The sequence below is a fragment of the Dehalococcoidia bacterium genome (assembly GCA_041653995.1).
In the GTDB taxonomy this organism is placed as follows: Bacteria; Chloroflexota; Dehalococcoidia; order GIF9; family UBA5629; genus CAIMUM01.
Genome location: JBAZEK010000002.1, coordinates 346,028 through 402,562, shown reverse-complemented (window position 1 = coordinate 402,562; position 56,535 = coordinate 346,028). Strand labels below are relative to the sequence as shown.

59 protein-coding genes and 1 tRNA gene (2 of these 60 only partly in view) are annotated in these 56,535 nt (G+C 54.7%); 24 read left to right on the top strand and 36 right to left on the bottom strand.

Annotated features, from left to right (window positions below; translation table 11 throughout):
- The 19 genes in view from WC359_08105 to rpsL are tightly spaced (at most 50 nt apart) and all read right to left on the bottom strand, a layout consistent with a single transcriptional unit that may run on beyond the window.
- Positions 1-77, bottom strand: partial view of a type Z 30S ribosomal protein S14 gene (locus tag WC359_08105; GenBank protein ID MFA5400385.1) — the start only. 109 nt of this gene lie to the left of the window's left edge; 77 of the gene's 186 nt are visible here — the first part of the coding sequence; the start codon lies at positions 75-77; the stop codon falls past the left edge of the window.
- Between the two features lie 12 nt (positions 78-89).
- Positions 90-632: a 50S ribosomal protein L5 gene (gene rplE, locus WC359_08100; GenBank protein ID MFA5400384.1), complete on the bottom strand. Its 543-nt coding sequence runs from the start codon at positions 630-632 to the stop codon at positions 90-92.
- A 17-nt stretch (positions 633-649) separates the two neighbouring features.
- Entirely contained in the window at positions 650-961 is a 312-nt protein-coding gene (rplX, locus tag WC359_08095; protein MFA5400383.1) for a 50S ribosomal protein L24, read from the bottom strand.
- A 1-nt stretch (position 962) separates the two neighbouring features.
- A complete protein-coding gene (gene rplN, locus WC359_08090) occupies positions 963-1,331 on the bottom strand; it encodes a 50S ribosomal protein L14 (GenBank protein ID MFA5400382.1) in 369 nt (122 codons plus the stop codon).
- Positions 1,328-1,633 carry a 30S ribosomal protein S17 gene (gene rpsQ / locus WC359_08085; protein MFA5400381.1) on the bottom strand — a complete coding sequence of 102 codons (306 nt, stop codon included), beginning with the start codon at positions 1,631-1,633 and terminating at the stop codon, positions 1,328-1,330. Before rpsQ ends, rplN begins: the two co-directional genes overlap by 4 nt.
- A gap of 3 nt (positions 1,634-1,636) precedes the next feature.
- Complete coding sequence (gene rpmC, locus WC359_08080; protein MFA5400380.1) at positions 1,637-1,834, bottom strand: 50S ribosomal protein L29; 198 nt, start codon at positions 1,832-1,834, stop codon at positions 1,637-1,639.
- Positions 1,821-2,261, bottom strand: coding sequence for a 50S ribosomal protein L16 (gene rplP, locus WC359_08075; protein MFA5400379.1), 441 nt, complete (start codon positions 2,259-2,261; stop codon positions 1,821-1,823). The genes rpmC and rplP overlap by 14 nt, the downstream gene beginning before the upstream one ends.
- Positions 2,221-2,901, bottom strand: coding sequence for a 30S ribosomal protein S3 (rpsC, locus tag WC359_08070; GenBank protein MFA5400378.1), 681 nt, complete (start codon positions 2,899-2,901; stop codon positions 2,221-2,223). Before rpsC ends, rplP begins: the two co-directional genes overlap by 41 nt.
- A complete protein-coding gene (gene rplV, locus WC359_08065; protein ID MFA5400377.1) occupies positions 2,902-3,240 on the bottom strand; it encodes a 50S ribosomal protein L22 in 339 nt (112 codons plus the stop codon). It abuts the gene before it with no gap.
- Complete coding sequence (rpsS, locus tag WC359_08060; protein ID MFA5400376.1) at positions 3,237-3,542, bottom strand: 30S ribosomal protein S19; 306 nt, start codon at positions 3,540-3,542, stop codon at positions 3,237-3,239. The genes rplV and rpsS overlap by 4 nt, the downstream gene beginning before the upstream one ends.
- Positions 3,543-3,557: 15 nt before the next feature.
- Positions 3,558-4,388, bottom strand: a complete 831-nt coding sequence (gene rplB, locus WC359_08055) for a 50S ribosomal protein L2 (GenBank protein MFA5400375.1) — start codon at positions 4,386-4,388, stop codon at positions 3,558-3,560.
- 17 nt (positions 4,389-4,405) lie between these two features.
- On the bottom strand, positions 4,406-4,501 hold the full coding sequence (locus tag WC359_08050; protein ID MFA5400374.1) for an AURKAIP1/COX24 domain-containing protein: 96 nt from the start codon (positions 4,499-4,501) through the stop codon (positions 4,406-4,408).
- Positions 4,502-4,518: 17 nt separating this feature from the next.
- On the bottom strand, positions 4,519-4,803 hold the full coding sequence (gene rplW, locus WC359_08045; GenBank protein MFA5400373.1) for a 50S ribosomal protein L23: 285 nt from the start codon (positions 4,801-4,803) through the stop codon (positions 4,519-4,521).
- 25 nt (positions 4,804-4,828) lie between these two features.
- Positions 4,829-5,575 (bottom strand): 50S ribosomal protein L4, encoded by a 747-nt coding sequence (gene rplD, locus WC359_08040; protein ID MFA5400372.1) that lies wholly within the window; start codon positions 5,573-5,575, stop codon positions 4,829-4,831.
- The gene (gene rplC, locus WC359_08035) at positions 5,559-6,167 is read right to left on the bottom strand and encodes a 50S ribosomal protein L3 (GenBank protein MFA5400371.1); all 609 of its coding nucleotides are present in this window, start codon (positions 6,165-6,167) and stop codon (positions 5,559-5,561) included. Before rplC ends, rplD begins: the two co-directional genes overlap by 17 nt.
- 11 nt (positions 6,168-6,178) lie before the next feature.
- A complete protein-coding gene (gene rpsJ / locus WC359_08030) occupies positions 6,179-6,487 on the bottom strand; it encodes a 30S ribosomal protein S10 (GenBank protein MFA5400370.1) in 309 nt (102 codons plus the stop codon).
- On the bottom strand, positions 6,488-8,566 hold the full coding sequence (gene fusA / locus WC359_08025) for an elongation factor G (GenBank protein ID MFA5400369.1): 2,079 nt from the start codon (positions 8,564-8,566) through the stop codon (positions 6,488-6,490).
- A 50-nt stretch (positions 8,567-8,616) separates the two neighbouring features.
- Positions 8,617-9,087, bottom strand: coding sequence for a 30S ribosomal protein S7 (gene rpsG, locus WC359_08020; protein MFA5400368.1), 471 nt, complete (start codon positions 9,085-9,087; stop codon positions 8,617-8,619).
- 18 nt (positions 9,088-9,105) lie between these two features.
- Positions 9,106-9,537 (bottom strand): 30S ribosomal protein S12, encoded by a 432-nt coding sequence (gene rpsL, locus WC359_08015; protein ID MFA5400367.1) that lies wholly within the window; start codon positions 9,535-9,537, stop codon positions 9,106-9,108.
- A 367-nt stretch (positions 9,538-9,904) separates the two neighbouring features.
- Between rpsL and WC359_08010 the strand changes: the two genes are divergently transcribed.
- Both WC359_08010 and WC359_08005 read left to right on the top strand, forming a co-directional pair.
- A complete protein-coding gene (locus tag WC359_08010) occupies positions 9,905-11,008 on the top strand; it encodes a 4Fe-4S binding protein (protein MFA5400366.1) in 1,104 nt (367 codons plus the stop codon).
- Positions 11,009-11,050: 42 nt separating this feature from the next.
- Positions 11,051-11,944, top strand: a complete 894-nt coding sequence (locus WC359_08005) for a P-loop NTPase (GenBank protein ID MFA5400365.1) — start codon at positions 11,051-11,053, stop codon at positions 11,942-11,944.
- Between the two features lie 15 nt (positions 11,945-11,959).
- On the opposite strand, the gene WC359_08000 is transcribed toward WC359_08005, so the two are convergent.
- Positions 11,960-15,421: a PAS domain S-box protein gene (locus tag WC359_08000; GenBank protein MFA5400364.1), complete on the bottom strand. Its 3,462-nt coding sequence runs from the start codon at positions 15,419-15,421 to the stop codon at positions 11,960-11,962.
- Positions 15,422-15,604: 183 nt separating this feature from the next.
- Between WC359_08000 and WC359_07995 the strand changes: the two genes are divergently transcribed.
- Both WC359_07995 and WC359_07990 read left to right on the top strand, forming a co-directional pair.
- Positions 15,605-17,431 carry a TIGR03960 family B12-binding radical SAM protein gene (locus WC359_07995; protein MFA5400363.1) on the top strand — a complete coding sequence of 609 codons (1,827 nt, stop codon included), beginning with the start codon at positions 15,605-15,607 and terminating at the stop codon, positions 17,429-17,431.
- Between the two features lie 99 nt (positions 17,432-17,530).
- A complete protein-coding gene (locus WC359_07990) occupies positions 17,531-18,208 on the top strand; it encodes a 50S ribosomal protein L25 (GenBank protein MFA5400362.1) in 678 nt (225 codons plus the stop codon).
- A gap of 50 nt (positions 18,209-18,258) precedes the next feature.
- Here the strand turns inward: WC359_07990 and WC359_07985 are convergent, their stop codons facing one another.
- Together WC359_07985 and WC359_07980 are read right to left on the bottom strand one after the other, a co-directional pair.
- The gene (locus WC359_07985; protein MFA5400361.1) at positions 18,259-19,053 is read right to left on the bottom strand and encodes an alpha/beta fold hydrolase; all 795 of its coding nucleotides are present in this window, start codon (positions 19,051-19,053) and stop codon (positions 18,259-18,261) included.
- 12 nt (positions 19,054-19,065) lie between these two features.
- Entirely contained in the window at positions 19,066-19,530 is a 465-nt protein-coding gene (locus WC359_07980) for a metallophosphoesterase family protein (GenBank protein MFA5400360.1), read from the bottom strand.
- 387 nt (positions 19,531-19,917) lie between these two features.
- Here WC359_07980 and WC359_07975 point away from each other — a divergent pair, with 387 nt between their 5' ends.
- The 3 genes from WC359_07975 to WC359_07965 are packed head-to-tail and all read left to right on the top strand — an operon-like array spanning position 19,918 to position 22,309.
- Complete coding sequence (locus tag WC359_07975) at positions 19,918-20,454, top strand: hypothetical protein (protein MFA5400359.1); 537 nt, start codon at positions 19,918-19,920, stop codon at positions 20,452-20,454.
- Positions 20,455-20,497: 43 nt separating this feature from the next.
- On the top strand, positions 20,498-21,079 hold the full coding sequence (locus WC359_07970; GenBank protein ID MFA5400358.1) for a hypothetical protein: 582 nt from the start codon (positions 20,498-20,500) through the stop codon (positions 21,077-21,079).
- Between the two features lie 30 nt (positions 21,080-21,109).
- Positions 21,110-22,309 carry a DNA recombination protein RmuC gene (locus tag WC359_07965; GenBank protein ID MFA5400357.1) on the top strand — a complete coding sequence of 400 codons (1,200 nt, stop codon included), beginning with the start codon at positions 21,110-21,112 and terminating at the stop codon, positions 22,307-22,309.
- Here the strand turns inward: WC359_07965 and WC359_07960 are convergent.
- Positions 22,306-23,262, bottom strand: coding sequence for a tetratricopeptide repeat protein (locus tag WC359_07960; GenBank protein MFA5400356.1), 957 nt, complete (start codon positions 23,260-23,262; stop codon positions 22,306-22,308). The genes WC359_07965 and WC359_07960 overlap by 4 nt on opposite strands.
- A 135-nt stretch (positions 23,263-23,397) precedes the next feature.
- On the opposite strand from WC359_07960, the gene pyrE reads away from it, so the two are divergent.
- Complete coding sequence (gene pyrE / locus WC359_07955; protein ID MFA5400355.1) at positions 23,398-23,964, top strand: orotate phosphoribosyltransferase; 567 nt, start codon at positions 23,398-23,400, stop codon at positions 23,962-23,964.
- A gap of 40 nt (positions 23,965-24,004) precedes the next feature.
- Positions 24,005-24,466, top strand: a complete 462-nt coding sequence (locus WC359_07950) for a universal stress protein (protein MFA5400354.1) — start codon at positions 24,005-24,007, stop codon at positions 24,464-24,466.
- A gap of 43 nt (positions 24,467-24,509) precedes the next feature.
- Here WC359_07950 and WC359_07945 read toward each other — a convergent pair whose 3' ends face one another.
- The 4 genes from WC359_07945 to WC359_07930 form a co-directional block, all read right to left on the bottom strand.
- On the bottom strand, positions 24,510-25,631 hold the full coding sequence (locus tag WC359_07945; GenBank protein MFA5400353.1) for a site-2 protease family protein: 1,122 nt from the start codon (positions 25,629-25,631) through the stop codon (positions 24,510-24,512).
- A gap of 12 nt (positions 25,632-25,643) precedes the next feature.
- A complete protein-coding gene (locus tag WC359_07940) occupies positions 25,644-26,339 on the bottom strand; it encodes an alpha/beta hydrolase (GenBank protein MFA5400352.1) in 696 nt (231 codons plus the stop codon).
- 65 nt (positions 26,340-26,404) lie between these two features.
- The gene (gene gyrA, locus WC359_07935; protein ID MFA5400351.1) at positions 26,405-28,981 is read right to left on the bottom strand and encodes a DNA gyrase subunit A; all 2,577 of its coding nucleotides are present in this window, start codon (positions 28,979-28,981) and stop codon (positions 26,405-26,407) included.
- Positions 28,982-28,983: 2 nt separating this feature from the next.
- On the bottom strand, positions 28,984-29,829 hold the full coding sequence (locus WC359_07930) for a tetratricopeptide repeat protein (protein MFA5400350.1): 846 nt from the start codon (positions 29,827-29,829) through the stop codon (positions 28,984-28,986).
- Between the two features lie 252 nt (positions 29,830-30,081).
- Here WC359_07930 and WC359_07925 point away from each other — a divergent pair, with 252 nt between their 5' ends.
- The gene (locus WC359_07925; protein ID MFA5400349.1) at positions 30,082-30,300 is read left to right on the top strand and encodes a NifU family protein; all 219 of its coding nucleotides are present in this window, start codon (positions 30,082-30,084) and stop codon (positions 30,298-30,300) included.
- 9 nt (positions 30,301-30,309) lie between these two features.
- Here WC359_07925 and WC359_07920 read toward each other — a convergent pair whose 3' ends face one another.
- Together WC359_07920 and WC359_07915 are read right to left on the bottom strand one after the other, a co-directional pair.
- Positions 30,310-31,527, bottom strand: coding sequence for an aspartate kinase (locus tag WC359_07920; protein MFA5400348.1), 1,218 nt, complete (start codon positions 31,525-31,527; stop codon positions 30,310-30,312).
- A 21-nt stretch (positions 31,528-31,548) separates the two neighbouring features.
- On the bottom strand, positions 31,549-32,739 hold the full coding sequence (locus WC359_07915; GenBank protein ID MFA5400347.1) for a cofactor-independent phosphoglycerate mutase: 1,191 nt from the start codon (positions 32,737-32,739) through the stop codon (positions 31,549-31,551).
- 61 nt (positions 32,740-32,800) lie between these two features.
- Here WC359_07915 and WC359_07910 point away from each other — a divergent pair.
- Positions 32,801-32,877, top strand: a tRNA-Pro gene (locus WC359_07910).
- Positions 32,878-32,887: 10 nt separating this feature from the next.
- Here WC359_07910 and mazG read toward each other — a convergent pair.
- The 3 genes from mazG to fmt all read right to left on the bottom strand — a co-directional run bounded on the left by mazG (position 32,888) and on the right by fmt (position 35,388).
- Entirely contained in the window at positions 32,888-33,685 is a 798-nt protein-coding gene (mazG, locus tag WC359_07905; GenBank protein MFA5400346.1) for a nucleoside triphosphate pyrophosphohydrolase, read from the bottom strand.
- A gap of 8 nt (positions 33,686-33,693) precedes the next feature.
- Complete coding sequence (locus tag WC359_07900; protein ID MFA5400345.1) at positions 33,694-34,389, bottom strand: zinc metallopeptidase; 696 nt, start codon at positions 34,387-34,389, stop codon at positions 33,694-33,696.
- A 63-nt stretch (positions 34,390-34,452) separates the two neighbouring features.
- Positions 34,453-35,388 (bottom strand): methionyl-tRNA formyltransferase, encoded by a 936-nt coding sequence (fmt, locus tag WC359_07895; GenBank protein MFA5400344.1) that lies wholly within the window; start codon positions 35,386-35,388, stop codon positions 34,453-34,455.
- A gap of 246 nt (positions 35,389-35,634) precedes the next feature.
- Between fmt and dnaA the strand changes: the two genes are divergently transcribed.
- From dnaA to nadD, 3 genes are all read left to right on the top strand, one after another.
- Entirely contained in the window at positions 35,635-36,996 is a 1,362-nt protein-coding gene (gene dnaA, locus WC359_07890; GenBank protein MFA5400343.1) for a chromosomal replication initiator protein DnaA, read from the top strand.
- 190 nt (positions 36,997-37,186) lie between these two features.
- Complete coding sequence (gene obgE, locus WC359_07885) at positions 37,187-38,245, top strand: GTPase ObgE (GenBank protein MFA5400342.1); 1,059 nt, start codon at positions 37,187-37,189, stop codon at positions 38,243-38,245.
- Positions 38,246-38,249: 4 nt separating this feature from the next.
- A complete protein-coding gene (gene nadD, locus WC359_07880; GenBank protein ID MFA5400341.1) occupies positions 38,250-38,852 on the top strand; it encodes a nicotinate-nucleotide adenylyltransferase in 603 nt (200 codons plus the stop codon).
- A gap of 11 nt (positions 38,853-38,863) precedes the next feature.
- Here nadD and gyrB read toward each other — a convergent pair whose 3' ends face one another.
- Entirely contained in the window at positions 38,864-40,783 is a 1,920-nt protein-coding gene (gene gyrB / locus WC359_07875) for a DNA topoisomerase (ATP-hydrolyzing) subunit B (GenBank protein ID MFA5400340.1), read from the bottom strand.
- A gap of 168 nt (positions 40,784-40,951) precedes the next feature.
- Positions 40,952-41,410, bottom strand: a complete 459-nt coding sequence (rnhA, locus tag WC359_07870) for a ribonuclease HI (protein MFA5400339.1) — start codon at positions 41,408-41,410, stop codon at positions 40,952-40,954.
- A gap of 108 nt (positions 41,411-41,518) precedes the next feature.
- Between rnhA and WC359_07865 the strand changes: the two genes are divergently transcribed.
- The 10 genes from WC359_07865 to WC359_07820 all read left to right on the top strand — a co-directional run bounded on the left by WC359_07865 (position 41,519) and on the right by WC359_07820 (position 53,547).
- Complete coding sequence (locus tag WC359_07865; protein ID MFA5400338.1) at positions 41,519-42,397, top strand: dihydropteroate synthase; 879 nt, start codon at positions 41,519-41,521, stop codon at positions 42,395-42,397.
- 14 nt (positions 42,398-42,411) lie between these two features.
- Positions 42,412-43,317, top strand: a complete 906-nt coding sequence (locus WC359_07860; GenBank protein MFA5400337.1) for an acetyl-CoA decarbonylase/synthase complex subunit delta — start codon at positions 42,412-42,414, stop codon at positions 43,315-43,317.
- A gap of 9 nt (positions 43,318-43,326) precedes the next feature.
- On the top strand, positions 43,327-45,414 hold the full coding sequence (locus tag WC359_07855) for an acetyl-CoA decarbonylase/synthase complex subunit alpha (protein MFA5400336.1): 2,088 nt from the start codon (positions 43,327-43,329) through the stop codon (positions 45,412-45,414).
- A gap of 93 nt (positions 45,415-45,507) precedes the next feature.
- Complete coding sequence (gene cdhC / locus WC359_07850; GenBank protein ID MFA5400335.1) at positions 45,508-46,737, top strand: CO dehydrogenase/CO-methylating acetyl-CoA synthase complex subunit beta; 1,230 nt, start codon at positions 45,508-45,510, stop codon at positions 46,735-46,737.
- Positions 46,738-46,748: 11 nt separating this feature from the next.
- Positions 46,749-48,116 (top strand): acetyl-CoA decarbonylase/synthase complex subunit gamma, encoded by a 1,368-nt coding sequence (gene acsC, locus WC359_07845; GenBank protein MFA5400334.1) that lies wholly within the window; start codon positions 46,749-46,751, stop codon positions 48,114-48,116.
- A complete protein-coding gene (locus WC359_07840; GenBank protein ID MFA5400333.1) occupies positions 48,116-48,577 on the top strand; it encodes an NAD(P)H-dependent oxidoreductase subunit E in 462 nt (153 codons plus the stop codon). Before acsC ends, WC359_07840 begins: the two co-directional genes overlap by 1 nt.
- 12 nt (positions 48,578-48,589) lie before the next feature.
- Positions 48,590-50,503, top strand: coding sequence for an NADH-ubiquinone oxidoreductase-F iron-sulfur binding region domain-containing protein (locus WC359_07835; protein ID MFA5400332.1), 1,914 nt, complete (start codon positions 48,590-48,592; stop codon positions 50,501-50,503).
- Positions 50,504-50,506: 3 nt separating this feature from the next.
- The gene (locus WC359_07830) at positions 50,507-51,268 is read left to right on the top strand and encodes an AAA family ATPase (GenBank protein ID MFA5400331.1); all 762 of its coding nucleotides are present in this window, start codon (positions 50,507-50,509) and stop codon (positions 51,266-51,268) included.
- Between the two features lie 77 nt (positions 51,269-51,345).
- Entirely contained in the window at positions 51,346-51,759 is a 414-nt protein-coding gene (locus WC359_07825; GenBank protein ID MFA5400330.1) for a DUF3786 domain-containing protein, read from the top strand.
- An 18-nt stretch (positions 51,760-51,777) separates the two neighbouring features.
- Positions 51,778-53,547, top strand: a complete 1,770-nt coding sequence (locus WC359_07820) for a CoA-transferase (GenBank protein ID MFA5400329.1) — start codon at positions 51,778-51,780, stop codon at positions 53,545-53,547.
- Between the two features lie 10 nt (positions 53,548-53,557).
- Here WC359_07820 and mutL read toward each other — a convergent pair whose 3' ends face one another.
- Entirely contained in the window at positions 53,558-55,186 is a 1,629-nt protein-coding gene (mutL, locus tag WC359_07815; protein ID MFA5400328.1) for a DNA mismatch repair endonuclease MutL, read from the bottom strand.
- A 9-nt stretch (positions 55,187-55,195) separates the two neighbouring features.
- Positions 55,196-56,535 carry the 3' portion of an amidohydrolase gene (locus WC359_07810; GenBank protein MFA5400327.1) on the bottom strand. Its footprint extends 244 nt past the window's final position, so the window shows 1,340 of its 1,584 coding nt (coding positions 245-1,584); its start codon lies off the right edge, out of view; the stop codon is at positions 55,196-55,198.

The following is a 56,535-nucleotide window of genomic DNA, read 5'->3' as shown; positions in this document are numbered from 1 at the left end:
AACTTGCAGCGGCTATGCTGCTGCACTTTGTACTTGGGTGGCCGGTTCGCCTTATTTACCTTGCATAACTTCGCCATAATTTAACCCTACTAATTTTTCTTGAACGGCATACCGATGGCCTCGAGCAGGCGCCTGCCGTCCTCGTCCGTCTTCGCCGATGTAACTATCGTTATCTCAAGTCCCCTGGTCTTGTCCACCTTGTCATACTCAATCTCGGGGAACACGATCTGCTCTTTCAGACCCAGCGTATAATTACCCTGCCCATCGAAAGCATCGCGCGGCACGCCCTGGAAATCGCGTATCCTGGGAAGAACCACGCTAACCAGCTTATCCAGGAATTCATACATCCTCTTATCGCGCAGTGTTACCATCATTCCGATGGGTGTGCCCGCCCTCAGCTTGAAGGCGGCTATGGATTTCTTGGCCTTGGTAATTACCGCGTGCTGGCCGGCGATGGTCGTCATGTCTTTTCCTGCGGCCTCCATGGCCTTGGGGTTGACCAGCGATTCGCCCATACCCAGGTTAAGGACGATCTTATTGACCCTGGGAACTTCCATAATATTGCGGTAGCCGTACTTCTTTATCAGCTGCGGCACAATCTCTTTATTATATCTTTCTTTCAGTCTTACCATTATCGGGTTACCTCAAGTTAGTCAATGATCTCATTGCAACTGCGGCAGAACCTTGCCTTGTTGCCGTCTTCAAGCTCCCTGTATCCCAGCCGGGCAGGCTTGTTGCACTTATTGCAGATTACCATCACGTTGGAGATAGCAATGGGCGCCTCCAGCTCGATAATGCCGGCCTGCCGCGTCTTTCCCTTTGTCTTGGAATGACGTTTGATCAGGTTGAATCCTTCCACAATTACGCTGTTCTTATCGGGCATAGCCTTGCGAACCTTGCCCTTTTTACCTTTATCCTTACCGGATATGATCAACACATTGTCATTTTTACGAATCTTCATCTCACAGCACCTCGGGCGCCAGGGAAATAATCTTCATAAAATTCTTGTCCCTCAGTTCTCTCGCCACCGGTCCGAATATGCGGGTACCCTTGGGATTACCCTTGTCGTCAAGTATTACGGCGGCGTTGTCGTCGAAACGCACGTATGAGCCGTCCGGCCTATGGTGGTGCTGGGCGATCCTCACGATGACCGCTTTGACGACGTCACCTTTCTTAACCACCCCACCGGGTATGGCGCGCTTGACGCTGCAGGTGATTACGTCTCCCACAGAAGCATAGCGCCTGCGGGTACCTCCCGGTACTCCGATGCACATCACCTGACGTGCACCCGTATTATCCGCAACTTTTAATCTGGTATTCGGCTGGATCACTTTGATCCCTCCTGGTTTTCCTGTGCCACATCGTCCTTTAAGACACCGACTATGTCCGCTTTCTGTATTATTTCCACGACCCGCCAGTTCTTATCCTTCGACAGCGGCCGTGTCTCCACAATCTTTACCACGTCGCCGACGTTGCATTTGTTCTCCTCATCATGGGCCTTGAAACTGGAGGAATGCTTGACCACCTTATGGTATAGAGGGTGCCTGCGCAGGTTGTCGACGCGAACGACCACCGTCTTTTGCATCTTGTTGCTGATGACTTTACCTGTTCTGGTTTTATGGTTTTTTTCCATTTTTTACTTCTTGCCAAGCTCCCGTTCGCGTATAATCGTGTTTATCCTGGCGATCTTTTTCCTGACCTTGGGCAGCTCGCGGTGGTTGACCAATTGCTTAGTCGCCAACTTGAAGCGCAGGTTAAACAGCTCCTGGTGAGCTTCCTCCAATTTTTTTTGCAATTCGGCGTCACCCAACGCCCTGATTTCAGTTAGTTTCACCTTTTACCTCTTCCTTGAGAGACTCGCGTGCTACAAACCTGGTTTTAATCGGTAATTTATATGCAGCCATGGTGAGTGCTTCCTTGGCCATATTCCCCTTGATACCGCCGATCTCAAACATAATCCTGCCGGGTTTAACTACAGCTACCCAGTGGTCGACAGCTCCTTTACCGCTGCCCATGCGGGTTTCGGCCGGCTTCTTGGTGACCGATTTATCGGGGAAGATCCGTATCCATACCTGCCCGCCACGGCGCAGGTAACGCACGATAACACGGCGGGCTGCTTCGATCTGCCGCGACGTGATCCAGTGAGCCTCCTCGGCCTGCATACCGAAGTCGCCGAAGGTAATCGTATTACCGGATTGTGCCTTGCCACGCAGGTGGCCTCTATGGCACTTTCGATACTTCACTCGTTTCGGTTGTAACACTTTCTCTCCTTACTTCAGGGATAATGTTGCCTTTGTAAATCCAAACTTTGACACCGATGTTTCCCATAGTGGTAGCTGCTTCTGCAACTCCGTAATCAATATCTGCACACAGCGTATGCAGAGGTAATTGGCCTTCACGTACAGTTTCACGCCTGGCTATTTCCGCACCCCCCAGCCTGCCGGCGCAGCTTATCCTTATGCCCTTGGCGCCGGCCTGTCTGGTCTTAAAGGCAGCCTGCTTCATGGCGCGTCTGAATGCTATTCGCCGTTCGAGGGAATCGGCGATATTGCGCGCCACCAGCATAGCTTCCGTCTCCGGTTGCTCGACTTCCTTTATGGATAATTTAACCTTCTTGCCGCAAAGTTTCTCCAGCTCGGACCTCAGTTCCTCGGCACGCTGACCGCCACGTCCGATGACAATACCTGGTCGTGCGGTGAAAATAGTCACAACTATATCATTACCCTGTCGATCCATCTCGACCCTTGCCACCGCACCTTCGCGCAGCCTGCGCTTGATCTCCTTACGCAGCTTGAGATCATCATGCAGGGTCTCCAGGTAATTTTTCTCGTCATACCACTTGGCCCTCCAGCCGCGTATGATCCCTATGCGGAAACCGTAGGGGTGAACTTTATGTCCCACTTATTTATCCTCCTCGGAGACGAAAACCTTGATATGCGTTGCTCGCTTCAATATGGGACTGAACCGGCCCCTGGACTGGGGTCTATACCTTTTCAGTGTCCGGGCTTCGTCAGCCGTGATATAAACAACCTTTAATTCGGATGGATCCAACTGGAAATTGTTCTCCGCATTGGAAGAAGCCGATTTTATCACCTTTGCTACAGCTTTGGCAGCAGGAGTAGGCGTGAATTTCAAAATATTCAGGGCATCTTCAACTTTTTTACCCCGCACCATATCCACCACAAGTTTCATCTTGCGGGGAGGGATCCCGATATCTTTAGCTACTGCTCCTACTCTCATGCCTTACCTGCTTCTTTCTTCTTAACCGGCGCCGCAGCCGTGGCCTTTCCCACGTGACCGCGGAAAGTGCGGGTCATGGCAAATTCGCCCAGCTTGTGGCCTACCATATTTTCAGTAATAAAAATGGGCACATGGCGCCTGCCGTCATGAACACCGATAGTGTGTCCGAGCATCTCCGGCATGACGGTGGAAGACCTTGCCCAGGTCTTGATAACCTGCTTGTCTCCCTTCTTATTGAGCGCCTCAATTTTTTTCAGCAGCTTGGGATGACAATACGGGCCCTTTCTCGCTGAACGTGACATTTTTAATTTACCTCTTTATTTCGCGGCGTAGCGGCGCCTTACGATCAATTTATCGGATGCTTTGCCCACACGTGTCCTGTGCCCCAGTGCCGGCTTGCCCTGCGGTGTCTTGGGAGGCATGCCGCGCGGCGATCTGCCTTCGCCACCGCCGTGGGGATGATCGCGGGGAGTCATGGCTGAACCCCTGACCTTGGGACGTCTTCCCAGTAAGCGTACACGTCCTGCTTTACCGTGTTTAATGTTCTGGTGGTCAAGGTTTCCTACCTGGCCGATAGTAGCCCTGCATTCATTCATAAAGCGGCGAACTTCACCGGAAGGCAGGCGAACCATCGTGTATCTATCTTCCTTGCCCAGCACCTGGGCCGAAGTCCCGGCGCTACGCACTATCTGGCCCCCCTTGTTGGGCTCGAACTCCAGGTTGTGCACTGTGGTGCCGGCCGGTATATTGCCCAGCGGCAGGTTGTTGCCCGGCTTGACCTCAGCATTTTCCCCGGCTTGAATGGTATCGCCAACGCCCAGCCCCAGAGGGCAGAGCATATAGCGTTTCTCGCCGTCAACATAAAAGATCAAAGCAATGCGTGCTGTGCGGCCAGGATCATATTCGATAGCAGCCACTTTCCCGGGCACGCCCAACTTGTCCCGCTTAAAATCGATTATGCGCGTCTTGCGTTTGGCGCCTCCGCCCCTGTGGCGCGTGGTTATCACACCCCTGCTGTTGCGTCCCGCCTTTCTTTTCTGCGGAACCAACAGGGCTTTTTCCGGCACCGTCTTCGTGATATCGTCAAACGATATCTTCACCATACCGCGGCGCCCGGGGGACGTAGGGCGAAATGTCTTTAAAGCCAAATCTAACTACTCCTGCTTTAAGCGTGGCGTCGTTGCCATCGGTTCTTTCTTAAAAGCTTCCGATGCTTGTGTTTCGCCATCTTCTTTTTACGTTTCTTTATAACAGAACCCAATTTCTACTCCTGTTATCTTAGACTCCCTCAAAGAACTGGATCTTGTCCCCTTCTTTGAGCGTCACTATGGCTTTTTTCCAGGCAGGGTGGGTGATTGCCCTCCTGCCCATCCTTTTTGTCTCGCCTGGTACCTTTATAATATTAACGCTGATAACGTCCACCTTGAAGGCCTTCTCCACGGCCAACCTGACCTGGTCTTTGGTAGACCTCTTGTCCACCTCAAATACATATTTATTGCTCTCTGAAAGCCTGGTGGTTTTCTCGGTTACCAGCGGCCTGCGTAAAACCTCAAATAAATTCATGGTGTGAATAAACCCTCTCGGCGCCTTATTCCGCCTTTTCCTTGCTCTTAGTGGAGCTCTTCGTTGAACTCTTCGCTGAGCTCTTTGCTGCGGTCTTTACTTCGGCCTTTGCCTCTTTCTTTTCATCCCACAGCTCTTCGATGCGCCTGACGGCATCTACATCCAGCACCAGCATCCTGTACGACAGCAAGTCAGCCACGTTCAGCATGGAAACCATGGTGGTCTTGATGCCCGGCAGGTTGGAACACGCTTTTGTTATATTGTCCTTACCCAGGGCGACGCCAATGATAGCTGTATCGTCGACTCCCAGAGCGAACAGGATATCAGACATCAGCCTGGTCTTGGGCTCCTTCAGGTCAAGCTTTTTAAGCACTTTCACCTCGCCGCCGCTGACCTTGCCCGAAAGAACGCTGCGCAGAGCCAACCTGCGCATTTTCTTGGGCATGTCCTGCCGGTAGCTGCGGGGATGCGGACCGAAGACCACACCACCGCCCTTGAGCAGCGGCGATGAAGCAGGACCGCGCCTAGCCCTGCCGGTGTGCTTCTGGGCATATGCTTTCTTGGTGCTCCTGCTTACATCCGAGCGGGTCTGCGTATCAGCTGTACCCTGTCTCCTGTTTGCCAGTTGCCTGAGCAGGGCCTGGTGTACCACCGCTTCATTTACGGTCTGGCCGAATACGTAACCACTGACCGTTATCTTGCCCGTCTTTTCGCCTTTCAAATCAAATACTTCTATATCCACGTCAGTAACCTTTTTATGATGCTTTCTCAATCAGCAGAATGCCGCCCCTGGCACCCGGGACCGCGCCCTTCAGCAGCAATACATTTTTGGCGGTGTCGACTTCGATCACAACCAGATTGCGCGCTGTGACCTTGCTGGCCCCCATATGCCCGGCCATGCGCAGGCCTTTGAATACACGTCCCGGCGTGGTCGTGGATCCGACCGAACCCGGGGCTCGGTGCCTGTCGGACTGGCCATGCGTCTTGGGTCCGCCCTTGAAGTGATACCTTTTAACTCCACCGGCGAATCCCTTGCCCTTGGAAATGCCCTCGACCTGTACTATATCACCGGCCTTGAACATCCCTGCATCGATTTTCTGTCCGACCTGGTAATCTTTTACATCATCCATGCGCAGCTCGCGCAGGTAGCGGTAATTCCCATTTTCCTTTAAATGTCCCTTCTCCGCCTTGCCCAGCTTCTTCGCTTCTCCAAAGCCGATCTGCACAGCGTTATATTTGTCCTTCTCAACCGTCTTGACCTGCGTGACACAGCAAGGTCCGGCCTCTATGGCAGTAACAGCTATCTCCAGGTTCTCCCTGTACAATTGCGTCATTCCAATTTTTTTTCCGAGTATGCCAGCCATTTCTCTTAATCCTACAATCTAATATCGATTTCTACGCCCGAAGGCAACTGAAGTTGGGTAAGCGCATCGATGGTCTTGGTTGTCGGGCCGACTATGTCGATCAGCCTCTTGTGAGTGCGCATCTCAAATTGCTCACGGGAATCCTTATCAATAAAACCTGACCTGATCACGCAAAACTTCTCAATCCTCGTCGGTAGAGGCACCGGACCGATCACCTCGGCGCCCGATTTTATTGCAGTTTCAACTATCTGCCCTGCGGACTGGTCGACCAGCCTGTGATCGTATCCCCTCAGTTTAATTCTTATCTTCTGCTTGGTCATTTACCTACCCTTCGATTTAGCTAACATTTCCTCGAGAATACCGGCCGGTACTTCGCTGTACTGGAGGAATTCCATTGAATACGTGGCCCTGCCCTGGGTCGCCGACCTTAAAGAGGTCGCGTATCCGAAAGATTCGGCCAGGGGTACAAAACAGTGTATTACGCAGGTCTCTCCGTGCGTCTCGATGCCCTGTATCTGTCCCCGCCTGGAATTGAGATCGCCTATAACATCTCCCATAAAGGATGATGGAGTGACTGCTTCCAGTCTCATAATAGGTTCCAGGACTACCGGCTTTGCCCTGGCCACGCCTTCTTTCAGTGCAATGGAGCCGGCCATTTTGAAGGCCATCTCCGATGAATCGACGTCGTGTTCGCTTCCATCAAATACTGATACCTTTATATCAACCAGCGGATATCCACTGACGCCGCCGGAATCCAGCGCTTCCTTAACACCCGCTTCAATGGCAGGTATGTACTGCCGGGATATATCACCGCCGCGTACTGCATTAATAAATTTAAATCCACTATTACGCTCACCCGGCTCTATCCTCAGCCAGCAGTGTCCATACTGGCCATGGCCACCTGTTTGACGAATAAAACGGCCCTCCGCTTCAACAGATACGGTGACTGTTTCTTTGTAGGCTACCTGCGGCTTGCCCACCCTGACCTGAACGCCGAACTCCCTCATCATGCGGTCTATCAGCACCTCGAGGTGCAGTTCACCCATGCCCGAAATGAGAGTCTGTCCGGTTTCTTCGTTGGTTTTAACCTTGAATGTGGGATCCTCTTCCGAAAGCCTGCCCATGGCATCGCTGAGTTTATCCTGGTCAGCCTTGCTCTTGGGCTCAACCGCCATATGGATGACCGGTTCGGGGAATTTGATATCCTCAAGCAGTACTGATTGCCCGGCATCGCATAGCGTATCGCCCGTGAAAGTATTCTTCAGCCCCAGGGTGGCCGCTATACAGCCCGTATCGACTTCGTCGATCTCTTCGCGTTTGTTGGCGTGCATTAGCAGCAGTCTTCCAAGACGCTCTCTGTTTTGCCTGCTCGCATTATATATTTGCGCGCCTACCTTAATATTACCCGAATAAACCCGGAAATATACCAGCCTGCCCACAAACGGATCTGATACCACTTTAAATGCAAGCGCCGTAAAAGGCTCATTGTCGCTGGCCGGACGCGCGACTTCCTGCCCTGTCGTGGTATCAATAACCTTGAGCGCCGGCTTATCCAGCGGCGACGGCAGGTAGTCGACTACGGCATCCAGCACCAGCTGTATACCTTTATTTCGCAGGGCGGTGCCGCAGACTATCGGTACAATCCTGTTGGCTACGGTCAGACGTCTGATCGCGGCCTTAATATCGTCCTCTCCGATCTCCTGATTATCAACATATTTGAGCATGAGCTGGTCGTCGTTTTCAGCCAGCTTCTCTATCATATCGTGCCTGGCCTTGGCGATCTCATCCCTCATATCCGCAGGGATCTCAGCTTCAGCCGGCTCCTCCGATACCTCGTCCGGGAAAGTCCAGGCTTTTTTGGTGACCAGATCGACTACGCCGGAGAAAAGGTTCTCTTTGCCCAGCGGAACCTGTATGGCTACCGTTTTGGCCTTGAGCCTTTCCTCTATCATCTCGATTGTCCGCATGAAATCGGCGCCCACCCTGTCCATTTTATTGATAAAGCATATCCTGGGCACGCCGTATCTATCGGCCTGGCGCCAGACAGTCTCCGACTGTGCTTCCACCCCGGCTACAGCATCCAGCACGACTACGCCTCCATCGAGGACGCGCAGGCTGCGCTCAACTTCAGCCGTGAAATCCACATGTCCCGGAGTGTCGATAATATTGATGCGGTAATCTTTCCAGTGGCAGGTGGTGGCTGCCGAAGTGATCGTTATGCCCCGCTCTCTCTCCTGTGCCATCCAGTCCATGACTGCGGTGCCGTCATGCACCTCACCGACCTTGTATGTTCGGCCGGTATAGAAAAGGATGCGTTCCGTAGTTGTGGTTTTACCGGCATCGATATGGGCGATGATGCCGATGTTCCGAACCTTGTCCAGGGGAAACGATCTCGTCACTTTATTGTTACCCTGACCCGTTCTGGGCCGGGATTCCTTAACGCCTGCTGTTACCATCGATAATGCGCAAATGCCTTATTTGCCTCTGCCATCTTGTGGGTATCCTGCTTCTTCTTGATGGAGTTGCCCTGTCCCTGGGCTGCATCCATCAACTCTGCGGCCAGCCTTTCAGCCATCGACCTTCCGCCGCGGTCCCTGGCATATGTAATGATCCATTTGGTGGCCAGGAACTCGCCGCGCTCCGGGCTTACCTCAATGGGTACCTGATATGTAGCACCGCCCACGCGCCTTGACTTGACCTGAAGCGCGGGGGTGGCGTTTTTCATTGCCTGTTCAAAAATATTGAGAGGTTCGGTCTTCATCTGCTTGTTGATGCGATCAAATGCTTCGTAGACAATACCCTGGGCAGTGGATTTCTTGCCCTTATACATTATTTTATTAATAAACCTGGCAACCACCGGGCTCCCGTACTTGGGATCCGGGCTCACTTCCCTGTTTACAAATTTGGCTCGCCTTGACATAATATCTCCCCGTTATATTTAGCTGGCCGCTGCAGGCGCTTTGGGAGCTTTCGCCCCGTATTTACTTCTCCCCTGCCTGCGTTTTTCGACTCCCGCAGCATCGAGTGTACCGCGGATGATGTGATAGCGGACGCCCGGCAGGTCTTTGACCCTGCCGCCGCGTATGAGAACTACCGAGTGCTCCTGAAGATTGTGTCCCTCTCCCGGTATATATGCCGTAACTTCGATGTGATTTGTCAGCCGTACGCGGGCGATCTTACGTAACGCCGAGTTAGGCTTTTTCGGTGTCATTGTTTTAACCTGCACACATACGCCACGTTTCTGCGGAGAACATACACCCTTCCTCGATTTGTTCTTCAAGGTGTTGTAGATCACCTGCAACGCGGGAGACTTGGTCTTCCTGGCCATCTTATGGCGGCCCTTCCTGACCAACTGATTCACTGTCGGCATACTAATCTCTTCCTTAAATATATATTCCCTGTTTTCGGCAAATTAAAAAGCCACCCAGTTGTCCCCGGACTACTTCCCGATCTGGCCCACATCCCGGGTCAACCAGCCGGCTTGATTGTTATCCAGGTCACGCAAAATCCGCGCGAAACTAATGAATATTAGCGCAACTTTGCAACAAATGGAAATATTAACATACGAATTCAATCCCTGTCAACAATAGCCGACCTACGTGATTTGAAGTGCCCGTCGTAACCTGGACTTTTCACCCGTGAAAAATCCCCTGCCTGTGCATCCGGCAGCCGGAAATTTTGCTGTACAATATACATGGCCCGTTTTAAACAATCCTCTAAATTAAAGGAGACGACATATGACGAGACAGGCAGACCCTTTTGAAGTATACGCCGAGCTGAAGTCCCGCGTAGAAAAGAATAAGTTCCCCGTGGATCCTATTTATATTGATCTGGCCAACAGGATCTTCCCCGGCGATAAAGAAATCATGCCCAGGATCCTGGCCTGCCTGGCCAATGCCGAACAGATCAAGATCGTTGCGGCGCTGCCCGATCTCGATTTACCACCCTCATCCGGACGTTCGCTCGAAGTTTCAGATACTTTCGCCGGCAAGCTGGGCATGGATAAAACCCTGGTCAGGCAGCATATCCGCGAGCTGTTTGAGAAGGGCCTGGTATTTCCCACCAGGAAAGGCCCCGCCATGGCTCGCACCTTTATGCAGTTGCACGATGCTGCGCTGGGCAATCCCAACTATGATAAAAGCCTGGGCCGGATTTATTATGATCTCTGGGGTTCCATCGAAGGCCCGATGACCAAACCAGCGCCTGCTAACCTGCCCGCCGGCCACGCCAGTGAATTCAGGGTTGTGCCGCGCTGGCCTTCCATTAAGGACGTGCCGGGGGTTCAGCCTTTCGAAAACGCACCTGCCCTGCTTAAATCCCGCAGCCTGATTGCAGTTATGCGCTGCGGCTGCAAAGCGTCGCACACTGACCGCTGGTGCGGCGTGCCGCAAGAGTCATGTATAACGCTGGACCGCACCGCCGAGTATAACCTGGATAGGAAAACGGGCAGGAAGATATCCGCCGACGAGGCCATAGCCATTATTCAGAATTTCGACAAGCAGCCGGCTGTGCATGTAACCGTAAACCAGCGTGAGGTAACGCAGCTCCTCTGCAACTGCCATTACTGCTGCTGTCTTGCCATCAAAATCGCCCAGAAGAGCCGTTTTATCTCGGTGGTCGACCCCGTAAAGTGCAAAGGTTGCGGGGTCTGTGTGGAAAGGTGCCAGTTCCAGGCCGTTTCAATGAAAAAATATGACGGGATCGAGGGCGAAAGATCTTTCACAGAACCCGAGATATGCAGGGGTTGTGGGAGCTGCAACATCACCTGCAAGTCGGGTGCCCGTAGCATGAAGTTGGTGCGTCCGCTTGAACATGTACCGGAGACGCTGAGCATCTATTAACTCTGAGCAGGCCGATGCGCCTGCCCGGGATATATATTTTAGATGGGATTGTTCCATTGCCCCCTGGGGGCGCCGTACTATGACGACGATGCCTGCATCGATTGCGGGCTGTGTTACGCCACGACGGCCGAAGAGAAAGTGGAGGCTTCCCGAAAGATAAGGGAATATATGAAAACACACATACCCCGCGCATCTGCCGTGAGCAAGATCGCGGTTTGCGGCAAGGGTGGCTCGGGCAAGACTACGGCCGTCGCATTGCTGGCGCTGGCGCTCAAAGAGGCCGGGCGCAGGGTGATAGTCATCGACGCTGACGAGTCGAATCCCGGCCTGGGCAGGATGCTTGGAATCAAGGGAGAGCCTCAAGCGCTCAGCGATCTATTTAATGAAGACGGCAAGTTCTCGCAGCGCGAGCGGTTTTCCATGGACGATATCCCTCCCGGATTTGTGTCGTCTGAAGACGGTGTACGGTTTATGGCGGTGGGGAAGATACTCGACCCCTTTCAGGGCTGCGCCTGCTCGCTGGCTGAGTCGGCGCGCAGCATAGTCGAGAAGCTCGAATTGAAAGAAGACGAGGTGCTGGTTTTGGACATGGAGGCGGGCGTCGAGAGCTTCGGCCGGGGCGTGGAAAGGCAGGCCGATACAATACTGGCTGTTGTTGAGCCCTCCCTCGAGTCCATAATTGTGGCCGGTCGCATCGCTCAGATGGCGCAGGGAATGGGCATCGGCCGGGTGGGCGCTATCCTCAACAAGATGTCTTCCATAAGTATGTCGGCCCGCGCCAGGCAGGAACTGGAAAAGCGCGATGTGAAAATATATGGCGTTTTGAACTACAACCCGAATCTGGCCGAAGCAGCTTTCGAGGGAAAGCCGGTGCGTGACCGTATTGCCGCTAAAGAGGCCGGCATCATTGTTGATGATTTATACAAAGCTCTATGATCGGCAACAGCCGATCTACGTTAGCATTAAACCTTGTTGCCCGGCCGGCAGCTCAATAGTGAAAACGGCTCCTTTGCCCAGTGCGCTTTCGACGTAAATTCTGCCCCCATGATCACGGACTATACTGTGGCATATGCTCAGTCCCAGGCCCGTTCCTTCCCCGGACTGCTTGGTGGTGTAGAAAGGATCGAACAAATGGTCCAGCTTATCGGCCGACATTCCGGGGCCGTCATCCCCTATGGCCAACTTTATATTGCCGCCGTATACATCCGTTTTAATGCTGAGCGTGCCGCGCTCGTGGGCCTGGTACATAAAATACTCCGCGTTTAATATGATATTGAGTATGGCCTGTTGAATCCGTGCAGGATCGCAATAGACCGAGGGCAAACCTTCCGACAGTTCCAGCTTCACATCGATATTCTCTTTCTGCATCCGGCTCTGTCTTAGATTGAGCACGTTCTCAATCAGGATATTTATTTGCTCCGCCCTCTTCTCGGCGACCTGGCCGCGCGAAAACGTGAGGAAGTTCTTGATTACTTCAGCCGCCCTCTTGCTCTCTTTATAAATAGACTCCACATCCTCTCTTATCTCCGGGGATGTGGCAGGGTTCTGCTGCAGTAGATAAGCGAATCCCATCACCGCGGTAAGCGGATTGTTGATCTCATGGGCCAGGCCGCCCGCCATCTCACCCAGAGAAACGAGCCGGTCGGCGACGATAAGGTTCTCGGTCACTACCTTCTGCTCGGTAATGTCCCTGGTAACACCTATTATCCCGCTTATCTTGCCCTCACTGTCTCGAAGAATACTCATTTTCTCATGTGCCCAGTAGCTTTTCCCATCACCGGCCTTAATTTTATACTCAATGACTTGTATCTCCGCCTCACCTTCCACCAGCGCCCGCATCGAGGCCTGCTGTTGCCTGGCATCCTTTGGATCCATCCCCAACCTTGCGGCCCACTCGCCGGAAGTGACGATATCTTTCACTTCATCTGCTTTAAATCCGGTATACAATTCTATTGACGGGCTGATATAGATTGGTTTCAAATCCAGGCCTACCGTCCATATCACGTCCAGGGAATTTTCCGCCAGCAGGCGGTACCGCTCCTCGCTCTGCCTCAATGCCTCCGCAGCCCTTTGCCTTTCGGTGATATCCGTCATCAGCACCAGGACGGCGGGTTTGCCTTCCCACTTAAAAGTGGTCGCTCTCATCTCCGCCCATTTTATCGCTCCATCCTTATCAATAAACCTGAAGGGATACAACGACGGCACCTTTTCATGGCTTGCCCAGGACGTGTAGTATCCCATAACCATTTGCTTATCGTCCGGATGAATAAACTCAATAAAAGGCCTGGACAGGAATTCTTCCCTGCTGTGGAGCATAATTTCAAATGTCCTGTCATTGACATATTTAACGATGGAGTCCTGCACAACCGCGATGGCCTCATTGGCATTTTCCACTAATAGCCGGTATTTCTCCTCCGATTCGCGTAACTCCTTCTCCGCTTTTTTCTTCTCAGTAACGTCACGGCCTATACCGAACACGATCTTACGGCCGCGCACCTGGAGGGGTGTGAGCGTGAGTTCGAGTACCTTTATCTTTCCCCAGACATAATAATCACGCTCTACCGTCCCTCCTATCTCCCAAATTTTGCGAAGATTCGCATACCAGTCCTCATCAAGATAAGGAGGCAGCGTATTTTTCACGTTCATAGCCAGGAATTCTTCTCGCGTACACTCGAGAAAGGCCAGCGCGGCGTCATTGCCGTCAATGTAGTTGCCCTCCATATCCTTTACCAGTATAGGGTTGGGAGTACCGGCAAACAGCGTACGGTAACGTTCTTCGCTCTCCTTCAGCGCTTCCCTGTCTGTGATATGGGCAATGAAAGTGCCCAGGTCCGCCGCAATGGCCTCGACCACGCTGCGGGCGTTGAAGGGGATCTCATCAAGTACATGGGAGGCGATATTCAGGCATGCTACGGCCCTGCCGTCATGTATAACCGGTATAACACCAAGGCCCTTCAGGCCCTCCGCCTGTCGAATCTCGTCCGTCGGTTCATCGATTTCGTTGTAAGTTGAGTAAACCGGTACGCCGTTTTTAATGATAAGGGCATTTGGCTCCGAATCTTTATAATAGGTAACCTGCCTGACGAAATCATCGGACAGCCCTCTGGAAACCGCCAGGTTGAATCCTAAGGCAACGGGATCCGCCAGGTAGATACCTCCGCAGTCCATGCCGGATACCAGAATCGCAGTGTCCAGGCACAGCTTCAATGCTTCATCAAGGTTCTCGATGCCGTTGAGGGCTACGGCCAGGTCTCTCTGCACCCGCATCTCTTCCTGCGCTTTCTTACGCTCGGCAGATTCCTGTTTCAACCTTTCGCTCAAGGCTTCCAGATGGGCAGCCCGCTCATGCATCTGCTTCAGCAGTCCCTGTCGCTGCCTGCGTACCTCATCCTTCAGCTCGGCATGCTCAATTACGACCTGTAGATGGCCTGAAACCGACTCTATCGTCTCTACCATGTACGGCGTTATTCCTCCGGCAACAGGGCTGATCAGCAGGATATATCCAGTTATCTTTCCCGCCAGCCTGACCGGTATCAGCGCCAGCGATTTGCAACCATACGAATTCATGGCATCATTCACCAGTTTCCTCAGGCTGCCCACCAGACCATCTGCTATAGCAAGCGTATCGCCCAGGCAAAGAGAGTCTTTTTCGCCGCAGGAAAACTCCGCTCCGGCTTCGCTGAAGAGCATCTCGACAGCGGGCTGGGAAATGGCTTTATTGGCGTCCCACAGGCCCGGGCTCTGCCCGGTCATGGCTTTCAGTGTCCTGTTTCCATAAGTATCCGAGATTATTACTTCTATAAACGGACAGCGGCTGTAACCTTTGAGCAGACTCACCAGATCATCCAGCAGCGGCTGGATCGACTGGTGCATCAATGCTGCCGCATAATAGTCCGTCATCAGGCGTTCTCTGTTCCTCAGCCCGGCTTCTTCAGTCACATCCCTGATCTGCAGATTCATGCCTTCCAGCCGTTTCTTCTTTGACAAATACGGCGTGAGCTTCAAATTCCAGAATCGAGTTGGCTGGCCCGGTCTGGTTATGGGCTGGGCCTGAACCTCCAGTTGCCGGCCTGCTTGCTTTACCCTGCGCCACAACTCCCTGAACTCATCATCTTTGCCCGGCACTCCCCATAGCGCGTTCTTCCTCAACTTGCGGCCGGTTAGCTTCCTGAGCGGCAGACCGCTGATGGCGGAAAAGCTTGCGTTGCAGTAAGTGATTACACCTGCTTTATCGAAGATACATATCCCGTCCGGCAGGCCGCCCAGCAGGGTGGTCATCTGCCCTCCTGCCGGCTCCGGTTTCCCGGTAGGATTGCGCCTTTTTACCGCCCTGCTCTTCCTGGGTGCGGGGCTCTGCCCGATGGCTTTCATAACGGTTTGTCTGGCCCTGTTCTTATCAGATTTTTTTGCCATCCTTATTTCCTCTCCCCGCTCTCGCAGCTAACCCACCTGTAACAGCTTACTTTATACTCTTTCTCACCTGCACGTGTCAACGGTATAATCCGCATTCGGACATATCCTGTAGGCCGTATTGAGCAACGCTCCGCCTTTGTGGCATACCCAAACGGCGGTTATAATTGAAGTCTCACCTTTATTATGCGCATCGACGATAAAATCTTACAGGGCATTGTAAAACCCGCTCGATATACAGGCGGGGAGTGGAATTCCATCCCGAAAAACTGGGAAACAGCCGATCTGCGGGTGGCGCTGGCCTTCCCTGATATCTACGAGGTGGGCATGTCCAATATGGCCATACCTGTTCTCTATGAGATAATCAACGGCATCCCCGGTGCTCTCGCCGAACGCGTTTACGCGCCGTGGATAGACATGGAGCAGGCGCTGCGTCAACATAATCATCCGCTCTGCAGCCTCGAGACCGGGCGCTCGTTGCGCGACTTCGATATCATCGGCTTTTCGCTGGGTTATGAGCTGAGCTACACAACCGTTCTAAATATGCTGGACCTATCAGGGATCCCCGTCTTCAGCGCGCAACGCGACGGATCATATCCCCTGATCATCGCCGGCGGCACCTGTGCCATGAATCCCGAGCCGCTCTCGGACTTCATCGATGTATTCTTCGCAGGTGAAGCTGAAGGCATGCTGGAGGAGATATTGACTGTAGTGCGGCAGCACAAAAATAACAGGAATACCTTGCTGCGCAACCTGGCGAAGCTGCCTGGGATATACGTACCCCGCTTTTACTCAGCGTTATACCGGGAAGATGGGACATTAGCTTCGCTGCATCCGGCGGCGGATAGCGCAGCTCCAGCCGGCATCGCTAAAGCCGTTGCTGATAAGCTAAGGCCGGTGACGCGGCCGGTAGTGCCTTATATAGAGGTAATACACGACCGCGCCGCCGTTGAGATACAACGGGGCTGCAGCCGGGGCTGCCGCTTTTGCCAGGCCGGGATTCTCTATCGCCCGATAAGGGAGCTGCCCGAAGATACCGTGCTCGAAACCGCCGGCTGCCTGCTGGAAAATACCGGATACAATACGCTGGCGCTGATATCCCTCAGCTCCGGCGACTACAGCAATATCCATCACCTTGTCCGGACTCTGTCGGACAGATATGCGAGGGCCGGTATAACCATCTCCCTGCCCAGCCTGAGGTTGGACAAATCTTCCATCGACCTTATCGACTCGCTGCCGGCAGGCCGCAAGACCACACTGACTTTTGCACCGGAAGCCGGCAGCGAGCGCTTACGCCGGGCCATCAATAAATGGATACCCCAGGATGCCATGATGGAAACCTTTGCCTCCGCCTTTGAAAAAGACTGGATGAACCTGAAGCTTTACTTTATGGTAGGACTCCCCACGGAGACGTCTGAGGATGTGAAAGATATTGCCGTCATGGTTGATTCCGTCAGCCGGCTGGGCAAAAGTATACGCGGGCGCCCGCCGCGCGTCAGGGTCTCGGTATCGTCCTTCGTTCCAAAACCGCACACCCCCTGCCAGTGGTCAGCCCAGGATACCGGCGGGCAGCTCGAGGCCAAGCAAGCTATTCTGCAGGGTCTGCTGAGACGGAGCGGTGTAAAGCTCTCCTGGCACGATACTAAAACCAGCCTTCTTGAGGCCGTGCTTGCACGCGGCGACCGTCGCCTGGGCGCCGTAATCTACTCCGCCTGGAAAAAAGGCTGCCGGCTGGCTACCTGGAGCGAGCTTTTCGATTATTCCAGGTGGCAGCAGGCATTTGAAGAGTGTGGAATTGATCCGTCCTTCTATGCACACCGGGAGAGGAACACGTCTGAACTGCTTCCCTGGCAGCATATCAATCCCGGTGTGAGCACCGCTTTCCTCAGGGCCGAGCGGGAAAGGATGTTCTCTGGAGAACTGACCGGTGATTGCCGTGCGGAGGCCTGCAATCTATGCGGGCTGCAGGGCAGCCATCACTCCTGTCGCGCCAGGGCCCGCGAAACAGTTTGAGCACCCGGCTGAGCGTGTCCACGAATTAAACGCGAAATTTGACTTTGAGGTTCAAACAGGATAACCTTTATGTTTTGTTACTAACTCTGGAGAATGACGATGAAAAGACTGGAGCTTGAAGTTTTAAAACGAGAAGTTAAAGGCAAGAAAGTGCGCTTTCTGCGGCGCGGCGGACTGATACCTTGCAACATATACGGCCACGGCATCGAATCGCAGCCCGTGCAGGTCGAAGCCCGCAAGCTCGGCCAGATTATTGCCAGGGCCGGGGGAACTGACCTGATCGCTCTTAAAATGGGCGGCGCTGACGCTTCAGGCATGGTGGTCATCCGTGACGTGCAGCGCAACCCCATGACCGGCGAGCCCATCCATGTGGATTTTTACCAGGTCAATATGGCTGAGAAGCTCAAGGCTGATGTTCCTCTGGTCTTCACCGGCAACGCTCCGGCCTTGAAGCTCAAGAACGTCTCCCTGTTACATGCTATGACATCGCTCCAGATCGAAGCACTGCCCGACGACCTCCCGCATAATATCGAGGTCGACATCTCCAGCCTCGCCCTTCCCGAGCAGTCCATTCATGTTAAGGACCTGAAGGTCAGCGACAAAATCACCATCCTGGCCGATCCCGACCAGATGCTGATCAAGGTCGCTGAGGTCCGCAAAGTTGTTGAAGAGGTTCCGGCGGTAGAGGCTCCGGCAGAGGGTGAAGAAGCAGCAGCCGAAGCAGCAGAGGGTGAAGAGGCGGCAGCAACATCTGAAGAGAAGCCCGAGAAGAAATAATACAGTCTTTATAAAAGCCCCCTCTTTAATCCGAGGGGGCTTTTCTTTTTCTATTCATGCTTTCGCACGAACTCGTCGAGTTCATGCAGATACAGTTCCATGCCCTCGGCAAAAATCGTATTGTGGTCCGCTTCAGGTATAACCACCATCTTCTTATCGGCGGTGGCCAGATTGCGGAAGATTTTCTCACCCTGGTCGAGCGGCACGATGGAATCATATTCCCCGTGTATCACCAGCGCAGGTATGGCTATTTTGACGACCCTATCAAAGCCCGGCGTGGGGGGAGCCGGCCTTCCGCCCGGTTGCGCTATCTTCACCATCCTTCCCAGCAGGTCTGTGATATCGCAGAAACCGCTCTCAATCACCAGTCCTTTGAAATCAGCCGTATAGGCGGCGGCCAACTCGATGGCCGGGCCGCTGCCCAGCGAGCGCCCCATAATAAAACGTCCGCCCATATAACCTTTTTCATCTAATAAAGCATGGAACCATTTTGCTATAGTATGGGCATCCCTCATCATGCCGGACACCGAAGGCCTTCCCCCGCTGCTGCCATATCCCCGGTAATCTGCAACCAGAAGGTTCAGGCCGATGTTGTTGAACGCGTCACCGATGTCTTCATATTCGCCGGCCAGCTCGCCGTTTCCATGGAAAAAAAGCAGGTTGGCGTTCTGCGCATCCCCGAAATAGAACCGGCAGGAGATATCGACGCCGTCTTCCACGGGTACCATGTATCCCGTTGAGCGTTCGCTGTCGGCCGTCCTGTAATAGTCACTCCTGGGATAAAAAACGAAGTTAAGTATAGCGGGATGGTCAAAAGCCTTATATTCCTGCCAGCTGTCAGCCATATATCAACCTCCCTAATAATATGATCTGACTACCTTGCCGCTGATTGTCCCGCCTATTTCCAGCAGACCGTACGACTCATCGGCGCGGCCCGGATTAAACAGCAGCACGCCGTTTATTGTAATATTCGTGGCTATATGGCTGTGGCCGAATACAACCGCATCGGCGCCCGGGAAAAGCTCCATCACGCGGCTTTCCAGCCCGGCAGGCCCGCCGCTGCCGTGCACGATGCCGATTTTCTTCCCTTCCAGTTCAATCAACTGCTGCGGGGGAAGGCTCACTCTTACTTCGGGGAGGTCCATATTTCCGTATACGCCTTGCACCGGCGCCAGCGTCTGCAAACCCCGTATCACATCCATGGTTACGATATCGCCGGCGTGAACGATCAGATCCACCGTCCCAAGGACGCGTACAAGTTCCGACGGAAGCTGGCTGAAATGCCTCAGGTGTGTATCCGAGATAACGCCGATCCGTACCATATAAATCCTGTGTTAGTATAATTCGGACGTTAATATAGAGTAAAGGCCGGTCAGGCCGGATAATAAAACTCCCGCCCCCGTGAGGGTGGGGGCGGGAGTTAAGAGGAGGTGATACCCTTGTTTTTTACCAGGAGCAGGCGGCAAGACCCAACAGCAGGCTGAAGATTAAATATACTCCCAGTATTGCCGCAAATTCCAAGTTGATTCTCATTTTCCCGCCCCTGTTTTCTTCTTTCTACACTAATAACGTAACTGCAAGACATAAGGTTTAGGCCCTCGGCCGCTGGCCGGTTGGATTTACGCACCACTTAATCTATACTTTATCTAAATCATGGTATAGTATGCCTGAATGGCGGGTGCAATCACTTTCGCCCCGAGGAGGTAGCCATGTACTGTCATACTCATCCCGACCGCGATGCAATAGCCGCCTGCGTCGCCTGCAACCACGCCGTTTGCCTAGAATGCAAGGTTATTCATGACGGCAAGACATATTGCAATTCATGCATCCAGAAAATCGTCTCAGCGTCGGGCGCCCCGGCCTCACAGGCGCCGACGTCTCTTTTAGTGGGTAACACTTCAGGCATGGGAAGCCAGGCCGTCGTACCCAGGGAACTCGGCGAGTGGAACTGGGGCGGTTTTCTGCTCACCTGGATCTGGGGTATCGGCAACAATGTGTGGTGGTCATTTCTTGTGTTCGTCCCATACCTCGGCTTCATGGTCATGCCGTGGGTACTGGCCTTCAAAGGCAATCAGTGGGCCTGGCAGAGCAAACGCTGGGATAGTATTGAACACTTTAAGCGTGTTCAACATACCTGGACCATGTGGGGGCTGGGCATTACTATAGCAGTCACAGTGCTGATAACCCTGCTGCTTCTCCTCGGCCTGGGGCTGTTTGTCTGGGGCGTGCAGCAGTACGGCGTTTAACGTTTTCGGACGATTAGACATGCATTAGTCGGAGGATATTGAGATGAAGTGCGCTATACATACCGACCGAGAAGCAATTGGCGGTTGCTGCAGTTGCGGCAGCTATGTCTGCCCTGAGTGCAAGGTCGATATAGACGGGCAAATCTACTGCAACCAGTGCATGGAGCTCAGGTTAAAGGGAGGAGTCTGGCCGGGCACTGCCGCATCCGGAAGTTACAATACATCCGGGCTGGGCGTCCTCTCCAAAGCGCCTGCCGAGATAAGCGGCTGGAACTGGGGCGCTTTCTTTCTCACCTGGATCTGGGGTATCGGCAATAATGTCTGGATCGCGCTTATCGCGCTGTGCGGTATCTTACCATACATCGGCTGGATCGTCAGCCTGGTGATGGCCATTATTTTAGGAGTGCGGGGTAATGAGTGGGCCTGGCAGAGCAAGCGCTGGGACAGCATCGAACATTTCCAGAAGACGCAGCGCACCTGGATGTGGTGGGGCCTCGGTGTATTCTTGCTGCAGATAGCTCTTGTAGTAGCAGTGACGATACTGATCTTCTCCCTGATAATGATCGCTGCCACAGCAGGCCTCGATGGAGATCTGGACTGGCGGAGTGTCTTCCCCTCAATGTAGTGATAAAATAACAGCTTCTGTGCACGACTTATGAACGATTTACTGGTTTACTTGCTGTTCTTTGCCGGTGGGCTTGCCGTCGGAGTAGTAGTTACCGTAATCATTACACGTGTTTACAAGCCCTACTACAAGCAGGATATGCTGACTATCAGCGGTGAGATTCAGAAAAATCTGGCGGCGATTAACGAAAGTACCACGCAGATCGCCATGGATCGACTTGTGCAAATGTCGGGGCAGTTGGTGACGGCGCAGTCTAAACTCAGTGAGCAGACTCTTGAAGGCAAAAAGGCGCTTATAGAGCAGTCTGTTAAAGAAGTTCGAGACAACCTTAAAAATGTAGAAAAATTGATCGGTGATCTTGAAAAAGATCGAGCCAAAGCATATGGAGAACTTCTCACACAACTCAAAAACACGTCGGAACAGACCGGTAAGCTGTCGGAGACCACCGGCAAACTCCAGGCCGCACTGGGCAATACCAGAATCAGGGGCCAGTGGGGTGAACGCATGGCCGACGATATCCTGGCAGGTATCGGTTTCGTGGAGGGTATCAACTACACCAAGCAACAAATGGACCCGACCGGGGGCTCCAGGCCCGATTACACCTTTCTCCTGCCCAATCGCCTTCTGCTGAATATGGACGTCAAGTTCCCGTGGGAAAATTATAAAAAATACATCGATACGGATTCAGAGGCCGACCGGGAGGGCTTCAAGGCAGCCTTCCTCAAAGACGCGCGCCAGCGCATCAAGGAAGTCACTACCCGCGATTACATCAATCCCGAGCAGAATACCGTCGATTACGTGCTGGTACTGATACCCAATGAGCAGGTTTACCGCTTCATTAACGAGAATGATCCGGACCTGCTCGACTACGCGCTCCACTCCAAGGTAGTGCTATGTTCCCCTGTCACGCTGTACGCTGTGCTGGCCCTGATAAACCAGGCCGTCAAGAACTTCAAGATGGAGAAGGGTCTGGCCGAGATCATCAAGCATATCAATCGGTTCACCGAGCAGTGGCAGAAATTCCTGGAAAGCATGGATAAAATGGGCAAGAGGCTGCAGGATGCTCAAAAGGAGTTTGATAGCCTCACTACCACACGTAAAAACATGCTGGAACGGCCTTTACGCAAGATAGACCAGATCAGACATGACAGCGACATTAAGGAACTTGATGTCATCGAAGTCGTGCCTGATCCGCCGCTGTTGGACCAGGCCGAGGAAACGCTCCCCTAAAGCCCCTGCCCCATCTCTTTCAGCGCCTGGTCAGCTTTGTGGATGATGGCCAAATCTGAGGTCATGCCCTTGGCCCTGCGGAAATCCTCTGCGGCCTTAAGTACCTGACCTGTCTGCATGTATGCGCTGCCCCGGCTGCAATAGACCCTGGGATCCCGAGAGTCGAGCATGATCGACCGGCTGATGTCCTCGATGGCCTGGTAATATTGACCTTTCATCATGTAGGCGCAGCCGCGATTGTGAAACGCGCCGGGGTCTGTATCGTCAATATTGATAGAGCGCGAGAAGTCTTCGATGGCGCGGTCGAATTCTTTCCTGTAGTAATATACGCTGCCCCTGTTATAGAAAGCCGCCGCCAGGTTGGGATCGAGGTCTATGGCGCGGTTGAGGTCTGCCAGCGCAAGATCAAGATCGCCCTTCTTATAGAAAGCCCCTCCCCGCAACAGGTAGACGATTGCCGTGGTCGGATCGAATTGAATTGCCTTGGTCAACTCGTCTATCGCCAGGGAGTAATGGCCGTCCTTAAGCAGTTCGAAACTTTTCTCCTGATGTGCTTCCGCCTTCGCCTTATGCTCGACTGATACCTGGGGAGGAGGGGTCGACTTCGGGGTGGGTGGCGCAGGAATAGGATATGACAAGGGATCGTCCTGTTGTTCCGCCAGCGTCGGTTGCCTGGCTGATTCTTTCAGGGTAGCGGAGCCCGGCTGGCCGATATTTACCGGCTGCTCTACATTGCCTGCCGGTGCGGCAGGGGCTGGCGGCTTTGGAACCGGCGTCTCCGTAATACCCCATTCTATCTCCGTGCCGCAGTTTCCGCAGTAAGTGGTTCCAGGCTCAACGGCAGAGCCGCATTGAACACATGAATATACGAAGATCAGATCACAGAATCCACAGAAACGCTGCCCAAGGAAGGCTACGTTACCACACCGCGGACAGAGGAAACTCTGCTGCATGTTCACTTATAACCGCTGTTTACCCGATTATACCCCACAGGAGCAGAAAAAGTACATGCCGGCTTAATGGTGCAGTTGATTATACAGGTGCAGGGACGTATAATTTCCCTCGGTCTCTGGATTTGGATTGAAGCTATGAATACCCCCGCAGATTCGCTCATTGAGTTGGCTAAACAGACCGGGGCCATCAAGTTCGGCGAGTTCATCCTCGCGTCCGGCGCCAAAAGCAACCGCTATTTCGAAGGCAAACTGCTTACCCTTCACCCGGAGGGAGCATGCCGCGTTGGCGAAGCCATCTTCAATATACTGGAGGGCAGCGGAGCGCAGGCGGTCGGCGGCCTCATACTGGGCGCTATCCCCATTGCCACGGCTGTTTCCATCATCAGCCATCAAAGAGGTAAACCGCTGTTAGCGTTCATGGTACGTGAGTCCCCCAAGGAACACGGTACTAAAAAACTGATTGAGGGACCACTGGAACCGGGCATGCGGGTGGCTATTGTGGATGATGTGGTTACGCGAGGGGGATCGGTTTATAAGGCCATAGAAGCCGTTGAAAACATGGGCTGTATTGTGGTGAAGGTCGTAGCCATAGTCGACCGTCACGAAGGCGGAGGAGATAAGCTTATGGCTGATGGGTATGACTTCGTGCCCTTGATCCACTTCAATCCAGACGGCACTGTGCAGGCAAATAAGCTGCAGTAAGCAGATCGTATATAATTGTTACCGGAGGTGGAATTTAGAGATGTTGCCGATTAAGAATATTCTTTGCCCGACGGATTTCAGCGATCCTTCTTACGAAGCGCTAAAGGTAGCCGACGAACTTGCAGCGCATTTCGGCGCCACGCTTCACGTCATCAATGTGGTGCCCCTGGTGCCCATCGTAGAGGCGCCTATTGGCGTTGAATCGGCCAGTTTTAATGTGGCCTCTTACCAGCAGGAACTCGAAGGACAGGCTCAGAAGTCACTTAAGAGCCTGACGGAGCAAAAGATCAGCCGGGACGTCACTGCGGTGACGGAGGTGCTTATCGGTAATGCCGCCGGTGAGGTCATGCGCTATGCCGGAGAGAATGCAGTCGACTTGATCGTGATAGCTACCCATGGACTCTCGGGGTGGCGCAGGTTTATCTCGGGGTCCACCACGGAGCAGATCGTCCGCCAGGCCTCGTGCCCTGTTCTTACCATACGCAGACCGGGCGCCAAATAGGCAAGAACGGTTACGGCGGGTTTTTAACAATACCAGCCGCCGGTCATTTCTTGCCCAGTTGGTGGTGAACCTGCACATACCTGATTATGTCGGCGCGGTTCAGTATACCCACCAGCCGCTCCTCTATCACTACGGGCAACTGGTTCAACCCGTTCTCTGCCATGAGGCGCACTGCGGTTTTCATGTTGTCGCCCGGTGTTACCGTCTTAAGCGGCTGGGGCGTCATGACTTTGGAGATCGGTGTGGCCCGCCATGCGTCGGGCGCCAGCTTCTGGATATCGGCAAGAGTAACTATACCGAGCAATTTACCACCTTCAACCACGGCGGCTGACCTGATGCCTTTCTTAACGTAAACATCGTTGACCAGCGCTTCGACGTTTGAGCCGCCTTCGACCGTCTCCGGGCGGTCGTTCATCACGCTGGCCACCTTCACATTCAGCCAGATCGCACGCAGCTCCATCTCCCGCCTGGAAGCCTCGGCCGCGCTGTTGATAAACCAGCCGATAAAGATCAGCCATACGCCGCCCATTATATTATCGGTGAGCGCCCAGAACGCTCCCCAGGCGATCATGGCCCATCCGAATACCTGGCCTACGGTCGCAGCAATGTTAGTGGCCTTCCTCAGGTCATTGGTTGCACCCCATAGAATTGCGCGCAGGACGCGGCCGCCATCCAGGGGAAAGCCCGGCAGGATGTTGAAAGCAGCCAGCAGTACATTGATCTCTATCATGTAGACTACTGTGGCTTTGACAGGCCCCTCAACCGCCAGGCCGGATAAATCCAGTGCCCAGAACAGGCCGGCCAGAGCTACGCTGGTGAGGGGCCCGACAATGGCGATGGCGAACTCGATCCCCGGCTTCTCGGGCTCAGCTTCCAGGTTGCTCAGGCCGCCCAGTAAAAAGAGCGTTATGCTCTTAACCGGTACTCCGCGCGATATGGCCATCAGGGAATGCGCCAGCTCATGCACAAGGACGGAGACAAAGAGTAGCAGGGCCGCTACCGCCGCCGTTACCCAGTATATTATGCCTTCCCAGCCCGGGTACTCCGCCGGAAAATAACCCACTGCCAGTGACCAGCAGATCAGGATAAAGATAATAATCCATGTGTAATGTATGCCGATATCTATTCCGGCGATACGGGCTATGCGCAGCGATCCTTTCATCATGAACCCGGCAATCTATGTGGCAATCTGCTTGATGAAGCTCTCGATGACACGGTTAACTTCCGCCGGCTTCTCCAGGAAGGCCAGGTGCGTGCCGCCCTCGACAATACTCACCCGGCAATCCGTCATCTTGCCGGCTAGATACTGGGAATACTTCGGCGGCGTCATATTGTCCTGGTCGCCCACGATGCAGAGCGCCGGCAGTTTGATCTGTCCCACCTTGTCCATAATGTCGAACTTATCGCAACAGTGAAAATCGTTGAGCTGGGCTGCAGGCCCCACTTCTACCAGTCTGGGCATGAGGGCCCGGCGTATCTTCTCATCCACCGTTCCGTGAAGCGGTTCGACCAACTCTTTTATCCAGCCCTGCGTATCATCTAATTTGGCTCCTACGAGCTCCAGAATCAACGGCAAAACCCTCAGGCGTGCGCCGGAACCGATCAGGATGACCCCTTTCAGATCCCCCGGGTACTTGAGCGCGTGCATAAGCGCAATGCCCCCTCCCAGCGAATGCCCGGCCAGCACTATATCTGTATACTCTTTTTCCTGGAAATAGCCGTGCAGCCAATCAGTATAGGCTTCAACACTGGTGCAAATCTCTCCTCGGGGATGGCCGGGAAGGTCGGGCGTATCCGCATCTGTGAAGTGTTGCTTCTGCAACATCCATACATCACCGCAGGCGCCTGATCCATGTACAAAGACCAGCTTCATATCGTACCTCCTAAATACTGCAGGACTTCTGCGGATCCACAGTCCCCTCAATGACCGTCAGGAGTTTATGAGGCGAACGGGAGTTCCTGCTGGCCGGCGATCATAGGTTTTGGAGGCGTTGTGACCATGGCGCGTGTTTCCTTGGCAGCCTGTTCCTCGGGATTCTCTTTCTCAACCAGGGCGATGGAGACAACGCGGTCGCCTTCATCCAGCCTGGATAGCATCACGCCCTGCGTGATGCGGCCCTTGACGGGCACACCCTCGCGCCTCTTCTTCTTTCCACCTTCTACCGATACCACGGTCTCTTTCGCGACATCCACGTTGATCCTGAGCTGCACACCGTTGGCTGTCGTTATGAACAGCTCGTAGCCGGGTGGCACAAACTTGGCTGCAATGACCTTGCCGGTCTTGGTATTAACCCTGTGGGCCAGCACGCCCTTCCCACCTCTGCCGTGCAGGGGGAATTTCTCCACTTTGGTTTTCTTGCCGTATCCATTCTCGGTGACCGTAATCAGGTCTGCGGCCGGTTGTACAGTGCCCATGCTGACCACTATATCTCCCTTATTTAGCTTGATACCCCGCACGCCGCCGCTTGTACGTGAAGCATTGCGCAGGGGTGCCACGGCGAATTTAACGGCCTGCCCGTTGCGGCTGACCAGCATCAGCTTATCGGTGTCGGCTACAACGTCCACCCCGATCAGCTCCTCATCGTTTTTCAGCTTCATGGCTATAAGTCCGCTGCGGCGCACGTCGATAAAACTGCTCAGCCCTGTCTTCTTAACAATGCCCTTGGAGGTGGCCAGGAGCATGAATAGGCTCGGATCGGTCTTCTCCGGCACGAACATGGCTGTGACCTTCTCCTTGGCCTCGATGGGTATCAAATTAATGATATTGATGCCCTTTGTAGTGCGCGCGATATCCTGAGGTATCTCGTAGCATTTCATCTTGAAAACTCTGCCGCGGTTGGTGAAGAACAGCAGGTTGTCATGCGTATCGGCAGACATTGAGCTCATCACATCGTCGCTGTCGCGCGTTACCATGCCCTTGACGCCCCGCCCGCCGCGTAGCTGCTTGCGAAAAACATCTGCCGGGATGCGCTTAATATAACCCTGCTCGCTCAGCGTCACGATCACATCCATATGAGGGATCAGATCCTCCACCTGGAATTGTCCCGCCTCATCCTGTGTTATAACCGTGCGGCGCTTGTCACCGAACTTTGTCTTGAGGTCCAGAATATCCTGCTGGATGAGCTTGAGGATCTTATCGGGATTGGCCAGCAGGTCCTCCAGGTAATGTATCGTCTTAAGAACGTCCTTATATTCATCCAGGATCTTTTTGCGTTCAAGATTGGCCAGGCGGCGCAGCTGCATTTCGAGAATTGCCTGCGCCTGAAGCTGGCTGAGCGAAAACTCCGTCATAAGGTTCGCGCGTGCCGTATCAGCCGTCTCTGACTCGCGAATTGTCTTGATTACGGCATCCAGATGATCGAGGGCGATCTTAAAGCCCTCCAATATATGCGCTCTTTCTTTAGCCTTCTGCAGGTCGTACTTGGTCCTGCGTGTGATAACCTCGGTGCGGAAAGCCACGTAGCACTGCAGCGCGTCCTTGAGATTGATGACGCGCGGTTGCCCCTCCACCAGTGCGATCATATTGATGAAGAAAGCCGTCTGCATGGATGTGAACTTGAATAGATTGTTCTGCACCTTGGCCGGGTGCGCATCCTTGCGCAGACCTATGACAAGACGCATGCCCTGGCGGTCCGACTCGTCGCGGACATCGCTGATACCTTCGATCTTCTTGTCGCGGGCCAATTCGGCTATCTTCTTGACCAGCTCGGCTTTATTGGTCTGATAAGGCAGTTCGGTGACAATCAACTGCATCTTACCTGCCTTGGTCGATTCTTCCACAACCCTGGCCCTCAATACCACCTTGCCCTGCCCGACCGCATAGGCATTTTTTATCCCCTCCACGCCACAAATGATGCCGGCCGTGGGGAAATCAGGCCCTTTCACGAACTTCATCAGGTCGTCGACCGAAGCATCCGGATTCTCTATCAAATAATGTATCGCATCGCAGATCTCCGTGAGATTATGCGGCGGTATATTGGTAGCCATGCCCACCGCTATGCCGGAGGATCCGTTGACCAGCAAGTTCGGCAATCGTGCCGGCAACACCGAAGGCTCTTTGAGGCTGTCATCGAAATTCGGTATAAAGTCGATTGTATCCTTGTCGATATCCAGCAGCAGTTCGTCGGCAATCCGTGCCAGACGTGCCTCAGTGTAACGCATGGCCGCAGGCGGGTCGTCGTCGACGCTGCCGAAGTTGCCCTGGCCGTCTACCAGGCGGTAACGCATGGAGAAGTCCTGCGCCATGCGGACCATTGCATCGTAAACCGAGGAATCCCCGTGTGGATGATATTTGCCCAGCACTTCACCGACGATGCGTGCACTCTTCTTATAGGGCGCGTTGTAGCGCATATTGAGATCGTGCATGGCGAAGAGTATGCGCCGGTGTACGGGCTTCAGGCCGTCGCGCACGTCGGGCAAAGCGCGGGAGACTATAACGCTCATGGCGTAATCGAGGTATGAGCGTTTCATCTCGTCTTCAATACCGATCGGCTTTATAGAGAATCCTAATTCCATTTTTACTCCTCGTCACCGAAGCTGTTGTCGAGCCGTTGCAGGTCTTCCGTAGCCGTGTAGCCTTCATAAATCGAGAATCCCTCAGGGACGGTCTCGGTATCTTCCGATTCACTGTAATCGGGCTCTTCCAGCCCTTCTTCCTCTCCAGCGCTGTGCCTCAGCAGGTTATCTTTTACATGCGCGGGGTAGGCCTCCGTCACCCGTATTGGAAAAGATAGTCGGCCGGCCTGGCTGGGATGCTGGAAGGTCTCACGTATTATGACCTTGACTTTGTTGTGATCGTGATCAAGGCTGACAATGGCCGCTATGTATTTGTTCCCTCCGTTAAGCAGCTTGGCCAGGCGCAGCCCGTGTTCCGGCTCAATCACTCCAAGGTATTCGCCCCGGTCGTTCTTAACCACAGTATCCTGGTTTCTGACGTCAAGAAAGACCTTTTCCCCCGGTGTCAGCTTGAGCAGGACGGATTGAGGAGCGGGCTCGAGCAGGCTGACAATGCCGTATTTACCAACGTCAGCGATGAAATCACTCGGCTTGGCTTTCTCCCTTTTTACACTTGCGACTTTAGTGCCTTTAAGCAGCGCCAGCCGATCGAGGTTTTTTCTGGCTATTATATTGCTGGGAGATAGTTCGATGGACTTGCCATAGGCATCCTTGGCTTTCTTATAATCGCCCATCTCCATATAGGCACGGCCCAGGCGATTGTAAGCGTCTACGTCGGCGGGAAAAACCTCGATAATACCCTGGTTTGCGGCAATAGCCTCCTGCCAGCGACTCTCCGTAGCCATCTTTATGGCTTCCTGGATACGCCCCCGCCATATTCTGGCTTTCTCTTCTTCACGTTCGGGCATTCTGGATAACCTCTGCATAAAACATGTATACTGTTGCGCCCTTCGCAATCATTTTATTTAATACCAAATCCTGATCAAAGGCAAATCTGTTACTCATTATCATGGCCTGCTCCCGTGCCGGTGTGATTTTAGTCGTTTCACAAATCCAATCCTGCGCCTATCCTTTACAATAGAGAAGGGGATTTGACACGGCTTTTCAAGCGGTGCTAAATTACCACGTAAACTAAATTAAGTCAATAAGAAGGTGCACTGATGAAAGAACAGGTACAGGAAGTATTAAATATTATCCGCCCCAGCCTCCAGGCAGACGGCGGCGACGTTGAACTGGTGGATGTAAAGGACGGGGTAGTCAGTGTGAAGCTAAAGGGCGCCTGCTCCGGCTGCCCGATGTCTACCATGACGCTGAAAAAAGGTATTGAGCGCTTCCTTAAAGAGAAGATTCCCACAGTTAAAGAGGTTGTGGGCGTATAGAAGTCCGGCCTAACCTTTATCCAGCTCGAAGGCTTTGTGCAGGGCTCTAACGGCGTCTTTCACCTTGTCCTCCGCTATAATACAGGTAATCCGTATCTCGGAAGTGGTTATCATCTGTATATTTATGCCCTGCGCAAATAGGGTCTGGAACATCTTGGCTGCGTAGCCCGGGGTATTCTGCATACCCGTGCCGATTATCGAGACCTTGCCCAGTTTGGTGTCGCTGAGGCATTCTTTGGCGCCTATTTCCTTGGCTACCGGAGCAATTATCTTCATGGCCCTGGGGATATCCTTTTTAATAATGGTGAAGGTCAGATCCGTGATATTATTGGCGCTGGCATTTTGAACTATGGTTTCCACGCTTATACCGGCCTTTGCCAGCGGTGTAAAAATTGCAGCCGCTACACCGGGCCGGTCCGGTACACCGGTAATAGTGATCTTGGCCACATCCATATCGTGGGCAATGCCCCTTACCTTATTTTTCTGCTCCATTCTTTTTCCTCCGTGAATAATCGTGCCTGGTTTCTCCACCATGCTGGATGCCACCAGAATGGGTATGTTGAATACCTGGCCGAGCTCCACCGACCGATGATGCATTACCCTGGCGCCCGAAGTAGCCATTTCCAGCATCTCCTCGTAGCCTATCTCTTCCAGCTTGCGAGCCTCCGGCACCAGCCGGGGATCTGCCGTATAAACTCCTTCAACATCGGTATATATCTCGCATACCCCGGCCTTCAGGCTGGCTGCCAGAGCTACCGCCGTCGTGTCTGAGCCGCCCCTGCCCAGTGTGGCGATGTCATTGTCGGGAGTCATGCCCTGGAAACCGGCAACGATGACGATATTGCCTTTATCCAGCTCTTTTATAATCCTCTCCGGCTCTATGCCGGTTATCCTGGCCCGGCTGAAGGCCGAGTCCGTGGAAATTCCAGCCTGCTGGCCGCTGAGGGCTACCGCGCTGTAACCCATGGCGTGCAGCGCCATGGCCAGAAGGGTGCTGGAAACTATCTCTCCCGTGGATAGCAGCAGGTCCATCTCGCGCGGCTCAGGATTCGGATTGATCTTATTGGCCAGCTCGATCAAATCATCAGTAGTATCGCCCATGGCCGATACCACCACTACGACTTTATTGCCCTTTTTGAACGAGGCCGCGATCCTGCGTGCCACGTTTCGGATCTTATCGGCATCGGCCACCGAGCTGCCACCGTATTTCTGCACTACTATCGCCATATCTGTTTTTGCCTGCCTTCTTTATTTATCCTTCAAGAAAATATCCATGAGTTTAAATCCCGGCTCAACGGAGACACCGGTGCAGCCAGCCTCCGCTTCTGTGAAGCGGGCTGCCCCGTTGGGTTTTATTCCCCCGCCCCAGATGAGGAAGGGAACCGGCTCGGCGCAATGCGTTTTAAGCTCGATCGGCGTGGGATGGTCCGGCATCACCAGCACCTTGATCTGCCCGCCCTTCCAGTCCAGCAGCCTGCCGATGACCTCCCTGTCGATCAACTCGATAGCCTTTATCTTGTCGGCTGTCGAGCCCCTGTGTCCCATCTCGTCCGGCGCCTCAATATGCATAACAGCCAGGTCGCCGGTTTTTAGCGATCGCAGCGCCCCTTCAGCCTGGGCTGCGAAATCATTATCGAGGTTATCGGTGACGCCATCGATATGCAGCACCTCTATGCCGGCCATCATAGCAAGCCCGCGCAGCAGATCGACACCCGACGTGAGCGATGCCCGGAGGCCACGTAACTCCCGGAAAGAAGGCATCTCCGGCACGCGGCCGCTGGGCCAGAAAAGCCATATCGAGGTCACCGGCAGCTTGCCCCGCCTCTTTCGCTCTTCATTGACCGGGTGGCCGGCCAGCACGCTCTCAGATTTTTTCATCAGTTCACATAAAATCTCACTTCCGCGCCCGCGCGGAAGGTAATCCTGCACCTGGCGATCGGTTATGTCATGCGGGGGTGTGCAGAGAGCCATCAGTGTATCCTCCCGGCCGCTTATCCTGCAGATGTGCCTGTAGCTGATGCCGGGAAAGAATTTAAGCTCGTCCGAGCCCAGTTTCTCATTCAGTGTATCAATGATAACCGTGGCTTCCCCGGTGCTGATATGCCCTGCGCTGTGGCTAACCATTTTACCCTCGATTATCGTCACCAGATTGCAGCGAAATGTTACATCTCCCGGGCTAATGGGGACACCCACACTGCGGGCTTCGATGGCGCTCCTCCCTCTGTAATAGACCGTGGGGTCATAACCCAGCACAGACATGCACGCCGGCGCGCTACCCGGCTCCATACCCGGCGGTATGGTCAATGCCATGCCGCTGTACCCCTGCCTGGCCATAAGGTCGAGATTGGGGGTGTACGCTGCCTCGAGGCATGTTTTATTACCCATCTCGGCAAGAGGCCAGCCGGAGGCGCCGTCCACTATGACTATGCAAAATTTCATAGCCAGTAAGTTTACAATTGTTGCCCTAAAAGTTAAAGCCGACTATAATATTTAACCCGTGCGGGGAGTAGCGCAGTTGGTTAGCGCGCAGCGTTCGGGACGCTGAGGTCGGAGGTTCGAGTCCTCTCTCCCCGACCAGCCACGATCCTTATCCCACTTCTCTCTTCGCCTCATCCCAGAGGGAATCCATCTCGCTAAGCTTCATGCCTCGCAGGTCCAGACCCCGTTCACGGCAGACCTGCTCGATATATTGAAATCGCCTTGTGAAACGGGCATTAGCCAGGCGCAGTGCTGATTCGAGGTCCACATCCATATGGCGGGCCACACTGGCGAGCACCAGCAGCACGTCACCGAATTCATGGTTCCTCTCTTCCTGCGTTGCGGCGTTCTTCAGCTCCGCCACCTCCTCGACCAGCTTATCTATGATGTCGTCGGCATTCTCCCAATCGAAACCCACGGCAGCCACCCTGCGTCCCGCAGTCTGGCTGTATGCCAGGGCCGGCAAACTGCCGGGTATGCCGCCCAGAAGTGATTGATTTCCATTCTTCTCACTTTCTTTAAGCTCCTGCCAGCTGAGAGAAGCTTCTTCGGCGCCAGCGATCTCCTTGCCTCCGAAGACATGCGGGTGCCTTTTGATCATTTTGCTGTTAATACTGCGCAGTACGTCCTCGAGAGAAAACTCCCCCGCTTCGCGGGCGATCTGAGAATGAAGCATTATCTGCAGCCAGAGATCGCCCAGTTCCTCGCTGAGGGCCGCCGTGTCGTTATTATCGATCGCCTCCAGAGCCTCATAACTTTCCTCGATAAGGTATTTCTTGAGAGAGTCATGCGTTTGCCGTCGGTCCCAGGGACAACCGCCCTCCCCCCGTAAACGCTCTACAATTGTTCTGAAGGTCTCGAATTTATCGAGCTCTGCTTCGTTGAATCCCGATGTCTCGCTGGCCATGCTCCGGCTTAATCCCGCCTGCCGCCGAATACCAGAAGGATGAAGTAGAGCAACTGTGCCACGGCCTGCAGCATGGCAGCCACATAGGTCAGGGCCGCAGCGGATAGAACCGCGCTTGCCCCCTCGTATTCCTGCCCCACCAGCAGGCCGGTTTCCCTGATCATTTGCCGGGCCCTGTTGCTGGCGTTGAATTCAACCGGCAGCGTAATAAGAGTAAACAGTACTGCAGCTGTAAAAAGCAGTATGCCGGCTATGGCCACCATCTCGCCGAATACCTGCGATAGACCCATAAGCAGAAGGCCGCCGAATACCAGAATCCATCCAAGTGTGCTGCCGATATTGGCGGCGGGTACCAGGGCGGACCTTAAGCCCATCATGGCATACTTCGTTTTATGCTGCATGGCGTGGCCGACCTCGTGAAGCGCAATGCCGACTGCGGCAACGGAAGGTGTTCCTGCAACTTCCGGAGAAAGCCTCAGCACTCTTTTGGAGGGATCGTAATGATCGGTCAATTTACCCTTGACGGTCTCGACCGGTATGTCCGCCATTCCGTTGGCTCTCAGCAACTGCATCGCAGCCTGGGCGCCGGTCACTCCCCGCTGGTTGTAAACCTTAGAATATTTAGCGTAGGTGGATTTCACCTTGATCTGCGCATATATCATGAATATCAGGGCGGGCGCCATTAATATAAGGTAAAGCAACATCTATGCTATTTCTCCATCGATTTGATTAATACTTAATAAGTTTATTTCGCGATGGCGGTTAAGTCAAAGAATGCTGCCGATGAAATTTTTGTGCCCGGCCATGAAATCTGACGCCGTCATTTCACGTTTGCCCTCCGGTTGAATCCTGATAAGACCGAGCAATCCGTCACCGGTCCTGACAGCCACCCGTGTCACTTCTCCCCGGGGCAATTCAACAACCTGCCCCACTGTGCCTTTTTCCACCGTCTGCAGCGGGATGGTTTCCATAATCTTAATTCTGGCGTTCATCCATTCAACATAGCTTCCCGGCCAGGGATTGCAGGCCCTCACCTTGCGCCATAATTGTACCGCCGTCCAGCTCCAGTCCAGTGTTCCGTCCTCTTTCCTTTCCATGCGCGTATGGCTGGCCTGGGTTTCGTCCTGTGCAACAGGTTGTATGGTCCCTGCGGCCCAGCCCGGCAGTATGTCCATCAGCAATTCAGCGCCTGTTTCCGCTAACCGTCCCGTCAATGACCCGGTGGTATCATCATCCTTTATATCTACTGCCGCCTGTGCAATGACAGGCCCGCTGTCGACTTTCCTCTCTATTAGCATAATTGAAACGCCGGTCTGTGTATCGCCTTGGAGTATGGCGGTTGCTACAGGAGAAGGCCCCCTGTACTTGGGCAGCAGCGACGGATGGACGTTAATGCATTTGTAAGGTGGGATTTTTAGAACCTCCTCCGGTAATATCTGACCGTAGGCCGCTACGATGATTATGTCAGGCTTCAAGCCGGCTAGCATTTCCACCTCTGTGGGATCTTTGAATGATTCGGGCTGGATCACGCGCAGTCCGGCTTCTGCGGCAAATTGTTTTACAGGACAGGCGGCAATCCGTTGACCGCGCCCCGTCTTTTTGTCCGGCTGCGTATATACTGCTTTAACCTCATATTCATTCAATATCAACGCCCGCAATGCAGGCAGCGAAAAAGCAGGTGATCCCATAAATACAACTTTCATAATCTACTAAAAAATTATAAGTTTTTTTCCGTTATGTCAAAATAACCATTGACACTGTCGAAGAAGCCTGTGGTAATCTATCTACGGTTTGGGGAGAGGACCGCGGCATGTTCAGCAGACACTAACAAAGCTCTAGCGGTTTTTACACTATCTAAACGAAAAGTCTGCATTTGTCGTTCCACTGGGGGAACTTTTTTCTCTTTTTACGGGATATACGAACAAAAATATAGTACGGTTAAGAGGCGAATGCAAGCTGATAAAATATGGCAGGCGGCCCTGGGCGAACTGCAGATCCAGGTAAGCAAAGCTAATTATAATACGTGGCTTAAGGATTCCAGGGGAATTGACTACGATAACGGCGTCTTCACGGTCGCTGTTCCCTCGACCTTCATCGCGGAATGGCTTAAAGGCCGGCTGTATTCCGTGGTCTGCAGGATACTGTCAACTATCACGGGCAGAATTACCGAAGTTGTTTTCCAGGTACAGGCGATAAACCGTGATCCTGCTCCCGGCAGGAATAGATTATTGACCGATGGAGGGACCAGCGTGAAGGAACGTCCCGCTGCGTCCAGGACAACCGGCTTGAATTCCAAATTCACCTTTGATACATATGTTGCGGGCGACTGTAATCTTTTACCCTATACGGCCTCGCTGGAGATAGCCGAGAATCCCGGAGGAGTGTTTAATCCTCTATTTATATATGGCAGCACCGGCACCGGCAAAACTCATCTTCTCCACGCGATCGGGCAGGCGGCCCGGTCCAGAGGGGTGAATGCCCTGTACATGAGCGCCGAGCAATTCACCAATGAGTTTATCATAGCTATACGCAACAAAAAGGCCGAGGAATTCCGGATTAAATTCAGCAGAGCGGATATCCTCCTGCTCGATGATATACAGTTCCTCAGCGGGAAAAATCAAACCCAGGAATGTATTTTCCATATTATTAACGACTTATTAGCGGATAATCGCCAGATCGTAATATCCTGCGATCGGCCTCCCAGAGAGATCGAGTCGTTTAATGTGCGCCTGCGCTCCCGCCTCGAGGGTGGGCTGGTGGCCGATATCTATCCTCCCGACCATAAAACGCGGCTGGCCATACTTGATCTGAAATCGTCACTCATGCAAATTAAGTTCGATGACAATATCCTCAATTTCCTTGCAACCAATTTCCACGGCAGCGTAAGGGTTCTGGAGGGCGCGCTCATTCGCCTTTCTACCTATTCCCGCATGAATAACACGACCCTTGATGTCAATGCCGTCAAGGCATTTCTTAATGATTTGATAGCGGCTACCAGACAAAGCAGCGGGAATTATACTGCCGCAGCCGTTATAAACGCCGTGGCGGATTATTTCGCCATCCCGCCCGATGACATAACTGGTAAGAAAAGGGATCTTAAGACTTCACGGGCCCGTCATATCGTAATGTACCTTTTGCGCCAGCAGAACCACACCAACCTCGCCGAGATCGGAAGGATTCTGGGCAATCGCGACCACTCAACTGTCATCCATGGTTATGACAGGATTGCCTTGAATATAAGCTCCGATTCTCAGTTAAGCAAGTCCATCGAAGATATCCGGTTAATGTTGAAATCCCGCGGTTCTTCTTAGTCCTGTTCACTGGTTGTGGAGAAATTCCCCCTTTTTGTTGATAACTTCCGTCCACTTTTTAACATCGATTCCCTCTACTAACCTGATCTTGTTATTAGCTGGTATTGTCTTCCACATAGTCAACCTCCTTATAATGATTACTATGAAACTTACATATAACCTACAGATAGAATAAAATACAATAAAAGATATGTTTGTTGATAATGTAGAAATACAGGTTAAGGCCGGCCATGGAGGAAGCGGCCTGGCCAGTTTCAGGAGGGAAAAATTCTTGCCTTTCGGCGGTCCGGATGGGGGCGATGGGGGCAAGGGGGGAGATATATATCTATATGCCGACAGTGGTGTTGAGAGCCTGTCATCTTTTAAACATAAACGTCTTTTTAAGGCGGACAACGGCGGGGACGGGGGCAAGAACCGTATGCACGGAATAAATGCCGGGGACCTGTCGATCAGGGTGCCGATGGGAACTACCGTATTTATCAAGGAAAAGGGCCGTGAGATGGTTGTAACCGATCTGATCAAGGATGGTCAAAAGGTGCTGCTGGCCCGAGGAGGAAAAGGAGGGAAGGGTAATGTGCACTATGCAACTTCCACCCGGAAAGCTCCCAAGGTTTTCCAGCGGGGTGAGGAAGGACAGCACCATGACATAATACTCAGAGTGAGCCTGGTCGTCGACGTATGTATAATCGGATTCTCCAACAGCGGAAAGTCGACGCTGCTTTCCGCACTTTCATCAGCCCGTCCGGAGATCGCCGATTACCAGTTTACTACACGGGCGCCCGTGCTGGGCGTGGTTGACGACGGCGTAAATAAACTGACCTGGGTAGAGATGCCCGCACTCACCAGGGATTCCGGCCTCGGAAAAGGGTTAGGGAATACTTTTCTCTATCAGGCCGGACGTGCCTCTGTCATTGTTTATCTGCTGGATGCAGGTTCTACCGATCTAAAAGGGGACTTTAAGACGTTGAGGAACGAGGTTCTGGCATTTGACGGTAATCTGGCTCAGAAGGCGGCAATCATTGCAGTCAACAAAATAGACAGCATAGATATCGAAGCTAAGGAAGATTATGTTAAGAAAAGTCTGGCCGGCATCGAGGCGCCCTGTATAATGATATCAGCGCTGGGTAAGATCGGCCTGGATACATTGGTTTCACAGGCGCACAGCATGGTATTGGAAATAAAGCACAGGTCGTCCGGCGAACAGGCGGCGGAAGTGATCTTCAGGCCGAAACCCGTAGATATACGCTAAAATAATGAAATTAGGAATAATGGGCGGCACATTCGATCCGCCCCACATGGCGCATCTTATCATTGCCGAGACGGCAAGGGTTGGGCTGCAACTTGATAAGGTAATCTTTGTACCGGCCGGCGATCCCTGGATGAAATCCGCGCATACAGTCACCTGTGCCGGGAAAAGAGTCGAGATGGTAGGCCTAGCCATAGATTCAAATCCATCCTTCAGCCTCTCATCGATCGAGGTGAATCGCCCGGGCCCCACTTATACGGTCGACACTGTCGAGCAACTGGCGGGAGAAATAGGGCAAAACTCAGAGCTGTCCCTGCTGCTGGGTTGGGACAGCGTAGCTGAGCTGCCTTCCTGGAAGGCGCCCTACCGCCTATTAAAGATGGTCAGGATCGTGGCTTTCCCGCGTCCCGGAGCTGCAAAGCCCGATCTCGCAGAGCTGGAAAAGGCCATGCCGGGAAGCAGCGAAAGGATCATCTATATGGATGAACCCTGTTTGAGTATAAGCTCCACCTGCATCAGGCAGAGAGTGAAAGAGGGGAAGTCGGTGCGCTATCTCGTGCCCGATGCTGTGGCGCTATATATCGTTGAGCACAAACTGTATACGGCCTGATATAGAAGAGCCTATATATCGAGATTCTTGACGCTGCGGGCATGGGCCTGTATGAAGGATTTTCGGGGCGGGACCTCGCTGCCCATCAATATATGGAATATCTCGTCGGCTTTCATGGCGTCGTCGACGCGCACTTTGAGTAAAGTTCGTGTGGCGGGATTCATGGTTGTCTCCCACAGCTGCTCGGGACTCATCTCGCCTAAACCTTTGTAGCGCTGCACGTCCACCTTGCTGCTCTTCATGGTGGCCATCTTGGCGTCTTTTTCGGCGTCCGAGTAGACCCAGTGCTGCTGCTTGCCGGATGCCAGCCGGTACAGCGGCGGCTGCGCGATGAAAAGGTGTCCTTTGTCGATTATGTCAAACATGTTGCGGTAGAAGAAGGTCAAAAGCAGGGTGCGGATGTGAGCCCCATCCACGTCGGCATCCGTCATGATGATGACCTGATGGTAGCGTAGCTTGTTGTAATCGTATCCGTCGCTGATTCCGGTGCCCAGTGCGGTGATCAACGCCCTTATCTCCTCATGATCGAAGATCTTGTCCTTGGCGGCTTTTTCCACGTTAAGTATTTTGCCGCGCAGGGGCAGGATGGCCTGGAAATTGCGGTCGCGACCCTGTTTGGCCGAGCCGCCGGCTGAATCGCCCTCAACCAGGTATAATTCGCAGTCTTTCGGATTGTTGCTGGCACAGTCTGCCAGCTTGCCGGGAAGAGTGCCGAACTCGAGGCCGGTCTTCTTGAGGATGAGGTCGCGCGCCTTGCGGGCAGCCTCACGGGCCTTGGCGGCCAGCAGGCACTTGTCTATTATCGATTTACCCTCGTCGGGGTGCTTCTCCAGATACTCGTTAAGCTGGTCGCTGGCCACCGATTCAACCTGTCCCTTGACCTCCGGGTTACCCAGCTTGGCCTTGGTCTGTCCTTCAAACTGGGGCGATGCGACTTTCACGCTGACAACAGCCGTCAGGCCGTCGCGGATGTCCTCGCCCGATAGATTGGGGTCGTTATCTTTAAGGAACTTGTTCTTTCTGGCGTAATCGTTGAGCACGCGGGTCAGGGCTGCGCGGAACCCTGTCATGTGTGTGCCGCCTTCCTTGGTATTAACACAGTTCGCGAAAGCGGTCACGTTCTCCGAATAGCCGTCGTTATACTGAATGGCGATCTCTACGGCGGTGCTGTTGACCCGCCCGGAGATGTAGATGGACTTATCCAGCACCTGGCGGTTCTTGTTTATGCGCCTGACCAGGCTGGCGATGCCGCCCTCGAAGAAATAGGTGGTTTCGCGATCCGTGCGCTCGTCCCTGAGGTTGATCTCGGTGCCCTTGTTGAGGAAAGCGAGCTCACGAAGGCGTTCAGCCAGCTGATTGAAATCATAGCTGATCTCACCGAATATCTCGGTGTCTGCCATGAACGAGATGGTGGTGCCTGTCTGGTCGGTCTTGCCCACGGACTTGACGTCCGCCTGGCGGATGCCCACCTTGTACTCCTGCCGCCAGACCTTGCCGTTTCTGCTCACCTCGGCCCTCAGCCAGGAAGAAAGTGCGCTGACCACCGATGCGCCGACACCGTGCAGGCCGGATGAGACGCTGTAGGCACCGTCGCCGAATTTGCCTCCGGCATGCAGGGTTGTCATTACCACCTCAAGGGCTGATATGCCCTTTTCCGGATGGACGTCGACAGGTATTCCCCTGCCGTTGTCTGAGACTGTTACTGAGTTATCCGCATTGATCGTGACCTGTATCCTGTCGCAGTAGCCGGCCATCGCCTCGTCAATGCTGTTATAAACTATCTCGTAGACCAGGTGGTGAAGGCCGTCCTTGCCGGTGTCGCCGATGTACATGCCGGGACGCATGCGCACCGCTTCCAGTCCGTCCAGGACACGGATGTTTTCTGCATTGTAGTCGCCGTTGTTGGAACCGTTGATCTGTTCAGAGGTCATGGTTTATCTCTCAAATTGAATGTCGCCCGTCCAAAATCTCCCGGCAAGCGAGGTATTAAGATAAGCATCACAATATATTGTGTTTGCTCAATCGAAGCACACAAGGACTTGCAATTTCAGACAATAGTATAGCATATCCCGCGTGGAAATGCATCAGCCTCGGGCTGGTTATTTAGTCTCATATATTCCCTGTCGGGCCAACTCATCCGCCCGCTCGTTCAGTTTGTTCCCGGAATGTCCGGCGACCTTGATAAACTTTACCTTATATAAGGATGTCAGCGAGAGGAGCTTCTCCCATAGGTCGCGGTTTTCCACCGGTTTCCTGGCGGCGTTATGCCAGCCGTTCCGCTGCCAGGTCGCGTACCATTTTCTCTGCATGCAATTGACCAGATACGCGCTGTCCGTGTAGACCTCAACGGCATATTTCCCCGATTTGATCTGTTCCAGCGCCCTGATGCAGGCGGTCAGCTCCATGCGCTGGTTGGTGGTATTCTTCTCGCCGCCATGGATCTCTTTTAAGCGGCTGCCCTGAAGCAGTACGGCGCCCCACCCACCGGTATTGACGTGATACTGGTTCCCCGAGCAGGCGCCGTCGCAATAGACAATAATTTTATCGCTGCCCGGCATGTACCAATTATACGTTATTTTGAACCTGCGCGAGCGGACGGTATTTCCTTGCCGACCCAATATAATCGATGTTAGAATTCACGTAATTTCATTTTCGTCGTATATACCATGATCTTAATTGGCGAGAACATTCATATCATATCCAGGGCAGTCAGCGACGCCGTCAAGAACAGGGATAGCGCGCCCATACAGGATCTGGCAAAGGCGCAGGCCCTGGCCGGGGCTGACTATCTCGATCTGAATTTGGGCCCGGCGCGCAAAGAGCCGGAAGAGGTGGCTTCGTGGCTGGTGGATACCGTTCAGGCAGTCGCCGACCTGCCGATATCTCTGGATACCATGAACCCTTTGGCCATGGAGGCCGGATTGAAGCTATGCCGAAAGCGGGCCCTTTTGAACTCGGCGTCGGGTAAGGCGGAGAGCAGAGAAAAAATGATGCCGCTGGCCGTCAAATACGGCACGCAGGTGATTATCTCAGTTATCACGGATAAGGGATGCCCGCCCGATGTCGATTCCAGGGTCGAAAGCATCATGGAGACCGTGGCTTATGCCAATAGCCTGGGCATCGATAACGAGGACATCTGGGTGGATCCCATCGTATTGCCGGTAAGCGCCGATCAGAAACAGGTGCGCGAGGCGCTGGAATTCATCAGGATACTGCCGGATCTGCTGCCGGGCGTGAAATCGGTGGTCGGCCTTTCAAACGTATCCAACGGCACGCCGACGCCTTTGCGCGGCATCCTGAATCGCACTTATATGGTTATGCTGGAAAGGAACGGACTCTACTCTGCCATAGCAGACGTTCTGGATCAGGAGCTAATCGACCTTAATCGAGGCAGCTTGAATGATATACGGGTGCTTATTCACAGGGTGATGGATGGAGAGACGGTCGACGCTGACGCGCTGCCCGAGAATGAGAAGAATTATGTAAAAACTGCCAGGGTGCTGATGGGGGATACGCTTTATTCGCATGCCTGGCTGGAAGGTTAGACGAGGTAAACCTTATGGAATATAAAGCGCCCCTGGAAAAATATACGGGCAGAATCAGGGAGATCACCATAGGCAGGGGTGGAAAGAGCCTGAAGATCGGTGGCAGCAATATATTGCCCCTGCACCATTTCGAGGGCAATGCCGCCAACAGGCCCGCGGTGGCGCTCGAAGTTGATGATAACGGAGCCGCCGGCTGGGCCGGGAGCGCTGTAGAACCTTTCAAAGACGTGGTTCACGACCCGGTTAAGTGGGGGTCGCGCTGTCTGAAACTGGGCGCGGATCTGGTCTGCCTGCACCTGGAGGGAACCGATCCGAACGGAGCAAATAAAACTGCGGTGGAAGCCGCCGCGTTGGTCAAACTGATGGCTCAGGAATTGGACTCCCCATTAATAGTCTATGGTTGCGGGGATGATAAAAAGGATGTTGAGGTGCTGACGGCGATTGCAGAGGCCTGCAAAGACGAGAATCTATTGCTGGGCCCGGCCGTCAAGGAGAATTACGAGGCTATATTGAAGGCGGTTGCCGACAATGGGCATTGCGTTATAGCCCAGACTCCCATAGATATAAACCTGGAGAAAGAGCTTAACGTGAAATTGCTCAAGCAGCTCCCTCCCGAACGAATAGTCATCGATCCGCTGAGCTCTGCGCTCGGTTACGGAATGGAGTATAGCTTCACCATAATGGAGCGGACCAGGCAGGTAGGCGTTATATACGGTGATGCGGCCATGCAGATGCCTGTTATCGCTGACCTGGGCCGAGAATGCTGGAAGACCAACCAGGCCCGGTCAGAAGGCGAGCAGGGCATGCTCTGGGAAAGCATTACGGCTATGAGCCTGCTATTAGCAGGCTCAGATATACTGGTGCTCCGACACCCGGATAACTGCAGGTTGCTGAAGGAAGCGATCGACGGCAAAATATAGGAGGCTTTCGTGGTGAGAAACGAGAGGCAGAAACGGGAGGCGGGGGATTTTATCAGGGCTGAAGATAATTGGGAGCCGATCGGTCATACTCCGCTGCCGGGCATGCTGGAGTTAAGGAACTGGGACAGGCGTCTGCTTCGAACCTGGAAACCGTTCTATGTGCCCGTCACGGATAAATGCAGCCTCTGCAACTATGGTGAATGCGACCTGTCGGACGCCGGCAGGGGCGTCTGCGGGATGGATGCCCGGGCCATGCAGTCCCGGCTTACACTCAGGGCTTGCTGTGCGGGGCTGGCGGGCACACTGGCCGGGGCGCGCAGGGTTATAGATTCACTGGTTGATGGGAAGGGACGGGATCTGCCGATTTACCTGGGCGAAAAAGTCGGAATAGAAGCCCCGCATATCAGGACGGTGTTGGGCATGAAGCCGGCCGTGCTGGGCGACCTGGAGAAAACACTGCATTACATTGAAGATCAGCTTGCCCTGCTGCTAGCCTCCGGCAATGTGGGCTGCGAAGCTTCTATCGAAGATCTGGAATCCAAGGCCATGCATGCCTCAATGCTTGCACACGTCGCGATGGAGGCACAGGAGCTGGCCGCCTGCTCCGGATTCGCATTTCCCTCTTCCAGAGCGGATACTGATTTTGTCGATGTGGGTTGGGCGTCGGTGGATAAAACGAAGCCGATTATTCTTGTGGCCGGTAGCGATACGGTCCTGGCCGTATACCTGGTTGATTACTTGAGGCACAGCAACCTGGAGGGCAAGATAGAGGTCGCCGGCGTTGGACCGGTTGCCCATGACCTGGTACGCTACAGCCCCCTGGCTAAAATCGCAGGGACGCTCTCCGGCCTGGCCCCTTTATTACGCAGCGGCGGTGCGGACGTCGTGCTGGGCGGCGGCGGCAACCTGCTGACCGATATCGCAGCCGAAACGAGGGCAGCGGGCACGGCCTTCATTGCTACCGATGCGGCGGCGGCCTACGGCCTGGAAGACCGGTCGGCCGGCGATACCGAGGAGATATTGATCGCGCTGCAGCAGGATAAGGCTTTGCTGGTATCCGATCCTGTCAAAGCGGCTTCCGTGGCGGTGGAAGCAGCGCTCAGGCTCTCTGCCTCCCGCGGTAAAGCGGCCTCTCAGGCACAAGGGCTGCTCCCTAAGTCCGGCAAGATGCGGATTGGGCGCGGACCGGTTATGGATACCGAAATAAGAAAGGTCGGGGCGCCGCTGGTGCTGGGGACCATACCGGGGGTTATCGCCATCGTAGGAGGATCGAACTACCCGGGATCGCCCGATGACATTGCGGACATTGCAGAGGAATTTGCCAAACGCAAGTACGTGGTCGCGCTGGCCGGGGACTCAGCCATTGCGGCAGCCCTTAAAACCGACGCTGAGGGAAAGTCCATCTATGAAAGATATCCACCCGATTTCGATGCCGGGGGAGTGATCAATATAGGCTCCGGCGCCTCCGCTGCGCACATCAGCGGCGCGGCCATAAAAATTGCCAGCATCTTTGCCGCCCTGCCGTTGCGCGCCAACTACGAGATAGTGGCGGATTATATCCTCAACCGGGTCGGCGCCTGCGGGTTGGCCTGGGGCGCCTGCGGCGAGGACGAGCTTGCCCTGGCCACCGGCTGTAACCGGCTGGGTATACCCGTCGTGGTCGGCCCGCGCTGTATCAAGTACGGTCGCCTCTATTTGAGCAAGCCGGGAGAGACGGACTGGAGCGTGATGGACGGTCGCGAAAAAAGGATCGTGGATACGGGGGAGCCTTCTCCCGAGCACCTCATCAACCTGCTGGCTGACAAAGGTTCCGCCGTTGTAGCGCTGGCCAAGCTGTGCATGCGCAGGAATGATACGCCGCAGGGCAGGGCAACCAAGCTTACGCACTATATCGGCCTGCACAAACAGTATTTCGGGAAGCTGCCGGACGATGTCCATTTGTTCATCAGGAAAGCCTCGGATATTCCGATCTTCTTTAAGAAGGAATTGCAGCCGCATCTGAACGAGGTCGGCTGGGGAGAGAAACCCGTGCTGTCGCTGCCCACCCTGGTCGGCACTTATCCCTCCCGGGTCACGTTGGATGAAGTCGTGCATTAATACCGGCAGTATGCATTAGGATAAGCCGGGTATGTGCGGATATAATATTAATTTAAGCAGCGGGAATGATTTTTAAGGGAAGGCGAAAGTGTAATGGCTGACGGAATATTTCCGGTCGATATCGGGCCCCAGTATGAGGGAGAGGTTATCCGCAAGGCCGATATGCGTGTCGAGCTGGGCGGGCCTAATGTGAAAACCAAGTTCGAACTGGTCTCCATCCGGAAAGCCGGAGATGTTACACATGAGAAGGTGGAGGTAATCGGGCCGGACCTTCCCGATATGGCGGAGGGGAGCAGCCAGCCCATCGTTTTGCTGGTGGAAGTGGCCGGCGGCCGTCTGGAGAGGGATATAGAGCCTGTCCTGGAGCGGCGGCTGCACCTTTACCTGAACTACATTGAAGGTTTTTACCACATGAACCAGCGTCAGGACGTCTGGATGCGGCTCAACAAGGCCTCATTTAACAAGGGGCTGAGATCGCTCAAGACGCTGGGAGAAATACTGATATTCCTTTACACATCGGAGATAGAGATCATCGAGAAGATACAGGTCACGTTTGTCACCGATCCGCAAAGGATCGAGGAACTGCTGCCCGGGGCCGTAAGCGTATACCGTGCGCGCGATGAGAAGATCAGGGGCCTGCGCGAGGCGGATGTGCAGGAATTCTACAGCTGCGCCCTCTGCCAGAGTTTCGCCCCCACACATATTTGTTGTATAACACCTGAGCGTATCGCTAACTGCGGCGCCATCAACTGGTTCGACGGTAAGGCGGCCTATCAGATGGATCCGGAGGGGCCGATACAGGCCGTTGCCAAAGGCGACATCATTGATCCGGTGCGCGGCGAATACAGCGGCGCCGACAAACTGGCGCTGGAAAAGTCCATGGGCGCCTATGACAAAGTCTTTTTACACAGCGCCTTCGGATATCCCCACACGTCCTGCGGCTGCTTCCAGGCGATATGCTTTTACATACCGGAGGTGGATGCATTAGGCATCGTTAACCGGGATTTCGAAGGCGATACCGTGGCCGGCGCATCTTTCACCACCATGGCCGGCGATACCAGCGGAGGAAGGCAGGTGGAGGGCTTTCTGGGCATCGCCCTGGAGTACCTTCGCTCACCCAGCTTCCTCAAGGCCGACGGCGGCTGGTACCGCATCGTCTGGATGCCGCGCGTCATACAGGAGATGTACCGGGATGCCTGCCCCATGGACCTGCAGGGTAAAATAGCCACGGAGAACGATGTTGCCAACATCGATGAGCTGGTTGCTTTCCTCGACCGCGCAGGCCATCCCTGGGTCAAAGGCGGGGTTAGATTACCTCAATAAAGGAGAATACTTTGGCAATCAAAGGTACCGATATAGTCAAGCGCCTGCCCGAGGGCGGGAAGAAGAACTGTAAGGAATGCGGCCTGCCCACCTGCTTCGCTTTCGCTATGAAGCTGGCATCCGGCGGCATCGCCATCGATAAATGCCCGTATCTGGCGCCGGAGGTCAGGAGCGAGCTGGAGGACGCGCTGGCGCCTCCCATCCGTCCCGTCACTATCGGTACGGGAGCGGGCGCCTTCGTGATCGGAGACGAGACCGTCCTCTATAGACATGAGAAGACGTTCGTCCACCAGCCGGGCATCGCCGTGCTGGTTTCGGACGATCTGCCGGACAACGTTGTTGACGACAGGATCAGGAAACTCAAGGGCTTGCAGTATAGCTGGGTGGGCAAGACCCTCAAAGCCGACCTGCTGGCCGTGCAGTGCAAATCCGGCGACCGCGCCAGATTCACCGGGCTGATAAGGAAGGCGCTTTCCGCGACTGATTGTCCTCTGATGCTGATCAGCGAAGACACAGATGCCCTTCTGGCTGCGCATGAAATGTGTGCTGACAGGAGGCCGCTGCTCTATCCTGTCACAGTGCACAACCTGGATAAGGTGGTCGGTGCGGTAAAGGCGAGGCCTGCGCCCCTGGTAGTCAGGGCTGCCGGTGTTGAATCGCTGGTACCCATCACCACGCGGCTCAGGGATGCCGGTATAGAGGACGTCCTGCTGGACCCGGGCTCGAAGGATATGCAGTCTGCTCTGCGCGATCAGACGCTGATCCGCAGGGCGGCTCTCAAGCAGGGCTTCCGGCTGCTGGGATATCCCACTGTAGCCTTTCCCTGCTTCATGACTGCGGATAAAAGGCGTGAGATGCTACTGGCCGCTATGTTCATCCCCAAGTACGCGGGCATCATCGTTCTTTCGGATATAGATGAGCATACGCTGTTGCCCCTGCTGGTGCAGAGGCTGAATATTTATACCGATCCCCGCATGCCCATGTCCATGGAGGAGAAGGTTTATCCCATCAACGACCCGGACTCAGCGTCGCCTGTGCTGGTGACGACCAACTGGGCGCTGACGTATTTCATCGTTGCATCGGAGATCGAGGCCAGCAAGGTGCCGTCCTGGCTGTGCGTCAAAGAGACGGGAGGGCTGGGTGTGCTCACGGCCTGGGCAGCCGGCAAGTTCAGCGGCGACAGCATCGCACCCTTCATCAGGAAATGCGGTGTGGAGGGGATGGTCAAGCATCGGCGCCTGGTCATACCCGGCAAGGTTGCCCGCATCCGCAATGAGCTCACCGAGGCCTTGCCCGACTGGGAGATAATCGTAGGCCCGGGCGATGCCAACGAGATACCCGCTTACCTGCCCGGACTGGTTAAAAGCTGGAAAGGGTGATGTATTCATCGATTCTGACTGCATCGAGCCGGCATCGCAGCCACCTCATTGATATCCTCCAGAAAATACAGTCCAGGGACGGCTATCTTTCCGATCAAGCCATGCTGAAGGTCGCCGGATTTCTTGAAATGTCCTCAGCGACCGTGTGGGGCGTGGCCACCTTCTATAACCAGTTTCGCTTCACACCACCGGCCAGAAAGCCTGTCAGGGTGTGCATGGGCACGGCCTGCCACCTGGCAGGCGGACAGCTCGTGCTGGAGGCCATGGCCCGCGAGTTGAAAATCGAAGTCGGCGATACCAGCGAAGATCGGGAATTCAGCCTGGAAAGGGTAGCCTGCGTCGGCTGCTGTGCGCTGGCGCCGGTCGTGACTATAGAGGGTAAGGTGTATCCCGGAATGACGCCGCCCGGGGTGGAGGAAACTCTCGTGGAGATCAAGGCTCAGTCTGAAGCGGAAGTGTGATGCAGGTCGGTAATGAAACACAGCATGATCCGCACACGCTCTCAAAATAAGGTAAGTTCGCCGTATTCGGACAAAATCACACATATCCTGGTGGGGACGGCTACCTGCGGCCGCGCCGCCGGCTCAATGGCTGTGCTTGAGGCTTTCAGACGCGAAATTGAAGATATCAAAGATAAGGCGCGGGCCTGGGAGGTCGGCTGCATGGGATTGTGCTCCCAGGAGCCGCTGGTGGTCATCATCAAGCCGGGCGATTTCTCCGTCTGCTATCATCATGTCACTCCTCAGTCGGTGCCGCAGCTTGTCGAAGGGTACGTCAGGGGCGATGACCCCTGTCTGGAGCTGGCGCTGGGCACGGTGACAGGAGGTAACGGCGACGCTGTTTACATCCCCGAGCTTGACCTTTTCCAATATCAATCGAGGTTACTGCTGCGCAATTGCGGCTACATCTCACCGCTGGAGATAGATCACTATGCTGCCGGCGGAGGGTACCGGGGTTTGGCAAAGGCGTTAAAGATGGAGCCGTCGCAGATAATAAGGCAGATTGAAAAATCCGGGCTGCGCGGCCTCGGCGGGGCGGGATATCCCGTAGCGGCCAAGTGGACGGCCTGTGCGCAGGCGGGGGGCAGTAATAGATACGTGATCTGCAACGCCGACGAGGGCGACCCCGGGGCTTTTATGGACCGCGTCCTCCTTGAGAGCGATCCGCACGCCGTGCTGGAGGGGATGATTATCGCCGCTTACGCCGTTGGAGCGAGTAAGGGATATATCTATATCAGGGAGGAGTATCCGCTGGCCATAGACAGGATCAGCGTTGCACTCAAACAGGCCCGGGCTAAAGGTCTGCTGGGGAGGCGCATCCTGAATTCGGATTTCAGCTTTATGGTCGAGATAGTCAGGGGCGCAGGCGCTTTTGTATCGGGGGAGGAAACTGCCATGATAGCGGCTATGGAAGGCGGGCGCTCATGGCCGGAGCACCGGCCGCCTTATCCCGCGCAGTCCGGCCTGCGCGGCAGGCCCACACTGGTGAACAACGTTAAAACGCTGGCCGGCGTTTCCGCCATCCTGCAAAAAGGGTGGCGCTCGTTCCGCGATATAGGTACTGCAAATAGTCGGGGTACGGCGCTCTTTGCGCTGGCCGGCAAGCTGGAGAACACGGGCCTGGCCGAGGTGCCCATGGGGACTTCGCTGCGCACGCTGGTTTATGATATCGGAGGTGGAATAAAACGCGGCAGGCAATTAAAGGCTGTGCAGATCGGAGGACCGTCCGGCGGTTGCCTTCCGGGCGACCTGCTCGATACACAGATAGATTTTGACTCGCTCAAGTGCGCGGGCGCCATCATGGGCTCGGGCGGCGTTATCGTCATGGATGAGGATAACTGCATGGTGGACACCGCCAAATATTTCGTGGATTTCAGCCGGCAGGAGTCCTGCGGGAAGTGTACCTTCTGCCGCATAGGCATCTACCACATGCACTCGTTGCTGGACGATATTACGCGGGGCAATGGATCGCCTGAATCGATCGAAGCGCTGGGTAAGCTGGCCGAGGATGTACGGACAGGGTCTCTGTGCGGGCTGGGAAGGATGTCGCCCAACCCCGTGCTGACCACACTGCGCTACTTCCGCCAGGAATATGAAGCTCACGTGCTGGAGCAGCGCTGCCCGGCGCGCGTCTGCAAAGAGCTTACGGCCTACTATATACTCCCCGAGAAATGCTACAAGGGCTGCGACCACTGCGTGCTGGCCTGTCCGGTTGAGGCCGTCTTCAGCGATGATAAGGGCCTCAAAGTGGTGGACCAGCTCAAATGCACCAAGTGCGGCAGTTGTGAGCTGGTCTGCCCCGCGGAGTATAATGCTGTGATAAGGCTTTCGCCGGTTAGACTCGTACCTGCAGACCGGCGTACCAGGCCGGATACAAAGGAGCCGTAAAGCATGACCATAACGATCGCTGTTGCAGGAAAGGGCGGCGTGGGCAAAACCGCCATCTCTGCCGTACTGGTTGACTTTCTGTCCAATAAGGGTGCGGTGCTGGCGGTGGACGCCGATCCCAGCACCAACCTTAACGATGCCCTGGGAGTGGGCGTGACGGGGACGGTGGGCAGGACGCGCGAGAAGATGACGGACGAAGTCAAAGCGGGCCGCCTGACCATGGCTATCTCCAAGCAGGAGATACTCGACGCCCGCATTCACGAATCGCTGGTCGAGACCGACAGGTTCGACCTTCTGGCTATGGGGCGTCCCGAGGGGCCAGGATGCTACTGCGCCGCCAACCACATGATACGCTTCTCCATCGACAAGCTGGCCAAAAGCTATGACTACGTGGTGATGGACTGCGAGGCCGGTCTGGAGCATATCAGCCGGCAGACCACGCAGGATATCGATTTCCTGCTGGCCGTGACCGATCCGACCATGCGCGGGCTTAACACCTGCGTCCGCCTGCAGGAGCTCAGCAAGGAGATACGCACCAATATCAAAGGGGGCGTCCTTCTCATAGTCAACCGCCTGCGCAACGGCCTGCCTGTGGAATTTAAGGAGGCTGTGGATAAATCGGGGCTGATGCTCTTCGCTACGATACCGGAGGACCCTAATATCTTCGACCTGGACGTTAAGGGGAAACCTCTTACAGCGCTGCCGCTTGATTCCAGCTTCCGACGGGCGGTGCAGGAGATCCTTTTCCGGCTGAAGGTTCGATAGGTTATTAAATTCAACAGCTTGCGGATGTGCCGTCCTTTTATGATACTGTGTTAAATCTGATATAGCGTGCAAACGGCATGGTAGATAGTAATAACCGGCTGTTCAGCCTGGCGGACATAGAGGGCAAGACCAGCCCTCACCAGATGCAGGTTAAAGGCGCCCTGAAGATGCGGGCCGCGCCCCTTGAATACGTTAAGGACGTTCAAGCGCTGGCCGCCTATCTGGGAGGCAATGTCGTGAAGCCCGGGATCGGCGAGGATTGGGCGGTGAGCAAGGAGATGTTCCCGGGTGTAATAGTCAGTTTTATCTTTAACAGATCCGACGAGGAATTTCCCGCCAGGCTGCGAGCACTTTACAGCGGTGATAAGATTAGGATGATCAGGGGTGATGAGCTTGCCACCATCACCATATCGCTGGCCAACCAGCTGTTGCGCTATGTGAGAGAAGCCAATGCCGGTGTGAAGCTGCCGGACATATGCTACAGGGTTTAGCCTCACGGATAATGAAGCATGGACGATGAATTAAAGGCCTTTATCGATACCAAATTTCAACTGCCGCCCATCGAGGGGGAAGATAAGACCTGCTCTTTGGAGGCGGCTATCAGGGAACATGTCAGGCCCGGTATGTCCATACATTTCGCCGGCAGGAGCGGGGCGCTTTTCTATCAACTGGTGCGGGAGTTCTGGGGCAAAAAAGGGGATTTCACCATCATCAGCCCCTATGTATCAGCCCTGCTGCTGGCGCTCATCCGCGGCGGGCTGATGAAGAAGACTATTACCAGCTTTGCCGGCAACACCTACCCCACACCCGGGCCCAATCCGCTGGTGCAGAAAGCCTACATCTCGGGCGCGGTGGAATTTGAGAACTGGAGCATGCTGACCATCACGCAGCGCCTGCTGGCGGGCGCCATGGGTTGGGATTTCATACCCACGCGCTCCCTGATAGGCAGCACAATGGCCGAGGAGAACAAGGGTGATTTCAACGTTATCGATTCGCCCTTCGGCGGCGGTCAGACCGGCCTGCTCAGAGCGCTGCGGCCGGACATAACCTTTGTGCACGGCCTGGCGGCAGACCGCTCCGGCAACACCATATTGCCCTACCCCCTGAGCATAGATGCATTCGGCGCCTGGGCAGCCAGACAGGCGGTCATCGTGAGCGTGGAGCACATCGTACCCACCGATTATATCCGCAGCCATGCGCACCTCGTACGCATACCCGCTTATATGGTCAAAGCGGTTTGCGAGGTGCCCTACGGCGCCCATCCCGGGGGCCTGCCCAACTGCGGAATACCGCAATACGAAGGCTATTTCGACGACTACGAATTTGCCACAATTATCCGGGATGCCTCCATGGACGAGACACGCTTCATGGGATTTATCCGTGAGTGGATACTCAATTGCAAGGACCATAAGCAATATCTTGATAAGATCGGAAAGGATAGGCTGCGCTACCTCAAGGACAAGGCCAAGCCGCATTCCTGGGTGGTGGAGACCCTGGCGGCCGTGCCCGGTATAGAGTTCCAGAAGGAATCCAACCAGCTTGAAAGGATGGTGATAGCGGGAAGCAGGCATATAGCCAACCTGTGTCAGTCAAAGGGCTACAGGACTATGCTGGCCGGGGTGGGGCTGGCACAGCTCGCCGCGTGGATGGCGGCCTACCGGCTGAAAGGCTTGAAGCATGATACCGAGCTGGTAGCCGAGAACGGTATGTACGGCTATATGCCGGTGCCGTCGGACCCCACAGGCTTCAGCATGCATAATCTGCACTCCTGCAAGATGCTCACCAATATCGAGACGGCCCTGGGCGTCCTGGCCGGCGGGTCGAGCAGCTCCTGCCTGGGTGTCCTCGGCGCGGCCCAGATCGACAGGTACGGGAACGGCAACTCCACCAAGATACCGCATGTCTATTACATCGTAGGGTCGGGCGGCGCCAACGACGTGGTCAGCTCCTGCCGCGAGACCATTGTATTTGCCCCCGCCGGCAGGGAGAGGCTGATCAAGGACGTTTCGTATATAACCTACCCGGGCAGAAATGTTAAGACGCTGGTTACGGACGTGGGCATCTTCGAGAAGCCCGAGGGCAGGGACACCCTGGTGCTGACCTCCTATATCCCTTACGGGACGGCCATCAGGGAGGATGAGGCTATCAGGGGTATAAAGAGGATGGTGGGTTGGGAGCTGGAGGTGGCCCCGCACCTGCAAAAGATAGACCTGCCTTCGTATGAGGAAAAGATGATGGTCAGGCTCTTCGATCCCCACGGCTTCTATACAAAGGTCTGAGAAGCGCCGCCTATTGAGTCCGGCCGAACTCCCTCTTGAGCTGTTGTGAGCTGAGGTGCAGCATGGTTGGCCGTCCGTGGGGACAGGTGCGCGGCTGAGCGGTGGCCGCAAGCTGTTTGATAAGCTCCGCCTGTTCGCCCGCATCCAGTTTATGGCCTGCCCTGATAGCGCCGTGGCAGGCGATTAAGCGGGCGGCTTTTAAGTCCCGCTTGCCCGGATCCTTTTCGACTCCCATCTCATCAAGTATTTCTACGATGGTATCCCTCAGTGCCGCGCCGCTCAACACCGATGGCACCGCGCGCACCAGGCAGGTATTGCCGCCGAAGGGCTCGATGGTGAACCCGAGCTCGCTCAGCAGGTTGGAGCAACCTGCCAGTGCCTGTACCTGGGCGGGCGAAAGCTCCAGCGCCAGAGGTTCCAGCATGCCCTGCACATCGAGCTGGCCGTCCGTCCTCTGCGCCATTATTTTTTCGAACAGTATACGTTCATGGGCCGCATGCTGATCAACCAGGTAGAGGCCCTCCTCGCCCTCCGCCAGAATATAGCTGGAGGAAAGCTGCCCCAGCGTCCTTAAAGCGGGGACCTCCGTGGCATGGGGTTCCCACAGGGGGCGGGCCGATGCCTCTTCGAGATCCGGCCGCGCCGATGGCAGCGGCGACTTTGACAGGGTATCCCTCACTGTTTTCACGATGGCCGTGAAGACGTCGTTGTTATTGCGGAATTTTACCTCGAGCTTGGTGGGATGGACGTTGACATCCACCTCCTCCGGAGGAATGGCGATATTGATTACCGCCAGCGGATGCCTGCCCGTCATCAGCAGTCCTTCGTAGGCGGTCTCAACCGCTTTGGCCAGTATTGAGTTGCGCACGTAGCGCCGGTTGACGAAGAAGCTCAGGTAGCTGCGGCTGGAGCGCTGCACGGAAGGCGGGCTGGCCAGGCCCTGAATGTAAAGCTGTCCATTTATTCCCTCCACCTCCATCATTTTCCTGGCGATGTCCAGGCCGTAAATCACGGACACCGCCGACCGCAGCTCCGCGTCCCCGGTGGTGCGCAGGGTGGTGTGGCCGTCGCTGACCAGCTCGAACTGCACTTCGGGATAGGCCAGCGCAAACTGGCTCACCAGCGCGGCTATATGTGCGGACTCGGTGGTGGCGGATTTCAGGAATTTCAACCTGGCCGGAAAGTTCTGGAAGAGCCGCCGAACCGTTACGGTGGTACCCTGCGGACGGCTTTTTTTCTCTCGGACAGTGGTCCTGCCGTTCTCTATGCGCAGGTAGCTGGCGGCGCTGCTGCCGGAGTCGCGTGTCAATATCTCAACCTCGGCCACGGATGCAATGCTGGGTAGGGCTTCTCCCCTGAAACCGAGCGTATTGATATGCTCGAGATCTTTCAGCCCTGTGATCTTACTGGTGGCATGCCGCTTGATCGCTATCTCCGCCTCGGCCGCCGAAAGCCCGCACCCATTGTCAGACACGCGCAGGTAGCTGACACCGCCGTTGTTGGCCTCGATATTGATCTCTGTAGCGCCCGCGTCCAGGGAGTTCTCTATCAACTCCTTGACCACAGAGGCGGGACGCTCTATGACTTCACCGGCTGCGATCTTCGAAGTTACCTCGGGCGGGAGTACCTTGATGGGCATGAGCTAATTTTACAACACTTTCCCGCCCACCACCGTCCTCACCACTTCGATGTCCTTGATCCTGTCCGGCTGCACCTTAAAGGGATCGTCGCTTAAAAGAACCAGGTCGGCTCGCTTGCCCTGCGTGATGCTGCCCTTGATATCTTCTTCGAATTGCAGGTAGGCGGCGTCCAGCGTGTACATGCGCAAAGCTTGCTCGATCGAGATGCACTGGTGGGGCTCGAAGCCCTCGCGGGTGACGCAACACCCAATAGCCTGAAGCACATCCTGGGACTCTATCGGCGCATCGGAAGCGCCTCCCACTTTAATGCCGGCATCCAGGAATGACCGCAGGGGGTAGACCGTTTTACAGCGCTCCGCCCCCAATCTCCACGGCAGCCAGCCTTTCTCGGAGTGTATGAACATGGGTTGTGTGGAAACCAAAACGCCCAGCCCGGCCATTTGCTGAATCACTTCCGCATCCATGATGGAAGCATGCTCGAGGCGGTGGCGGCAACCCCGGCGGGGAAACTCTTTAAGTAGCTTTCCATAAAGTTCCACGCACAGCTTGTTGGCGGCATCCCCGATGGCGTGTACACACACCTGCCATCCCGCATTGTGAGCCGCAGCCATAAGCCCGTACAGCTCATCCGGCGTGTGCATCAGCAAGCCGCTTTTTTCAGGATTGTCCGAGAAAGGCTCATACATGTAAGCGGTGGAGGACCCGAAAGTGCCGTCCGCGAAGAGCTTAACTCCCCCCAGCCGGTTTGGACCGGTGTTGAGGGAGCTGTTTCGCAGCCCGTCCAATCCGGCCAAATCGGGTGTTATCAGCAGCGAATAAAGGCTGAGCGGGCAGAGCTCGCTGAAAAGCTGCATGGCGGTGACATCGAAGGCGCCGGCTGAGCCGGCCGGCCCTTCGGCGCTCGTCTGTAATACGACGCCGGCGGAGGTCAGCCCCAGGGAGATCAGCCTCTGGAAAGTGCTGCGGGCGCTTTCCATCAGGACCTGCATTTCGGGCATGGGCATGCTGTTCATCACCAGTTGCAGGGCGGTTTCACGGAATTTCCCCGAAGGGAAACCTCCCTCTTCCCGTTCTATGGCGCCCGCCTCGGGGTCCGGTGTAGAAGCGGTTATCCCGGCAGCTTCAATAGCCAGGGTATTGGCGAAGACCGAGTGGCCGTCATGCTTGATTACGGCCACCGGCCTTTCGGTGCTGACAGCGTCCAGGTCGTGCCTGTCGGGCGCCCGTTTCTCACGCAGGCTTTGCTCGTCGAAGTTCAGGCCGATCAACCAGGAGTCGTCGCTCTTCCTCAGCAGGGCCAGGCGCAGCTTCTGTTGCAGATCCGCCATGGAAGTCACACCGCCCAGGT

Excerpts from the sequence above, each read along its gene's own strand:
- rplE (MFA5400384.1), bottom strand. The coding sequence starts at position 632 with ATGGTAAGACTGAAAGAAAGATATAATAAAGAGATTGTGCCGCAGCTG.
- rplX (MFA5400383.1), bottom strand. The coding sequence starts at position 961 with ATGAAGATTCGTAAAAATGACAATGTGTTGATCATATCCGGTAAGGAT.
- rpsQ (MFA5400381.1), bottom strand. The coding sequence starts at position 1,633 with ATGGAAAAAAACCATAAAACCAGAACAGGTAAAGTCATCAGCAACAAG.
- rplV (MFA5400377.1), bottom strand. The coding sequence starts at position 3,240 with ATGAGAGTAGGAGCAGTAGCTAAAGATATCGGGATCCCTCCCCGCAAG.
- rpsS (MFA5400376.1), bottom strand. The coding sequence starts at position 3,542 with ATGTCACGTTCAGCGAGAAAGGGCCCGTATTGTCATCCCAAGCTGCTG.
- rplW (MFA5400373.1), bottom strand. The coding sequence starts at position 4,803 with ATGAATTTATTTGAGGTTTTACGCAGGCCGCTGGTAACCGAGAAAACC.
- rplC (MFA5400371.1), bottom strand. The coding sequence starts at position 6,167 with ATGGCTGGCATACTCGGAAAAAAAATTGGAATGACGCAATTGTACAGG.
- rpsJ (MFA5400370.1), bottom strand. The coding sequence starts at position 6,487 with ATGACCAAGCAGAAGATAAGAATTAAACTGAGGGGATACGATCACAGG.
- rpsG (MFA5400368.1), bottom strand. The coding sequence starts at position 9,087 with ATGTCAAGGCGAGCCAAATTTGTAAACAGGGAAGTGAGCCCGGATCCC.
- rpsL (MFA5400367.1), bottom strand. The coding sequence starts at position 9,537 with ATGCCGACAGTGAATCAGTTGGTCAGGAAGGGCCGCCATAAGATGGCC.
- WC359_08010 (MFA5400366.1), top strand. The coding sequence starts at position 9,905 with ATGACGAGACAGGCAGACCCTTTTGAAGTATACGCCGAGCTGAAGTCC.
- WC359_08005 (MFA5400365.1), top strand. The coding sequence starts at position 11,051 with ATGGGATTGTTCCATTGCCCCCTGGGGGCGCCGTACTATGACGACGAT.
- WC359_08000 (MFA5400364.1), bottom strand. The coding sequence starts at position 15,421 with ATGGCAAAAAAATCTGATAAGAACAGGGCCAGACAAACCGTTATGAAA.
- WC359_07995 (MFA5400363.1), top strand. The coding sequence starts at position 15,605 with ATGCGCATCGACGATAAAATCTTACAGGGCATTGTAAAACCCGCTCGA.
- WC359_07990 (MFA5400362.1), top strand. The coding sequence starts at position 17,531 with ATGAAAAGACTGGAGCTTGAAGTTTTAAAACGAGAAGTTAAAGGCAAG.
- WC359_07985 (MFA5400361.1), bottom strand. The coding sequence starts at position 19,053 with ATGGCTGACAGCTGGCAGGAATATAAGGCTTTTGACCATCCCGCTATA.
- WC359_07980 (MFA5400360.1), bottom strand. The coding sequence starts at position 19,530 with ATGGTACGGATCGGCGTTATCTCGGATACACACCTGAGGCATTTCAGC.
- WC359_07975 (MFA5400359.1), top strand. The coding sequence starts at position 19,918 with ATGTACTGTCATACTCATCCCGACCGCGATGCAATAGCCGCCTGCGTC.
- WC359_07970 (MFA5400358.1), top strand. The coding sequence starts at position 20,498 with ATGAAGTGCGCTATACATACCGACCGAGAAGCAATTGGCGGTTGCTGC.
- WC359_07965 (MFA5400357.1), top strand. The coding sequence starts at position 21,110 with ATGAACGATTTACTGGTTTACTTGCTGTTCTTTGCCGGTGGGCTTGCC.
- WC359_07960 (MFA5400356.1), bottom strand. The coding sequence starts at position 23,262 with ATGCAGCAGAGTTTCCTCTGTCCGCGGTGTGGTAACGTAGCCTTCCTT.
- pyrE (MFA5400355.1), top strand. The coding sequence starts at position 23,398 with ATGAATACCCCCGCAGATTCGCTCATTGAGTTGGCTAAACAGACCGGG.
- WC359_07950 (MFA5400354.1), top strand. The coding sequence starts at position 24,005 with ATGTTGCCGATTAAGAATATTCTTTGCCCGACGGATTTCAGCGATCCT.
- WC359_07945 (MFA5400353.1), bottom strand. The coding sequence starts at position 25,631 with ATGATGAAAGGATCGCTGCGCATAGCCCGTATCGCCGGAATAGATATC.
- WC359_07940 (MFA5400352.1), bottom strand. The coding sequence starts at position 26,339 with ATGAAGCTGGTCTTTGTACATGGATCAGGCGCCTGCGGTGATGTATGG.
- gyrA (MFA5400351.1), bottom strand. The coding sequence starts at position 28,981 with ATGGAATTAGGATTCTCTATAAAGCCGATCGGTATTGAAGACGAGATG.
- WC359_07930 (MFA5400350.1), bottom strand. The coding sequence starts at position 29,829 with ATGCCCGAACGTGAAGAAGAGAAAGCCAGAATATGGCGGGGGCGTATC.
- WC359_07925 (MFA5400349.1), top strand. The coding sequence starts at position 30,082 with ATGAAAGAACAGGTACAGGAAGTATTAAATATTATCCGCCCCAGCCTC.
- WC359_07920 (MFA5400348.1), bottom strand. The coding sequence starts at position 31,527 with ATGGCGATAGTAGTGCAGAAATACGGTGGCAGCTCGGTGGCCGATGCC.
- WC359_07915 (MFA5400347.1), bottom strand. The coding sequence starts at position 32,739 with ATGAAATTTTGCATAGTCATAGTGGACGGCGCCTCCGGCTGGCCTCTT.
- mazG (MFA5400346.1), bottom strand. The coding sequence starts at position 33,685 with ATGGCCAGCGAGACATCGGGATTCAACGAAGCAGAGCTCGATAAATTC.
- WC359_07900 (MFA5400345.1), bottom strand. The coding sequence starts at position 34,389 with ATGTTGCTTTACCTTATATTAATGGCGCCCGCCCTGATATTCATGATA.
- fmt (MFA5400344.1), bottom strand. The coding sequence starts at position 35,388 with ATGAAAGTTGTATTTATGGGATCACCTGCTTTTTCGCTGCCTGCATTG.
- dnaA (MFA5400343.1), top strand. The coding sequence starts at position 35,635 with ATGCAAGCTGATAAAATATGGCAGGCGGCCCTGGGCGAACTGCAGATC.
- obgE (MFA5400342.1), top strand. The coding sequence starts at position 37,187 with ATGTTTGTTGATAATGTAGAAATACAGGTTAAGGCCGGCCATGGAGGA.
- nadD (MFA5400341.1), top strand. The coding sequence starts at position 38,250 with ATGAAATTAGGAATAATGGGCGGCACATTCGATCCGCCCCACATGGCG.
- gyrB (MFA5400340.1), bottom strand. The coding sequence starts at position 40,783 with ATGACCTCTGAACAGATCAACGGTTCCAACAACGGCGACTACAATGCA.
- rnhA (MFA5400339.1), bottom strand. The coding sequence starts at position 41,410 with ATGCCGGGCAGCGATAAAATTATTGTCTATTGCGACGGCGCCTGCTCG.
- WC359_07865 (MFA5400338.1), top strand. The coding sequence starts at position 41,519 with ATGATCTTAATTGGCGAGAACATTCATATCATATCCAGGGCAGTCAGC.
- WC359_07860 (MFA5400337.1), top strand. The coding sequence starts at position 42,412 with ATGGAATATAAAGCGCCCCTGGAAAAATATACGGGCAGAATCAGGGAG.
- cdhC (MFA5400335.1), top strand. The coding sequence starts at position 45,508 with ATGGCTGACGGAATATTTCCGGTCGATATCGGGCCCCAGTATGAGGGA.
- WC359_07840 (MFA5400333.1), top strand. The coding sequence starts at position 48,116 with ATGTATTCATCGATTCTGACTGCATCGAGCCGGCATCGCAGCCACCTC.
- WC359_07835 (MFA5400332.1), top strand. The coding sequence starts at position 48,590 with ATGAAACACAGCATGATCCGCACACGCTCTCAAAATAAGGTAAGTTCG.
- WC359_07830 (MFA5400331.1), top strand. The coding sequence starts at position 50,507 with ATGACCATAACGATCGCTGTTGCAGGAAAGGGCGGCGTGGGCAAAACC.
- WC359_07825 (MFA5400330.1), top strand. The coding sequence starts at position 51,346 with ATGGTAGATAGTAATAACCGGCTGTTCAGCCTGGCGGACATAGAGGGC.
- WC359_07820 (MFA5400329.1), top strand. The coding sequence starts at position 51,778 with ATGGACGATGAATTAAAGGCCTTTATCGATACCAAATTTCAACTGCCG.
- mutL (MFA5400328.1), bottom strand. The coding sequence starts at position 55,186 with ATGCCCATCAAGGTACTCCCGCCCGAGGTAACTTCGAAGATCGCAGCC.